Source organism: Niastella populi (assembly GCF_002078015.1).
Classification (GTDB): Bacteria; Bacteroidota; Bacteroidia; order Chitinophagales; family Chitinophagaceae; genus Niastella; species Niastella populi.
Genome location: NZ_LWBP01000186.1, coordinates 1 through 57,671 on the forward strand (window position 1 = coordinate 1; position 57,671 = coordinate 57,671).

General features: G+C 45.3%; 35 protein-coding genes and 2 pseudogenes (1 of these 37 running past the window's edge). 22 read left to right on the forward strand and 15 right to left on the reverse strand.

Going from position 1 to position 57,671, the window contains the following annotated elements:
- The 3 genes from A4R26_RS15960 to A4R26_RS15970 form a co-directional block, all read left to right on the forward strand.
- The coding region (locus A4R26_RS15960; protein ID WP_133054701.1) for a non-ribosomal peptide synthetase at positions 1-5,073 on the forward strand (5,073 nt) is incomplete at its 5' end.
- Positions 5,074-5,099: 26 nt separating this feature from the next.
- The gene (locus A4R26_RS15965) at positions 5,100-6,722 is read left to right on the forward strand and encodes a condensation domain-containing protein (RefSeq protein WP_081164748.1); all 1,623 of its coding nucleotides are present in this window, start codon (positions 5,100-5,102) and stop codon (positions 6,720-6,722) included.
- A gap of 62 nt (positions 6,723-6,784) precedes the next feature.
- The gene (locus A4R26_RS15970; RefSeq protein WP_165760297.1) at positions 6,785-8,446 is read left to right on the forward strand and encodes a carboxylesterase family protein; all 1,662 of its coding nucleotides are present in this window, start codon (positions 6,785-6,787) and stop codon (positions 8,444-8,446) included.
- A gap of 440 nt (positions 8,447-8,886) precedes the next feature.
- Here A4R26_RS15970 and A4R26_RS15975 read toward each other — a convergent pair whose 3' ends face one another.
- Positions 8,887-9,819, reverse strand: a complete 933-nt coding sequence (locus A4R26_RS15975; RefSeq protein ID WP_081164750.1) for a tryptophan 2,3-dioxygenase family protein — start codon at positions 9,817-9,819, stop codon at positions 8,887-8,889.
- 507 nt (positions 9,820-10,326) lie between these two features.
- On the opposite strand from A4R26_RS15975, the gene A4R26_RS35845 reads away from it, so the two are divergent.
- Positions 10,327-10,452, forward strand: a complete 126-nt coding sequence (locus tag A4R26_RS35845; protein ID WP_278248426.1) for a hypothetical protein — start codon at positions 10,327-10,329, stop codon at positions 10,450-10,452.
- 311 nt (positions 10,453-10,763) lie between these two features.
- Here A4R26_RS35845 and A4R26_RS35625 read toward each other — a convergent pair whose 3' ends face one another.
- The gene (locus A4R26_RS35625; protein ID WP_242674926.1) at positions 10,764-11,096 is read right to left on the reverse strand and encodes an HAD family hydrolase; all 333 of its coding nucleotides are present in this window, start codon (positions 11,094-11,096) and stop codon (positions 10,764-10,766) included.
- Positions 11,070-11,651: pseudogene (locus A4R26_RS35630) on the reverse strand (HAD-IC family P-type ATPase); the annotation flags it as partial. The pseudogene A4R26_RS35630 and the gene A4R26_RS35625, both read right to left, overlap by 27 nt.
- A gap of 270 nt (positions 11,652-11,921) precedes the next feature.
- On the opposite strand from A4R26_RS35630, the gene lacZ reads away from it, so the two are divergent.
- Together lacZ and A4R26_RS15990 are read left to right on the forward strand one after the other, a co-directional pair.
- The gene (lacZ, locus tag A4R26_RS15985) at positions 11,922-15,035 is read left to right on the forward strand and encodes a beta-galactosidase, LacZ type (RefSeq protein WP_081164751.1); all 3,114 of its coding nucleotides are present in this window, start codon (positions 11,922-11,924) and stop codon (positions 15,033-15,035) included.
- A 122-nt stretch (positions 15,036-15,157) separates the two neighbouring features.
- Positions 15,158-15,979 (forward strand): alpha/beta hydrolase, encoded by an 822-nt coding sequence (locus A4R26_RS15990; RefSeq protein WP_081164752.1) that lies wholly within the window; start codon positions 15,158-15,160, stop codon positions 15,977-15,979.
- Positions 15,980-16,019: 40 nt separating this feature from the next.
- On the opposite strand, the gene A4R26_RS15995 is transcribed toward A4R26_RS15990, so the two are convergent.
- The gene (locus tag A4R26_RS15995; protein ID WP_081164753.1) at positions 16,020-16,904 is read right to left on the reverse strand and encodes a helix-turn-helix domain-containing protein; all 885 of its coding nucleotides are present in this window, start codon (positions 16,902-16,904) and stop codon (positions 16,020-16,022) included.
- A 204-nt stretch (positions 16,905-17,108) separates the two neighbouring features.
- On the opposite strand from A4R26_RS15995, the pseudogene A4R26_RS35635 reads away from it, so the two are divergent.
- A pseudogene (locus tag A4R26_RS35635) lies at positions 17,109-17,537 on the forward strand (zinc-dependent metalloprotease).
- Positions 17,538-17,720: 183 nt separating this feature from the next.
- Positions 17,721-19,325, forward strand: a complete 1,605-nt coding sequence (locus tag A4R26_RS16005; RefSeq protein ID WP_081164755.1) for a glycoside hydrolase family 43 protein — start codon at positions 17,721-17,723, stop codon at positions 19,323-19,325.
- A 33-nt stretch (positions 19,326-19,358) separates the two neighbouring features.
- On the opposite strand, the gene A4R26_RS16010 is transcribed toward A4R26_RS16005, so the two are convergent.
- Positions 19,359-19,577 (reverse strand): DUF3072 domain-containing protein, encoded by a 219-nt coding sequence (locus tag A4R26_RS16010; RefSeq protein WP_081164756.1) that lies wholly within the window; start codon positions 19,575-19,577, stop codon positions 19,359-19,361.
- A 496-nt stretch (positions 19,578-20,073) separates the two neighbouring features.
- Here A4R26_RS16010 and A4R26_RS16015 point away from each other — a divergent pair, with 496 nt between their 5' ends.
- The 5 genes from A4R26_RS16015 to A4R26_RS16035 all read left to right on the forward strand — a co-directional run bounded on the left by A4R26_RS16015 (position 20,074) and on the right by A4R26_RS16035 (position 28,192).
- Entirely contained in the window at positions 20,074-21,363 is a 1,290-nt protein-coding gene (locus A4R26_RS16015; protein ID WP_081164757.1) for a hypothetical protein, read from the forward strand.
- Positions 21,312-22,328, forward strand: coding sequence for a T9SS type A sorting domain-containing protein (locus tag A4R26_RS16020; protein WP_081164758.1), 1,017 nt, complete (start codon positions 21,312-21,314; stop codon positions 22,326-22,328). Before A4R26_RS16015 ends, A4R26_RS16020 begins: the two co-directional genes overlap by 52 nt.
- 222 nt (positions 22,329-22,550) lie before the next feature.
- Positions 22,551-23,687 (forward strand): hypothetical protein, encoded by a 1,137-nt coding sequence (locus tag A4R26_RS16025; protein WP_081164759.1) that lies wholly within the window; start codon positions 22,551-22,553, stop codon positions 23,685-23,687.
- Between the two features lie 111 nt (positions 23,688-23,798).
- Entirely contained in the window at positions 23,799-25,205 is a 1,407-nt protein-coding gene (locus A4R26_RS16030) for a sulfatase family protein (RefSeq protein ID WP_081164760.1), read from the forward strand.
- A 437-nt stretch (positions 25,206-25,642) separates the two neighbouring features.
- Positions 25,643-28,192 carry a zinc-dependent metalloprotease gene (locus A4R26_RS16035; RefSeq protein ID WP_081164761.1) on the forward strand — a complete coding sequence of 850 codons (2,550 nt, stop codon included), beginning with the start codon at positions 25,643-25,645 and terminating at the stop codon, positions 28,190-28,192.
- 75 nt (positions 28,193-28,267) lie between these two features.
- Here A4R26_RS16035 and A4R26_RS16040 read toward each other — a convergent pair whose 3' ends face one another.
- A complete protein-coding gene (locus tag A4R26_RS16040) occupies positions 28,268-29,332 on the reverse strand; it encodes an acyltransferase family protein (protein WP_081164762.1) in 1,065 nt (354 codons plus the stop codon).
- A gap of 194 nt (positions 29,333-29,526) precedes the next feature.
- Between A4R26_RS16040 and A4R26_RS16045 the strand changes: the two genes are divergently transcribed.
- Positions 29,527-30,954 carry a rhamnogalacturonidase gene (locus A4R26_RS16045; protein ID WP_242674921.1) on the forward strand — a complete coding sequence of 476 codons (1,428 nt, stop codon included), beginning with the start codon at positions 29,527-29,529 and terminating at the stop codon, positions 30,952-30,954.
- Between the two features lie 46 nt (positions 30,955-31,000).
- Here A4R26_RS16045 and A4R26_RS16050 read toward each other — a convergent pair whose 3' ends face one another.
- The 4 genes from A4R26_RS16050 to A4R26_RS16065 form a co-directional block, all read right to left on the reverse strand.
- A complete protein-coding gene (locus A4R26_RS16050) occupies positions 31,001-32,710 on the reverse strand; it encodes a RagB/SusD family nutrient uptake outer membrane protein (protein ID WP_081164763.1) in 1,710 nt (569 codons plus the stop codon).
- 39 nt (positions 32,711-32,749) lie between these two features.
- On the reverse strand, positions 32,750-36,085 hold the full coding sequence (locus A4R26_RS16055; RefSeq protein ID WP_242674922.1) for a SusC/RagA family TonB-linked outer membrane protein: 3,336 nt from the start codon (positions 36,083-36,085) through the stop codon (positions 32,750-32,752).
- A gap of 187 nt (positions 36,086-36,272) precedes the next feature.
- A complete protein-coding gene (locus A4R26_RS16060; RefSeq protein ID WP_081164764.1) occupies positions 36,273-37,316 on the reverse strand; it encodes a FecR family protein in 1,044 nt (347 codons plus the stop codon).
- A 53-nt stretch (positions 37,317-37,369) separates the two neighbouring features.
- Positions 37,370-37,900, reverse strand: coding sequence for an RNA polymerase sigma-70 factor (locus A4R26_RS16065; protein WP_081164765.1), 531 nt, complete (start codon positions 37,898-37,900; stop codon positions 37,370-37,372).
- Between the two features lie 432 nt (positions 37,901-38,332).
- Here A4R26_RS16065 and A4R26_RS16070 point away from each other — a divergent pair, with 432 nt between their 5' ends.
- A complete protein-coding gene (locus A4R26_RS16070; protein WP_242674923.1) occupies positions 38,333-41,455 on the forward strand; it encodes a SusC/RagA family TonB-linked outer membrane protein in 3,123 nt (1,040 codons plus the stop codon).
- 29 nt (positions 41,456-41,484) lie between these two features.
- Positions 41,485-43,443 carry a RagB/SusD family nutrient uptake outer membrane protein gene (locus A4R26_RS16075; protein WP_081164766.1) on the forward strand — a complete coding sequence of 653 codons (1,959 nt, stop codon included), beginning with the start codon at positions 41,485-41,487 and terminating at the stop codon, positions 43,441-43,443.
- 286 nt (positions 43,444-43,729) lie between these two features.
- On the opposite strand, the gene A4R26_RS16085 is transcribed toward A4R26_RS16075, so the two are convergent.
- Positions 43,730-44,503 carry an SDR family oxidoreductase gene (locus tag A4R26_RS16085; RefSeq protein ID WP_081164767.1) on the reverse strand — a complete coding sequence of 258 codons (774 nt, stop codon included), beginning with the start codon at positions 44,501-44,503 and terminating at the stop codon, positions 43,730-43,732.
- Between the two features lie 112 nt (positions 44,504-44,615).
- On the opposite strand from A4R26_RS16085, the gene A4R26_RS16090 reads away from it, so the two are divergent.
- A complete protein-coding gene (locus A4R26_RS16090; RefSeq protein WP_081164768.1) occupies positions 44,616-44,942 on the forward strand; it encodes a winged helix-turn-helix transcriptional regulator in 327 nt (108 codons plus the stop codon).
- 226 nt (positions 44,943-45,168) lie between these two features.
- Here A4R26_RS16090 and A4R26_RS16095 read toward each other — a convergent pair whose 3' ends face one another.
- The 3 genes from A4R26_RS16095 to A4R26_RS16105 form a co-directional block, all read right to left on the reverse strand.
- Complete coding sequence (locus tag A4R26_RS16095) at positions 45,169-45,636, reverse strand: SRPBCC domain-containing protein (RefSeq protein ID WP_081164769.1); 468 nt, start codon at positions 45,634-45,636, stop codon at positions 45,169-45,171.
- Complete coding sequence (locus A4R26_RS16100; protein WP_081164770.1) at positions 45,620-45,973, reverse strand: ArsR/SmtB family transcription factor; 354 nt, start codon at positions 45,971-45,973, stop codon at positions 45,620-45,622. The genes A4R26_RS16095 and A4R26_RS16100 overlap by 17 nt, the downstream gene beginning before the upstream one ends.
- A gap of 153 nt (positions 45,974-46,126) precedes the next feature.
- The gene (locus A4R26_RS16105; protein ID WP_081164771.1) at positions 46,127-46,999 is read right to left on the reverse strand and encodes a pirin family protein; all 873 of its coding nucleotides are present in this window, start codon (positions 46,997-46,999) and stop codon (positions 46,127-46,129) included.
- 138 nt (positions 47,000-47,137) lie between these two features.
- Between A4R26_RS16105 and A4R26_RS16110 the strand changes: the two genes are divergently transcribed.
- The 5 genes from A4R26_RS16110 (at position 47,138) to A4R26_RS16130 (ending at position 56,206) form a co-directional block, all read left to right on the forward strand.
- The gene (locus A4R26_RS16110) at positions 47,138-47,413 is read left to right on the forward strand and encodes an ArsR/SmtB family transcription factor (protein ID WP_081164772.1); all 276 of its coding nucleotides are present in this window, start codon (positions 47,138-47,140) and stop codon (positions 47,411-47,413) included.
- Between the two features lie 136 nt (positions 47,414-47,549).
- The gene (locus tag A4R26_RS16115; RefSeq protein ID WP_081164773.1) at positions 47,550-48,617 is read left to right on the forward strand and encodes an efflux RND transporter periplasmic adaptor subunit; all 1,068 of its coding nucleotides are present in this window, start codon (positions 47,550-47,552) and stop codon (positions 48,615-48,617) included.
- A 175-nt stretch (positions 48,618-48,792) separates the two neighbouring features.
- On the forward strand, positions 48,793-51,921 hold the full coding sequence (locus A4R26_RS16120) for an efflux RND transporter permease subunit (RefSeq protein WP_081164774.1): 3,129 nt from the start codon (positions 48,793-48,795) through the stop codon (positions 51,919-51,921).
- A gap of 65 nt (positions 51,922-51,986) precedes the next feature.
- Entirely contained in the window at positions 51,987-53,330 is a 1,344-nt protein-coding gene (locus A4R26_RS16125; protein ID WP_081164775.1) for a TolC family protein, read from the forward strand.
- Between the two features lie 131 nt (positions 53,331-53,461).
- Positions 53,462-56,206 (forward strand): glycoside hydrolase family 2 protein, encoded by a 2,745-nt coding sequence (locus A4R26_RS16130; RefSeq protein WP_081164776.1) that lies wholly within the window; start codon positions 53,462-53,464, stop codon positions 56,204-56,206.
- Positions 56,207-56,209: 3 nt separating this feature from the next.
- On the opposite strand, the gene A4R26_RS16135 is transcribed toward A4R26_RS16130, so the two are convergent.
- Positions 56,210-57,671, reverse strand: the 3' portion of a protein-coding gene (locus A4R26_RS16135) for an ABC transporter permease (protein ID WP_081164777.1). 974 nt of this gene lie beyond the right edge of the window; only the last 1,462 of its 2,436 coding nucleotides appear in the window; the start codon falls outside the window, past its right edge — the gene reads right to left on this strand; it ends in the stop codon at positions 56,210-56,212.

Below are 57,671 nucleotides of genomic sequence, written 5' to 3' on the forward strand. Positions count from 1 at the left end.
GAGCATGCTTTATTAAACCATGAAGCGATAAGCCAGGCTGTAGTTATAGCCAAAGAGAATGAGTCAGAAAAGAAAGCGCTGGTGGCTTATATTACTTCCAGGTCAGAACAAAACACAAGCGATTTAAGGAACTATTTAAAACAGACGTTGCCTGAATATATGCTTCCGGCCTACTTTGTACAACTGGAAGCCATGCCGTTGACAGCGAATGGCAAGATAGATAAGAAATTATTACCAAGCCCTGAAGGACTGGGATTAACGAGTGGTGTGGAATATGTAGCACCACGAACAGAGCAGGAAAAGATCTTAGTTTCGGTATGGTCAGCTGTATTAAAAAGAGAAGGCATCGGGATCAGGGATAGCTTTTACAATCTTGGTGGAGATTCGATCAAGTCCATCCAGGTAGTAGCCAGGTTAAAACATCAGGGTTACAGGCTTAAAGTAGAGCACCTGCTGAGGACGCCGGTACTGGAAGAACTGGCCCGGTTAATGGAACTGACTACCCAGCTTACTGATCAGCGTGAGGTGAGCGGAGAAGTGGTGCTAACGCCAATCCAGGAATGGTTTTTCAAATCAGCTGAGATAAAAGTTCATGATCACTTTAACCAATCTGTTTTACTGTATAGTAAGGAAGAACTTGACAGTAATATACTGCACAAGAGCCTGGAGGAACTGACGAGGCACCACGATGCCCTGCGGATGGTTTATAAACAGAAGGAGGGAACATGGCAACAGTTTAACCAGGATACCAGCTCAAAACATTATACCATTGACTTTTATGATGTAAGGGAAGCGGACAATGTGCCCGGGGAAATGGCACGACTTGGAGAAGAACTGCAATCGGGCATACAGTTATCTGAAGGCCCTTTATTAAGAGTCGCCCATTTCAGATTGAAAGACGGTGACCGTTTGGGTTTGATCATTCACCATCTGGTGGTGGATGGCGTTTCGTGGCGAATACTTTTAGAAGACCTCTTGAACCTATATTCCGGTTATAAGAAAGGCGAAAAACCAGGGTTACCCTTAAAGACAGATTCTTTTCAAAGATGGGCTTTGCTGCAGAAGGAATACGCGGCAGGCAGGAAGCTGGAAAAAGAGCGGGCTTACTGGCAGCAGGTCTGTGATCAGCAGGTCGCCGGTTTAGCACAGGATAAAGTAGTGGAAGCAGGTCAGTCAGCTCTGATAGATTCAGCTGAATCCTTCAGCCTGGATAAGCAAACCACCGAGCTATTGCAAACCCGTGTTCATGGAGTTTATAACACAGAGATAAATGATGTGTTATTGACAGGTCTTGGTCTTGCACTGAAAGATGTTTTGTCTGCAGATAAAAGCGTCTTAAAGATGGAAGGTCACGGCAGAGAGGAGATCATCGATGGCGTAGACATCAGCAGAACGGTGGGCTGGTTTACTACAATGTATCCATTTGTACTGGATGTATCAGGTGCTGCCGATCACGCAGCAAGCCTGGTAAGTGTAAAAGAATCCCTGCGGCGCATACCCAATAAAGGTATTGGTTATGGTATTCTTACACACTTAAGCCAGGAAAGGCTTGAGGGTAAACTAACCCCGGAGATCATCTTTAATTACCTGGGCGACTTTGGCGCAAATGTATCCAATGATAAGAGGTCACTATTTGAATATGCATCGGAAGGTATCGGGTCGGCTGTGTCAAAAGAGAATAGAACAGACGCGGTTTTGGATATATCGGGAATGCTGGTAAAAGGAGAATTGGGTATGTCGGTCCGTTATTCAAGTTTGAGATATGACGCGGCAACGATTAAAAAGTTAGCCGGATCTTATAAGAAGCACTTACAGTCTTTAATAGAAGAGTTAGCTAAGAGCAAGCAGGCTTATCTGACCCCCTCGGATGTAAGTTTCAAAGGGCTGAGCCAAGAAGAACTGTCCAGGCTTAATTCAGACAATACCCTTGAAGATGTGTATGAGTTATCTCCTCTCCAGGAGGGGATATACTACCACTGGTTAGCGGAAGATTCCAGCTCACTTTATTTTGAGCAAACCTCCTACCGGGTGCGGGCTAAAGTATTGGATATAGAAAAGCTGAAAGGAGCGTATGACCAGTTAACAGCCCGGCATGCTGTCCTGCGCACCAGTTTCAGTACTGAATATGCAGACAGATCTTTACAGATAGTAAGGAAAGAAGTGCCCGTTAATTTTACCTATGAGAAGCTGGATAGCCAGGCAGGGCAACAAGCACTGGTAGAGATGATCAAGCAGCAGGACAGGGACCGGGGCTTTGATTTGAGCAGTGGTTCCCAGATGCGGCTGCATGTGATTGATCTGTCAGCAGGGGAGTATGAGTTTATCTGGAGTCATCATCATATTTTGATGGATGGCTGGTGCGGGAGTGTGCTCATCAATGACTTCAATGAGCTGTTGAGTGCAGCAACCAAAGGCATTACAGTTGACCTCCCGCCTGTAACGCCCTATTCCAATTATATCAATTGGTTAAAAACAATAGACAGGGAGCGTTCTCTGAGCTATTGGAAGGATTACCTTACAGGCTATTCATCGCCGGCAGAGATCCCCTTCAAGGCAAGAGCAGCAGGCAGTACCTATGTTGATTCCAGTGAACACCTGCAAATAGGCGGCGATCTGTTTAAGAAGGTCGACGCCCTGTGCACCCGGTTAAGCATTACACAAAATACATTTGTACAAGGGGTATGGGGTTACTTATTATCGCGCTATAACAACACGCATGATGTGGTGTTTGGCGCGGTGGTATCCGGTCGTCCGGCCGATTTACCCGGGGTTGAAGAAATGATCGGGCTGTTTATCAATACGATTCCTGTAAGAGTACAATATGATCCGGATGCTACGCCTGTCGGGCTGTTAAAATCATTGCAGGAGCAATCCATCCAGAGTACATCGCATCATTACTTAAATCTGTCAGAGGTTCAGTCGCGGAGTGAACCGGGCATGGAGCTGATTGATCATATCATGGTTTTTGAGAACTATGCGGTAAAGGAACTTGAAAACGAAGGTGTATTGAATAGCAAAGGGGAAGAAGGACTGTCTATTGAATCAATGGAAGTGTTTGAGCGAACCAATTATGATTTTAACATCTTAGTTAGTTCATCGGATGTTTCACTTAAAGTAGATATCAGATACAATGCCAATCGTTACGATATTACGTCGATAAAACAGCTGGTAACTCATTTTGATAAATTGATCAATGAGTTCACGCAAAACGCCGATCACGCTTTAAATACAATTGATTATTTATCATCGGAAGAAGAGCATGAACTGCTGTTCACATTCAACGATACGGCAGTAGCTTATCCAAAGGACAAGACGATCATAGACTTGTTTGAAGAGCAGGTGACAAAGACACCAGCGCATGTGGCGATAGTATTTGAGGATAGAGAGCTGACTTATCGCGAGCTCGATGAGCGGTCCAGCCAGCTGGCTCATTACCTGAGAGCTAATTATGACATTCAGCCAGATGATCTGGTAGGCATCAAACAGGAGCGCAGCGAGTGGATGATAGTGTCGATACTGGGGGTGTTAAAATCAGGAGGTGCCTATATTCCGATCGATCCGCAGTACCCTCAGGAAAGAATAGATTACATTGAAAAGGATACTAACTGTAAGGTTTGCCTGGATGAAGAAGAATTAAGTAAGTTCAAGGAAAGCCAGGAGCGTTATTCTAAAGAAGCGGTGAATTCCACTGCCCAACCAGGCAACCTGATCTATGTGATCTATACCTCAGGCTCCACTGGCAAGCCAAAAGGAGTAATGCTTGAACATAGCGGTCTTGTGAACAGGTTGCGCTGGATGAAGCGGGACCTGGAAATAACGGAGGCAGATGTATTCTTACAGAAAACGCCTGCAACGTTTGACGTTTCGGTGTGGGAGCTATTGCTTCCATTGGTTTGTGGCAGTAAGCTGGTTTTCGCAAAACCGGATGGTCATAAAGACCCGGTCTATTTAGATGAGGTGTTAGCGGCTCAAAAAATCAGTATCATCCACTTTGTTCCGTCCATGTTAAGTGCAGCGCTGGACACTATAAAGTGGGATAGGCTGGAAGGTTTGCGTCATGTAATATGCAGTGGCGAGGCTTTACCGAAAAGAACCGAAGCGTCCTTTAAAGAAAAGGCGCCATTTGCGCGCTTACACAACTACTACGGCCCAACCGAAGCATCGATCGATGTGACTGCTATAGATTTAAGTCGGCATCCAACTGTGGGTAATGAAGTTTCCATAGGCAAACCGGTAGACAATACAAGTATCTATATAGTAAATGAAAGGAATGGCCTTCAACCCGTAGGAGTCTTGGGAGAGATCTTAATTGGGGGAGATCAGGTTGCCAGAGGTTACTTGAACAAAGAGGAGTTAACCCGGGAGAAGTTTATAGAGAACCCATTTAAAGCAGGCGGGCGGCTGTATAAAACTGGCGATTTAGGCAGGTGGCTGCCTGATGGGAACATCGAATTTATCGGCAGGAAAGACGACCAGGTTAAGATCAGGGGGTATAGGATAGAGTTAGGAGAAATAGAGCATGTTTTGCAACAAAGCGGTATGGTGAGTCAGGTGGTAGCGATAGGACGAAATGATAAACACGGAAATATGCAACTAATAGCATATGTAGTGCCTAAGAATAGTTTTAACAGACCAGACATTATCTCCTACATGAAAGGATACTTACCAGAGTATATGGTGCCGGCTCTATGGGTAGAATTGCAGGAATTGCCTTTAATGTCCAATGGAAAGATTGACAGAAAGAGATTGCCAGATCCAGATGTATCATCAGAGCAGTTCACAGAGCAATATGTGGCTCCCCGCAATGAAATAGAAGAGAAATTAGCTGAAATATGGGTAGAGCTACTTGGTATAAAGCAGGCTGGTGTATACGATAATTTCTATTTACTGGGAGGAGAATCTTTGCTGGCAATAAGGATGGTATCGGCAATAAGAAAGAAGTTAAATATGGAAATATCTGTCAAAGAAATATTTCAATTGACGAATATCGCATTGATAGCAAACTTCCTGCAAAATGAGATCGATAGGTCGAGCCTGGAAGGATCAGACGAGTATGAAACAATAAAATTCTGAAGATTGAAATTAATAATGCAGGAGCAATGACACATTTTAAAGCAGTGAAAGTAATAAGCTTGTTGAGAGAAGCGAGGGAGAAGAATATTCTTATTTCAAGAGAGGATAATGATTTAAAGATAAGGTGTAAAAAAGAGTTGATGAGTCAGGGTTTTTTAGAAACCCTTAAGCGTTATAAGAACGATATTCTGAGTTATCTGATATTGTCTGAAAAGTGGAAAAACGCAAAATCGCCATTGCTGAAAATTATTGCTTCACCCGTACAACCAATAGAAAAGCAGTCCCATTACGACACAATGCACCAGCAAGAGAAAGAGTATCTGCGATTTCTGATAACAGGAAAAAATACATCTAATGCACAGTTTACAGTTTATTTTAAAAACCTGAAGAAGGGGGTACTGGAAGATGCGCTTAGTTCAATTTTTCAAAGACACGAAAGCCTGAGAACCACTTTTATAAATATTTATGGCGATGTGAGACAGGTGGTACACGAGTATAAAAGAAGTAAAGACGAAATTTCCTATATCGATTTGAGTGCCATGGAAGAAAAAGAAATTATTGAAATTGCGACTAAAGAGCTAAATGCATATTCCTTCGATTTAGAAAGAGGCCCATTGGTAAGTGTTAAGGTTATACAATTGCCACAAGATATAAGCGTGTTAGTGTTTACAATGAATCACGTAATTTCTGACGGGGAATCAATAGAAATTTTAAAGAGAGAAATCGATATGTTGTATAGTGCATATCTGGAGAAAGGAAAGAATCCATTGCCTCCGCTCAAACTTCAATACAAAGACTATTCGAATTGGATCAATATGATAACTAATAGTGAGGAAGGTAAAATATGTTGGGACCTCTATAAACAAATGATATCGGAAAGTTTGTCAAAAGAAAGAGAAGACGATAAGAGAAGTTATAGATCCGGGTTGGAACGAGAAATGAGGGCAATCTCAAAGGAAAATAGTTCAAATGTATGTATAGATGCTGCCTATGGGAAAGTAGTGACATTGACACCTGAAGCAGGAGCAATGTATACGATATTTGTTGATGAAAGGTGTTGTAATAAGTTAAAAGGGTTGTCGGTCGTTTGTAACGTCAGCCTTTTCACCATATTAATCTCTGCATTCGCAAGTGTATTTTATCGAAAAAACAGAAAAAGTGTGAGACTGAGTATTCCCTTTTCTACGAGGGTAGTTGAAGAATTTCAATGTATTATTGGGTGGTTGACGCAGGATTTGATTATTTGCATTGACATTGAGGAGGATATGAGCGTAATGGAATTTATAGAGGTTATAAATAATATTATTTGGGAATCATCAGATTTTCGTTTCTACCCTCATGAAAGAATTATGAAAGACCTTGATGTTCCATTGAATTTGTTGGCTCCGGGGTATATCAATTTTTTAAAGAAGCCGAATTATGTAATAGGCGATTTTCACTCCTTTCATAGCACTCACGGGAAAGGTATTTTTGATATTAAATGTATTGCCAGTGAATGTAAGAACGGAATTGTTATTGAAATGCAGTATAATATCAATAAATATTGTCGAAATGAAATAGAACAAATAGGGCACAAATTGTTATCTATTCTGGAAAAAATAACAATTGACCATGGATTATCTCTGAAAAGCATTCTTACCGAAAAATAATACATATGCCATTTACTTATCTTACTTCAGGTGATTTCAATTATCATCAAATACGTCTACGAATGAAACAAAATATTCCGATATTCCTATTCCTTGTATTGCTGTTAGTTGATAGTTCAATTGCATTCAGTCAGGCACCAACAGATAATCCATATCAATCAAAATACAATAGCGGGGAACACTGGACTGATCAATTTCATTGGAAGGACACTACAAATGCCTTGAATGTCCCGGATCTAGTTGACAAAAACATGCGAGTAGACTCCGTTGTTTTGCATAACACCATGAAAAACATTTCCAAAAGCGGTGGGGGTATATTATATTTTTCTTCCGGTGAATATTTTTTTAATTATTCTATTACTATACCGGAAAAGGTGGTTATCAGAGGGGCGGATCCGGTAGGTATCATCGATGCAAAGAATAATCAGTATAGACCACCTACTAAATTTCAATTTCCAAAGTATTTGCCGAGTTTTCAGGGAGGGGGTACTCCAAATCATACTGCATTCAAGATGATAGAAAGTGAACCGGATGCCAGTTTTGGGCTTGTCAACCTTGATATTAACCGGGCGTTATTGTGGGTGCCCGCATCAAATAGATCAAATATTGTAATTTTTGGAGTAAGATCCAATAATGCTGTCGATTATAGAAGTATATACCTGGCTAACAGTAATGACCATAAATGGCAAAGATATCCTACGTCGAAAGGCGCGAATTTTATGATCACTTTTTATAAAGGGGTGATCGCAAATTGCAGAATAAACGACTCAATTACTGATGATTTTGAAATGCCGGAGTTTATGACAAACGAAGGGTATGTTTTTAGAGATAAAAAAATTAAATTTCAATATGGATTGCAAGCGGGAATCCGGGCAATCAGTTATTCTGATACATGTGAATTAGAATTACTTGACAATTATGTCAAAGCCTATAAGGTGTCTGAAATCGAGAGTTTCTTTCAGGGAAAGAAAGTAATCCGGAATAATCAATTTGAATTCCTTCCCTGCCAGGACCTGATTACTAAGAATTTTTATTCAAGAGAAATAGAAAACTATACTGCCAGTGTATTTGAAAAAGAGCAGTATTTTATCAAAGAAGGAGATAGCTTGCGATATTTCATATTGATACCTGAGAATTATGATCCGGTAAAGAAATACCCGGTAGTTTTTTTTCTGCATGGAATTGGGGAACATGGAGACGAAAATCCATTAATTCATTTTGTGGGCCTGTTCGCAAATGATAGTATTCGAAAGAAGTACCCATGCTTTGTTGTTGTCCCTCATGCCAAATGGAATGAATCTTTTCAGGCATCGTTTGACAAACCTCCAACAAAAACTTTACAAATGAGTATGGACTTAATGAAAAGTATAACTAAAAAGTATTCAATTGATCAGCGTCGAACATTTATAGCAGGGATATCATCTGGTGCCGATGCTGCGTGTGAAGCAGCAGTACGTTATCCTAAATTATTCAAAAATGCGATTGTGATGAGTCAATTAAGATATTTTACAGAAAAGCAGTTTGAAAAAGTAAAGGATATTAATTTTATATTAAGTTTCGGAGCAGAAGATGATAAAACTCCAATTGGCTATGTGAGAGGAGGTGTTGGTATGTTCAAAAAGCTCGGGATAAAGATTGAGTATATTGAATATGAAGAAGTAGGACATTGGAGTTGGCTTAATTTAACTATGGATGAAAGATTTTTAGGGTTAATGTTTAAGTAACCGATAAATAGTGTAAGGTAAACTGTGTCAGGGTTTCTCTTTGATGAGGTGTATCAAAAGTAAACGAAGGCCCCGGGAATCGCTTAAGCGAATACCTGCCTCCATCAGGTACCCGGATAAAAAGAGGCTGCATCATATTTTGATACAGCCTCCTAAAATAGTATTTAGAAATTAGCCGGCAGCAGCCTTCCTTTGAAGATAATGCTCCGGCTTTAATTTGTACGCTGTTCCCCGATCGGTTAATATCAGCAGCAGTTATTCAAAGCCGTTATGCATCGACACGACTTGCAACCAGGAGCAACGCCTGCTTGATCTAAAAACCGGGAAGATGAGTTCCAATAAAATAAAGGCTCAAAAAAGAGAAGCAAAAGTCCTTGTCCAAATTTCGGCCGATTTACAAAAAGAGCTACCCGGTTTAAAGGGGGGGGCGCCCGGCAAACCTAATAAAGCCAGCTTTTCCCCCAATTTTCTTTTTCTTCCTGGGTCCATAACTCCGGGAAAAATATTACTTTTCTATATTTAGGTGGCAAATATTTTCTCCAGTTTGTTCCTCCCGTGGAAGAGATTGCTTCAGCGTTTTTTAAAAGATGTTTAGCAGCTGTTTTATAGTGACTAAGTGGCCACATTATATTAGCAAAAGAATCAAATCTTTTTAATTCTGCTACTAACTCATCGGTGTATATGGACTTTAAGTTTCTTTTACATAAATAGGCCAGATTTTTACTTTTATATTCAAAAGCTTTACTTATGATCAGATTCTTATACTTCTTTTCAAAATGCACAAGGGTTAATGTTTCTTTCCCAATAGAACTGTCATTTGCACCTTTTCTCCAGTAGAGCTTTTTATAAATTTCTTCTACTCCATCATTTATATCTCTGTTCGTCTCATCTACCAAATTATTGAACTCTGTAGCAAGAATTTCGATTAATCTAAATTGAATAGATTGAAATCCACTAGCCGGCGACAGCGATAATCGGAACTTTAAAAACTGATCTTCTTCTATTCCCTTCAGCATGATTTCAAAGGAATTTAGCAGCTGTTCAAAATAAGTATTGATCCGCTGAATTTTATTTAAAACAAAATCAGCCTTCACTAATCCCTCCTCGATCACTTGTTCTAATTCCAAAATTATCATCTTAAAATATAGTTCTGTAATCTGGTGATAGATAATAAATATCTGTTCGTCCGGCATGTCGGTTTTGGGATTCTGAATACTCAACAAGGTATCAAGATGAATATAATCCCAATACTTTAAATAATCAGAATAAAGAAATCCTTCTAATTGTGACGGAAGATTTTGTCCGCCTTCCTCGCATTTTTGATAGAGCTTTTTGAGAGTATTTAATACCTGTGGGTCAGTGGTATAATCCATAACTACTGAATTTGAATAATTTTTTTTGATAGCCAATGTTTTTCAGGGGTATCCTGTATACGATCAGTTTAAAAATCATAAGTGTACTCTGACACTGTTAATCCAGATCATGAAATTCGCAAGAAAGACCAAAACATCCTTAAAATACCGGGTTAGTAAGTAGCTAACAGTTAACATTAGCTGGCACATCTTTATCTCTTAGGCCCGAGGTCAAACTTACGGCTAATTTCCCATTTCCCATTCTATATAATTTACCGGCAAGATGTTCTGAATAAAACGACGATTAATGCTAAACGTTTCCTTTGCCCGGAATAGGCTGATGTAAATTTTAATAAATCTGGTGTTCGATTAACTGCCTTGTACATGTTAGGTAGTGATACTGATTGCGTAGATATTTTCCAATTGATGACTTATTATGTTTTATGCATATGCGTTGAGGCTGACGTTCATGGATTTTAATACATATAATTGTCATCTTTTATAATAGAAGTCTTTAATTAAGAAAACATGTTACGTTATTGGTGGCCAGATGCACTGGGTATTGTACAGGGAAGCACCGGGGATTGCCTGCGGACACTCTGGTGGCACCTGGAGCTCGATACAATCGTCAGCCTGTCTTCAGGCAATCTTTAGGCTGTTCCAGGGGTGTTCACATAAATATGAACACCCCTTTTAGTATTCTTTCATTGGTTTTTGGCTATAGTTCAAGCGGTGTGCAAGGCCATTTCATATGGCTTCTGAAGCCATTACACTACCATAAAGGTCTCGTGAAGGTCCCGTAAATGTCTCGTAAAGGTCTTGTGAAAGTCTCGTGAGGGTCAGGTGAAAGTCTCGTGAGGGTCCCGTGAAGGTAACCTGGGGTAAGATGCTAATCGTGGAATGGATAATATTTTTGTCAACGCATAACTTGGTGCAATATACTAAAAAAGGAAGAATGGCCAGATTCATGCTGTATTAAAGATGAGCGGCAAGACTGATGAAACGTTCATGGCAAAATTTTGTTTGAAATAGTTGGGGCCCGCAGCAACCACCTTCTTTCCATTTATATTACCGCTGACGCCCATTCCCTGCATATATTGAAAATCAGCTGATTTCCATAGTTCAAGACGTTTTTCCTTCAGCTTTCGCATTATACCATGTGCAATATGATGCTCTGAATTTTGTTGAATGGCGGCGGCATATTGCAATATTACATCGGCAGCGTATTCATTACTCAGCGGAAAAACCTGTTGTACTTCAGGGGAATCTTTGGTTAGTGTTCCCGTTTTGTCAAAAATGATCGTTGTTAAACGTCGCGCATTTTCGAAAGCGGTACGGTTACGGATCAATAATCCACGCGTGGCCGAAAGCGCTGTGGATATGGCTGCCACTAACGGAATAGCAACTCCCAATGCATGGGGATAGGAAGTTACCATTACCGTTACCATCCGCTCAAGGGCAAACGGCAACGGTTTATCGGCGGTAAGCCATATAATAAAAGTAATAATGCCTACGCTAATGGAAATGATCGTTAACCACATGGCCACCTTACCCGCCATATTTTGGGTTCCTGATTTGGCGCCCTGGGCTGATTGCACCATATTGATGACCTTATTCAAATAACTATTACTACCGGCTGCAGTGACCTGAACTTTTAAAGCTCCGTTTCCATTTACAGATCCACCAATTACTTTTGCATCTTTCCCTTTTGTTACCGGTGCACTTTCTCCGGTGAGCATGCTTTCATTTATAGAAAAACTTCCTTACCGAATTACGCCATCTGCCGGTATTTTTTCTCCCGGTTTTACAATTATTATATCATTGTTCTGTAATTGCTGTAAAGGAATAATCAATTACTTCCTGCGTACGCTGCACATGCACAACAGACGGCAACAACGCAACCAGTGATTCCAAAGCGCGGGAGGCTGCCATTTGTGATCGCATTTCGAGCCAGTGTCCCAGAAGCATAATATCGATCAACGTAGCCAGTTAAAAGATGGAGGTTGGCCTTTTGATAAGATAGCGATTGTTAAAAGCGCTGATAAGTAAACACTTCTAAAAATAATCAACAGAACTTTTGGGATAATAACCCGCAGTTTAATATTTTCACGCAAAAGAGTTATATGAACCGGAGATACTGGTGCAAAATAGTATTAATAATTTTACTTTCAGTTACTGTCTTTCAGGGATCTGCTCAAAAGAATGAATGGCTCGACCCCGCGGTAAACGAGATCAACAGGTTACCCATGCACACCGTTTTTTTTGCTTATGAAAGCGAGGGCCGGGCGTTGGAAGGCAAAAAAGAATCATCGTTAAATTTCATGTCATTGAATGGCTACTGGAAGTTTCACTGGGTAAAAGACGCCGGTATGCGCCCGCTGGATTTCTATAAAAAAGATTACAATGACCGAGGCTGGGCCCCGATGCCTGTGCCCGGTATTTGGGAATTGAATGGTTTTGGCGATCCTATGTATACCAATATCGCTTATCCATGGAGTAACCAGTTTCCCAACGATCCGCCCATCGTTCCCGAAGAAAATAACCATGTAGGTTCCTATCGCAAAGAGTTTGTTATTCCGGAAAACTGGAAAGGGAAAGAAATAATTGCCCATTTTGGCTCCGTTACATCCAATATGTACCTGTGGGTAAATGGGCAGTTGGTGGGCTATAGTGAAGACAGCAAACTGGAGGCAGAATTCGACCTCACCAGATACCTGAAGCCGGGCCAGAAGAATTTGTTCGCTTTTCAGGTTTTTCGCTGGTGCGACGGGTCGTACCTCGAAGACCAGGATTTCTGGCGCTTATGCGGGGTGGGAAGGGATTGCTTTTTGTATACGCGTAATAAAGATCATATTGCCGATATCCGCGTACATACTGAGTTAGATGCACAATATAAAGATGCAACGCTGCAGGTTGCCGTAGGTATTAAAGGCAATGGAGTTGCGGACATTACATTACTTGATGCAAAAGGCGCTGTTACCGGAAAGGCATCGGTACAGGGCAGCGGAAAGCAAACTGTTTCCATCAGCATTGCCAACCCCCTGAAATGGAGCGCTGAAACCCCCAATTTGTATACACTCGTTGCGGCTTTGAGAAACAAGGATAAAACGCTGGAAGTTGTTCCGGTAAAAGTGGGTTTTCGCAAAGTGGAAATAAAGAATGCACAACTGCTCGTAAACGGGAAACCGATACTGGTAAAAGGCGTTAACCGGCATGAGATGGACCCCGATCATGGCTATTATCTTACGCCCGAACGTATGCTGCAGGATATCAGGATCATGAAAGAAAATAACATCAATGCCGTACGCACCTGCCACTATCCCGATAATAGTTTGTGGTACGATCTCTGCGACAAATATGGCATTTATATGGTGGCGGAGGCCAATATTGAATCGCATGGAATGGGGTATGGCGAAAAAACACTGGCCAAAAACCAGTTGTTCGCCAAAGCACATCTGGAGCGCAATCAGCGAAATGTGCAGCGTGATTTCAATCATCCGGCGATCATCATCTGGTCAATGGGAAACGAAGCAGGTTTCGGTCCCAATTTTGAAAATTGCTACCGGTGGATCAAAAATGAAGATGTTTCCCGGCCCGTTCAATATGAACAGGCAGGCACGAACGAATTCACCGACATCTATTGCCCCATGTACCTGTCGTATGATGGTTGCATAAAGTATAGTGAAGGCGCCGGCGCCAATCCGCTTATTCAATGTGAATATGCGCATGCCATGGGTAATTCGCAAGGCGGGTTCAAAGAGTACTGGGACCTGGTGCGTAAGCACCCGAAATACCAGGGAGGTTTTATCTGGGATTTTGTTGACCAGTCGTTGAGGCGAAAAGATGAAAACGGTATTCAGTATTATGCCTATGGCGGCGATTATAATAAGTACGATGCTTCTGATAATAATTTTTTAGATAACGGCCTGGTGAGTCCCGACCGGCTGCCAAACCCCCACATGCATGAAGTGAGCTACTACTACCAGTCGATATGGGTAACCCCTGCCGATGTAAGTAAGGGGGAGGTGAACGTATACAACGAAAATTCATTTCGCGATCTGAGCAATTACTATGCAGAGTGGGACCTGTTGGCCAATGGCGAAATTATTCAGTCGGGTACTGTACAGCATTTAGATATTCAACCCGGGGAAACAAAACCAGTTAAACTCGAATATTCGCTTGATGACCTATCGAAGCAGGCGGAATTATTGTTGAATATCCGGTTCAGGTTGAAACGGCCAGAACCCCTGTTGCCTGTTCGGTCTGTTGTGGCGCAAAACCAGTTGACGATCTCGCCTTATCGTTTTGAAGCGCAGTTGTTGCCGCACACGGGCACAGGTGTTAATGAAACACCGCTCAACATGGTTGACAATGACGTGAATTACCTTATTATAAAAAATGACAGGATCAATATTGAATTCGATAAACACACTGGCTTTCTTTGCAGGTATGATGTGCACCAGGTTCCTATGATCAACGGCCATAGCCAGTTGATGCCCAATTTCTGGCGGGCCCCAACCGATAATGATTTTGGGGCACAGCTGCAACAGAAATATGCCGTTTGGAAGCAACCCGGTTTGAAGCTCGTGTCTTTTGAAAAGGAAATAACAAATGAGGTGGTGACAATAAACGCGGCTTATGAACTGGCGGCAGTCAAAGCTAAGTTATTGCTCTCTTACCAGATAACCGGTGAAGGTAAAATAAAAGTGACGCAGAAGATGCAGGCAGATAAAGCGGCAAAAATACCCGATCTGTTCCGGTTCGGCATGCAGTTACAAATGCCAAAGGAAGCCGGCTACATTAAATATTATGGGCGGGGACCATTTGAAAATTACAGCGACAGGAATAATTCATCGCCTATAGGCCTGTATAACCAGACGGTAGATGAACAATTCTATCCTTATATACGTCCGCAGGAAACGGGCACTAAAACCGATGTAAGGTGGTGGCAGCAGATGAACAGGGGTGGAACCGGCATCAGGTTTTACAGTGATACGGCATTGTCGATGTCGGCGCTGCATTACTCAATTGAATCGCTCGATGATGGCCTGAAAAAGCACCAGCGTCATTCGACCCTGGTACCAACCGTAAATTATACCAATGTCTGCATCGATAAAGTGCAGCAGGGACTGGGGAGCGTGAACAGCTGGGGTGCGTTGCCAATGGAAAAATACCGGGTGCATTATCGCGATCATGAGTTTTCATTTATCATGGAACCAATAATAAACAGGTTTTAACCGGGTATGGGGTTTGTTGCCATGCATTGGATATGGAATGCTACTGCATACGGCTGTGCCGTTCTGGTAGTTCTACAGAGGAACTAAAAATCCTTTTTTCAGATCTTAATCGTACTTTAATCATGAATAAAACGCGTTTATTGCTGCTGTTTGCAGCATTGATGACTGGTGCTGTTTCCACTTCCTTTTGTGCAACGGTAGATACCGTTCTCACCTTTAGCCCCTCCATGAAAAAGAATATAAAGGCTGTGGTAATTAAACCCGACAGCTATGCCGCGGGTAAAGAACTGCCGGTTGTATACCTCTTACACGGATACAGCGATAATTACAGCGGCTGGGTTACCAAAGCGCCGAACGTGGTGAAACTTGCCGATGTATATAACGTTATTATCGTTTGTCCCGATGGTAATTTTTCAAGCTGGTACTTCGATAGTCCGGTCGACACCACCTGGAAATACGAAACCTATATTGTGAAAGAGCTGGTGCCATGGGTTGACGACCATTTCAAAACCATCAAAAACCGCAAAGGGCGGGGAATTACCGGTTTAAGCATGGGCGGGCATGGCGCTTTATTTCTTTCTTTCCGGCACCAGGATGTTTTTGGCGTAGCGGGCAGTATGAGCGGTGGTGTTGATATACGGCCGTTTCCGCTGAACTGGGATCTTTCAAAACGCCTTGGTAAATATGCAGAACATCCCGAACGCTGGAATGCCAACACGGTAATCAATTGCGTGCATTTGTTAACTCCCGGTTCATTGTCGCTGATCATCGACTGTGGTTCGGAAGATTTCTTTTATAAGGTGAACTGCAGCCTCCATGAAAAATTACTTTTCAATAATATTCCACACGATTTCATCAGCCGGCCGGGTAAGCATAATTGGGAGTATTGGGCAAATGCCGTCAATTACCAGTTGCTGTTTATGAGCCGTTTTTTTAGTTTGTGATAGCCGGGTTTAGCTGGATGTTATCATTGTTGTTGCTTATTTATATTGTATTTACCGATTGATGCTGCTGGCGGTATTTGTTCGGTGTTATGCCTGTTACCCTTTTGAAGATCTTTGAGAAGTAGGGCAGCATGTCGAACCCGGTTTCAGACGCTATTTCGGTAAAAGGCATATTGGTGGTAGCTATCAGGTACTGGGCCCTTTCAATGCGTTTTTCATGAATAAAATTAAGCGGCCTTTCACCGGTATACCGCAAAAACTGGCGGGAAAAATAATCCTGGTTTTGATTTACCCGTTTTGCCAGGAAGGAAATCGTTAAAGACTGCTTAAGGTTAAGCTGAATATAACTGATGGTGTCGAGTACCTTTGATGGTATCGTATTCGGATTGTTTAACGGATATCGGTCGGCGTTTAAAAAACGCGACACCAGTTGCAAAATAATTCCCTGCGTTTCCATATAAACGGCATTGCTTTGCAGGTTATTCAACTCCTGGTATTCGCGGTAAAAATTATTCTTTTCATATACTTTGGGATTATCTGAACGCCTGATGCCTCTGCCGGGGTTGATTTCCAGTAACCGTTTAACGTTGGAAATATCGTGGTGGCTTGCCTGTACCTTTATCAGTGAACGGTTGTTTTGAAATAACGAGATGCCATCGGGCGATTCTTCAAAGAACTGGATAAAATACTGACTTAAGAAAGAGGGGCAGCTCAGGTTGCACATGGTGAAGCTCGGAATAAGATAAATATAACCCGGTTCCAGTTTTAAACGCTGCTGTTCGTTGTATACAAATCCCTCGCCCTCATCGATATAATAAAGACGGTAATAAGGACTCAATACATTTTTGTAATTCCATTTTACATTCAGGTCAACATGATCAACATGAAGTAACGAAAATGAGTGTTTTAATAGTCTTTTCTTCATTGAACCTGTTTCCTGTCTCAATTTACTAAAAAGTCGGATTTGTGTAAAATATCTGATCAATTCCTTTCTGAACGAAATTCGCCACAGGCGCAGATTTTTTTTAATTCGCTTTTACACTCATTTTCTATCTAAAATACCCTGACCGGCGCCGTAATGAAAGCGTTGTTTTAATGGCAGGTAGTTCTTCCATCGGCCGTTCGCACAATGTTATGTCAGGTAGGAGAAATTTGGTACATTTATTCACAGAACCAAACCAGGCAGTTCGGCAGGTATATTGACCATGTGGCAAAATATATCGGCGGCCGGTACGAAACATTTAAGTCGGTAGAACAACCGGGCGCTGTTTATGAACAGGTTCCCGAAGCATTGCAGATCGAAGCCATGCGGTTTTTGAACGTATTTGTAACACCCACCTGGTTACTGGATAAAAAGATCCTGTCGCTTACCGGTTCTTATCCCCTGTAGATCATCAATGCCCTTCAGGTTGCTACACTTAACCGGCTTACATCGAGCCAGACTTTCAGCCGGCTCATAAACAATGCTTCTCTTTACAATAGATCATATACGATTGTAAAATTGCTTGCTGACTTAGAAAAAGGCATCTGGGCAGAGCCATGCCCGATAATAAAATAAGGGGGCCGCCTTCGCGGTGCCCCTTATTTTATCTATGCCACAGTGGTGTGATAGGTGATGTGTAAAAGGATTGAACAAAATAGCTGGTTTTTTGAACAAAAGTTCCCTCTCCGGTATTCCCTGCCCGGTTATATTTGTTAAATATATCGATAGCTCAATACGATGTAAGAAAAGTAAAAAGATATGACACGATCATTGTTTGCCATAACCACCCTTTTGCTGTTTGCTTCTGCGGTCAATTCTCAAACACGGTTTAAACAGGCGCCCGGTAAAGTTCAGGCAGTTGTACCGGACGCACCCAAGGCGCACAATCCCGTTATTTTCGCCGATGTGCCCGATATGTCGATTGTGCGCGCAGGCAATATGTATTATATGAGCAGCACCACCATGCACATGAGTCCCGGTGTGCCCATCATGAAATCGCCCGACCTTATAAACTGGAAGCTGGTAAATTATGCCTACGATACCCTCGCCAGTGTTGATGAGCTGAACCTTCAAAATGGAAAAAGCGCGTATGGCAGAGGATCATGGGCCAGTTGTATCCGGTACCACAACGGATTGTTCTATGTTTCCACATTTGCGCAAACCACCGGTAAAACGTATATCTATTCTACTAAAGACATTGAAAAGGGGCCATGGAAGGTGTCGTCATTCAGGCCGTCATACCACGATCACACTTTATTCTTCGATGATGACGGGCGTGTATACATGATCTACGGCGGCGGCAAACTGAGATTGATTGAGCTGAACAGCGATCTGTCGGGGGTAAAACCAGGAACTACAGAACAGGTGGTTATCGAAAATGCCAGCGCGCCTTCGGGCGATAATATTGGTTTGCCTGCGGAAGGTTCGCAATTGTTTAAAATTAACGGAAAATATTACCTGTTCAATATCACATGGCCAAAGGGCGGTATGCGAACCGTTGTCATTCACCGCGCCGATAAAATTACCGGTCCGTATGAGGGCAGGCTGGCGTTGCAGGACCTGGGCGTGGCGCAGGGCGGTTTGATCGATACGCCCGAAGGTAACTGGTATGCGTATTTGTTTCGTGATTATGGTGCGGTAGGCCGTATTCCTTACCTGGTACCCGTAAAATGGGAAGATGGCTGGCCCGTATTGGGCGTTGCAGGCAAAGTGCCCGAAACGCTCGATCTGCCGGCGGGAAAAGGGTTGATTCCCGGTATTGTGGCTTCAGATGAATTCACCCGTAAAACGGGTGAACCTGCTTTGCCCCTGGTTTGGCAGTGGAATCACAATCCGGATAACAAATTATGGTCTGTTACCAAAAGAAAAGGATATCTGCGCCTTACAACCGGCAGAACGGATACCGGTTTTTTGATGGCCAGGAATACGTTGACGCAACGCACCATTGGTCCGGTTTGTACCGGTTCCATAGCCCTCGATGTATCGCATATGAAAGAGGGCGACTTTGCCGGTTTAAGTTTGTTGCAAAAGAATTATGGAATGGTTGGTGTTAAAATTAATAATGGCAGTAAAACCATCGTCATGATCGATGCAGGATCAGGCACTGCCATAGAAGCGCAGGCAGTACCGCTTAACCAGAATGTAGTGCACTTGAAAGCCAGTTGTGATTTTACCAATAGAAAAGACACCGCTGAATTTTTTTACAGCCTCGATGGCAAAACATGGAACCACATCGGCTCTCCGCTAAAAATGACGTATACGCTTCCTCATTTTATGGGCTACCGTTTCGGGCTGTTTAATTATGCTACAAAGAATGCGGGCGGTTATGCCGATTTCGATTATTTCCATATAGAAGATAAATAGCTGAGCCGCCAGTTGCAAAAACTTCACTGGGTATCAGGTATTTTCTTTTCCCCTTCCGGTGAGTTCCTGCAACTCTTCTATTTTTTTTGAGGCTTCCGCCTTTGTCATATTTTCATCGATCTGTACCTGTGCTTCACCAGCCAGGGTATGCAGGTACGATCGTTGCGCTTCCGTCATGGGTTCGTTACCTGTTGTCCAGTTATCAGGGTCCTTGATCGCATTCCCTTTATTTTTATCATCATTGGTTTGCATATGCTAATAATTTTAGTACAGTAATGCTAATTTTATGCCATCTGCATTAGTTTGGCCGCACAGAACATTGAATGGGTTTGATGAGTATTGCCCACAGATAGTAAGCTGGAACATGATGCATGTTGAGGAAAATTTTTCACTTCAACCGGGAACAGCCGTTATTTTTTTGCCGGCGTCGAATAAATATATATAATTTTGTTCCGCATATCTTATTCTTTAGAATTAATGTATCTCAATATTTCTTCTATTCAACATTCTTTTTAATTCTCCTGGTCATCCATTATCCATCATAGCACCACCTATGTCAAATCCATTATAAATGTGATTGAGATTGGCGAAGCTTTATATGCAGGAAGAAAGCTGTTATCCTTTAGGTTAATCCACACCTTCATTTTTCTATTCTTTATTTCCAGGGTTCCATTCGCTCAAATGGATCTTTAATTCTTCATTCGTCTCGCTTCATCCAAAAATATTGCTCATCAAAATTATCGAAGTCATGAAAAGGGCGCTCTTTTTCTGGTTCAGTTTATTGCTGGCCGGTAGTGAATTGCTTGCACAAACCCAATTGGTTTCCTATGGTTCCGGCTGGAGGTATCTCGATAACGGTACTGACCAGGGAACGGCCTGGCGGTCACTGTCTTTCAATGACGCCGCCTGGAAAACCGGTAATGGTTTATTTGGTTATGGTAAAAGCGACGTTGTGACAACTGTTGGCTTCGGGTCCAATTCGAAAAAAAAGTACATAACCACTTATTTCAGAAAAATTATTTCTCTTTCAGAGCTTTCGAACATTGTTTATTTTTCAGCAGGGGTATTGAGAGATGATGGCATTGTGGTATATGTAAATGGAGTAGAAGTATACCGGAACAAAATGCCTGTGGGAAGTATAACCTATTTGACCAAGGCTTCCAATGCCGATGATAACGGCGACGTTACCCAAACTTTTACGATCAATACAACTGCTTTTGTAAGCGGTGATAATGTGATCGCCGTGGAAATTCACCAAAACAATGCCAGTACGCCTGATATGGCTTTTGACCTGCAATTGGCAGCATTGGCAGATCAAACCCCACCAGCAGTGGTAAGCATGCTGCGGCAGTCGCCGGCAACTCAAAGTACCAACGCTTCAACTGTAACTTTCAGAGCTGCTTTTTCTGAAAAAATAAGAGGCATCGATCATTCCGATTTCACCCTTACCACGGTTTCCGGAACGGCAGGCGGCACCCTCTTAAGCGGAGCTGTTGCTGCGGTGGGTACCGATAGTGTTGTGTATGATGTAACGGTAAGTAATGTGCAGGGCGATGGAACGCTTCGGCTCGATGTGAACGGAAGCGGTACGGGTATTACAGATACAATTGGCAACGCCATCGCTGCCGGCTTTAACAATGGAGCAACCTATATTGTCGATCGTACCGCGCCGCTTGTTCAAAGTATTTTGCGTCAGTCGCCTGCTACCCAAATTACCAGCGATTCAACCATAAAATTCAGGATCACATTTTCAGAAAGCGTAACGGGGGTAGACAGGAATGATTTCATCCTGACCCTGGTTGACGGAACCGCCGCCGGTGTATTGCGCCACACAGCTGTAATGGCAGTAGACACTACGGGTGTTATATACGATATAACAGTAAATGCGGTACAGGGCAACGGCACCCTGCGGCTCGATCTCAATGGAAGCGGAACCGGCATTGCAGACGTCGTTGGCCCTGGTTGGCATCCAATAGCAATGGAAGTATGCTTGTACGTTGGAGCAACGCACCTTATTCAACCTGGAGCGCGCCGATAACTATTGCAACAGGCGCAGTAAGCGAAGATATTTGTGCTGTCACCGCGTTGCCGGGAAAGATCGGGGTGTTATGGTCGAACCAGAACACCAGGCGATTTGGTTTTAAAACGCATACTGATGGCGCCGATCCTGCTGTATGGTCAGACGATGAAGTGCCTGCCGGCCAATCGGCTTTGAATGAAGGTGCCGGTATGGCCGATGATCACCTGAATATGGTGCCGGCCAGCGATGGTACATTGTATTGTGCGGTTAAGACGGGTTATAATAAGGATGGCCTGGCTGCCATGGCTTTATTGGTGCGCCGGCCAAACAATACCTGGGATGATCTGTACCCGGTCACTTCATCCAAAGAAGGTAACCGGCCCATTGTCGTTGTGAACGAAGCTGCCGGTAAAGTAAAAGTGATGTATGTTACCCAAATTGTGAATTTCGATGGCACCCGCAGCGGGGATATTATATACAGGGAATCTTCCACTACGGCCATTTCGTTCGGCCCGCCGCTTACGCTCATGAGCGGAGCAGGAAATTATAACATAGGATACGCTACCAGTGCCCATCAAACGTATAGCCCTTCTGTAGTGGTTTGGGCAACGAATGAAAGCGTTAGCCCGTTAAAGGCTGTTGGCGTACTGGCCAGCGATGGCATGTTGCCTGAAGGGTTGGCAAGGATGGCAACAGCACCGGCTATAATTGAAAATAATGACAACAAACACCAGGTGCTTGTTTATCCCAGTCCGTTCACAACCAGTACCACGGTTAGTTTTACTTTTTCACACAGGGTGCAGTACAGTATTGTCTTGTATAACAGTATCGGGGAAAGGGTGAGGATGATAAAACAGGGCCGGGCAGAAGCGGGCGTTCGCAATACGGTCAATATAGACGGTTCGCATTTGTCTGCAGGACTTTATTTTATAAAAGTACAGGCCGGCGGAAAAACACAAACATTGAAACTGCTTAAAAAATAATACGCTCCCGTTGATGCATAAAAAAGGATCGCAACCGCGATCCTTTTTTAGTGTGCGGCTTTACAGCTTCCTTCAGAGATCAATTAACAATTTATAGCAGTTTCATAACTAATTCATTTGGTACAATGGTCTGAAATTTGCTGAAGCAGTTAAAAAAGTATGCGCACCTTACTTCCAGCCTTGTCAATACTTTTATCCTTATCCGCTGCCGCACAAAATGCTATGCCTCCCATAGATGGCTGGAATCAACAGGTACAGGGCGCCCGTTATACATTCACTCCCCACTCACAAAACGACTTTTTGTATGAGGTAATGCCTCCCGAGCAGCATGTTGGTGAACTGGCTGGCTGGCTCGACAAAACAGCAAAACAAACCGTTCAGGAAGCAGGTTATAACATTCCTGCAACTGCCAACACACAGCGAAGGAATTTCCAGGCTATCAATATCTGGGGTTCTTATGCAAAGAATAAATGGGGGCAGGCGAAGAATTTCTTTTTGCTGGCTTACCGCAGGGCCGACAATTCGGTTCGTTATGCGAAAATTATTTATCCCGGCAGTCCGAAAAATACCTACCTGAATAATGCCGTAGATCATTTTGCGGCGCTTGCAAGAAAGGAGGGGGTTGAATTAACACCTGACAAAGCCGGCGCTGGCGGCGGCAACAAACAAAAAGAAACTACCACGGTTACCAGTAAAAAACAAAAAACGCCCACTACAGCGCCGGGGCAGGGTGTAAAACCGGCTGAGATCAGGGGCATTGTCATCAATGCAGAAACCGGCATAGGGGTAGGCGGCATGGTGATCATCGAATACCGGCCGTACCTGTTGTTGCAAAACGGAAGCATTTACAGGTATCCCATTGTTGCACCTTATGACCTGGACGTGGCTGCATCAAAAATCGCCGAGCCGAATAAATGGGGCGCCTGGAAGCTGGAAGGCAAAACGCTGGTGGTTACCCTGCCCGAAAAAGGCGTTATGAAAACAAAACGCTGGACGGGTAAATGGTTCTGGGCAAAAGCGCCGGTTGCCAACGAAAAAATAAAAGGCGCCTACATGACCATTGGCGGCGGTGGTAACACCGCCCTGGGCGGTAATACAATGATCGTTTATTCCGGTAATATCAACTTTAACGACAAGGGCCAGTTCGTAATGAAAAAAACTGCCGGCGGCTCCAATAGCGATTTTGATGTAAGCACCACCACGTATTCCAATTCCAATGCAGCGGGAACGTATAAGCTGAATGGGTATTCGATCGAAATGAAGTATAATAACGGACAGGTGGTGAGGAAGCTGTTCTATTTTTATCCCGATTCAAGAACTACGTTTGGGATTGGCGACGATGCCTATGTTCCCGATTAATGGCGGTGATCTTTTCTTTCTACAAGATTGGTACAAATAGCTACAAAATTGATACAGGTGTTAACCCGTATCAGCCGATATTGTGTTCCTAACAGATTGAAGCCGGTTGTTATGAACAAAAAATGTCATTTAATATTGATCACGCTGCTCGTACAATTAAGTTTGAACGTTCAAACCGCCGTTGGCAGCGATTCCACGGAAATAAATAATGCCCGCAGGCCGAACGTTGTCATTATCATGGCCGATGACCTCGATTCGCGCCAGTTGAGTTGTTATGGCGGCAGGAATATTAAAACAACCAACATCGACAAACTGGCGGCTGAAGGAATGAAGTTCAACCAGATGATTGCATCAGAAGCCATGTGTGTGCCTACGCGGGCTTCATTGTTTACGGGGCTATATCCTATGCGACATGGCTCTTTCCAAAATCATAAAGGGGTATATGACAGTTTAAAAAGTGTTTGCCATTACCTGGGCGACCTGGGGTACAAAGTGGCGTTAACCGGCAAAGATCACAGCACCAGGCCGGCCGCTGTATTTCCTTTTACCTTCATCAAAGGGTTTGAACCCAACTGCGTGGCGGCAACCGATGACTATACGTTGCAGGACATTCGCCAATTCATTACTACCCAATCGGGCGATCCCTTTTGCCTGTTCATAATGAGCATCAACCCCCATATGCCCTGGACAATGGGCGATCCTTCCGAATTCAGGGCCGACCAACTGCAACTGCCAGCCCATTGGGTAGATACAAAAGAAACACGAACCCAGTATTGTAAATTCCTGGCTGAAGTAAGACGCCTCGATAACCAGGTAGGTGATGTTATGCAGTTATTGAAAGAAACAGGCCACGAGAAAAATACCATTTTTATTTTCCTGGGTGAACAGGGACCCCAGTTCCCCGGCGGCAAATGGAACTTATGGGACTACGGTCAAAAAAGTTCAATGATCATCCGCTGGCCCGGTGTAGTAAAGCCGGGAACGGCATCGGAGGCCATTATACAATATGAAGATATTACCCCTACCTTGTGTGCGTTGGCCGGTGGAAAGGCGCCCGATGATCTTGATGGAAAAAATTTTTTACCGGTGATGCTTGGCCGGGGTAAAGAGAACAGGCAGTATGCGTTCGGTATTCATAACAATATACCGGAGGGAACGCCGTATCCAATAAGGTCGATCAGGGATAAAAGATATAAGCTGATCATGAACCTTTCGCCTGAAATCAAATATTATAACAAGTTCATGATGAACCCCAACCATAAAAACAGCCTTTGGAGTTCGTGGCTGAAAAAGGACAGTACTTCGCCCGGAAACGGCCGGTTAATAACCCGGATCACTACCCGCCCGGCCCTTGAATTGTACGATCTGCAAAAAGACCCTTATGAGTTGAATAACCTGGCCGGTGATGCAGCTTATGCCACACTGGTAAAAACCTATAGCGCCCGGTTGAAGGAATGGATGAAACAACAAAACGACGATGGCGCTTCCGTCGACAGGGTATATCAACTTTCGAAATAGTTGCTAAAAAAAATGAGCTGCTCCTGCGGGCAGCTCATTTTTTAATACATTACCTGTTCTTCGGGAATCAGTTAATTATCGAGAGAAGTGCTAATACTGACTTTCCCCATCTGAAAAAAAGCCGGTTTTTGTTTATGAAACCGCTCGAAGAGTGAATAAAATTTAGAGAAATGGCTTTTTCGCCGGAATATATATGGTAAAACAGTATTTCTATTGGAATTATGATTGAGCTTACTGATATTTATACGGAAATAACAACCAAAGCTGTTTTTAAAAGTATTCCCTTGTCCATCTCCATCACTATCACGTAACCATTTAATTATTCTTAATGATTGGATCATAGTATGGCAGGCTTTGCCTTCCCGGCTATGCTGTGCCTGGTGGTTAAAACAGGAAATACCGGTTAAAAAACAGCTCATTTAATAATTGAACTCTACATGCGAAAGAAACTACTACTATTAAGTACCGGATTTGTAATAGCCTCGATGGCTTTTGCCCAAAGAAGATCCCCGGCCCCCCAGCCAGCTGATACAACAAAAAAAGCAGCTGCTGCCGCCACACCAAATACACCCGGCATGAGCCGCGGTGGCGGTCCAAAAGCCGGTCCCAAGCCGTATGCAGAAGTTATAACATCGAAAGCCATCTCCCGTAATGGAATGTTCAGCGTTCATAAAGTAGATGACCGCCATTTTTTTGAAATTCCCGATTCATTGATCGGCCGCGATATTTTGGCTGTATGCCGGATCTCCCGTTCGGCTGCAGGATCCCGCGCCCAAATGCTGGGATATGCCGGCGACCAGATAGGCGACAATGTGATCAGGTTTGAGAAAGGTCCCGATGACCGCATCTTTTTAAAATCGATCTCTTACAAGGAAATGAGCGCCGATACCACCGAAAATGGTATGTATACATCTGTTCGTAACTCCAACCTGCAGCCGATAGTAGGCGCGTTCGATGTAAAGGCTTACAATAAAGAAAAAGGCGCTTTTGTTTTAGACGTAACAGACTACCTGTCTGGCGACAATGACATCCTTTTCTTTGAGTCGGGGGTTAAGCGCGTGCTTGGATTAACGGCTCTTTTGCCTGCAAGTTCCTACATCGCAGAATTGAAAGCATTCCCCGGTAACGTTGAGATAAAAACGGTGAAAACCTATAATAGAACGATTGGCCCGAACATTCCGGGTATGATGGGCGCACCAGGCGCAGCTCCTGCAACGTATGAACTGAACAGTTCGCTGGTATTGCTGCCAAAAGTGCCCATGAAGGCAAGGTATTTCGATTCACGCGTAGGTTACTTTGCTACCGGCTTTACCGACTTCGATGCCAATCCCCAGGGCGTGAAGCGCATCAGCATGATCACCCGCTGGCGCCTGGAGCCCAAACCGGAAGATGTGGAGAAATACAACAGGGGAGAACTGGTTGAGCCCAAAGAGCCCATTATTTATTATATAGACCCGGCCACTCCGAAAAAATGGGTGCCTTATTTGATCGCAGGTGTAAACGACTGGCAGGTTGCATTTGAGAAAGCCGGTTTTAAAAATGCCATTTATGCGAAAGAGGCGCCTAAGAATGATTCTTCATGGAGCGTGGAGGATGCGCGGCACAATGTGATCGTATACAAACCTTCAGATATTCCAAACGCCAGTGGCCCGCATGTGCACGACCCCCGCAGTGGCGAGATCATGGAAACGCATGTGAACTGGTACCATAATGTAATGAGCCTTGTGCACCACTGGTATATGATCCAGGCGGCAGCCATAGATCCTAAAGCCCGCAAGATGCAGTTTGATGATGAATTGATGGGCCAGCTTATCCGTTTTGTTTCTTCACATGAAGTTGGCCATACCCTTGGCTTGCGTCATAACTTCGGGTCTTCTTCAACTGTACCGGTTGAGATGCTGCGTAACAAAGCGTTTGTAGAAGCGAATGGCCACACCCCATCGATAATGGATTATGCCCGCTTCAACTATGTGGCGCAACCCGAAGACAGTATCTCCGAAAAAGGTATTTTTCCACGCATCGGCGATTACGATATCTGGGCTATTGAATGGGGTTACAAATGGAAACCTGAATTTAAAACTGCTGCCGATGAGGCCAGCTGGTTGAATAAATGGATAATAGAACGCATCGGCGCCAATAAACGCCTTTGGTTTGGTACCGAAACAGATCGCGACGATCCCCGCTGCCAGAATGAAGACCTCGGCGACAATGCCATGAAAGCCGGCGCTTATGGTATCAAAAACCTTAAAAGAGTGTTGGCCAGCCTGCCCGAGTGGACCAAAGAACCCAATGAAGGTTATGGCAACCTTTCAGACATTTATAAAGAACTGGTAGGGCAGTATAACCGCTATATGGGGCATGTAGCCAAATATATCGGCGGTATTACCACCACCCCAAAAACCATTGAAGAAGCCGGCGATGTAATTGAATTTACATCCAAAGCGCGGCAGAAGGAAGCCATGGCCTTCCTGCAGCAGCAGTTGTTTACAACACCCACGTGGCTGCTCGATTACAAGATCACCGGGGTAACCGGTATTAACCCGGCCGGCATGCTGGCTGGTGTTCAGGTAAGCACGGTTAGCCGTTTGCTGAACCCCGGCACGCTCAGTAAGCTCGACCTGTTTGAGCAAACGAAAGGTAAAGTTGCCTATACTTCCATTGAAATGATCAATGATCTGAAGAAGGGCATCTGGAGTGAACTGCCTTTGCACAAACCGATCGATGCACAACGGCGGATGTTGCAGAAAGGATATGTTGAAGCATTGATCAGCATTGTAGCTCCGACCCGTGCCGCTGCACCGGGAAGTATGCCGCAGGGCGGCGGCGGTATGGCGAAAATAACAGACGCTTCATCCCTCCTGAAAGGACATGCACGCAGCCTGATGGCTGAAATAAAAGCCGCTGCATCGTTGGCGCCTAACCAGGCTACCCGTCTTCACCTGCAGGATATTGCCAGCAGGTTGAGCGATGCGCTGGACAACAAATAGTTGATTAGTTTCCTTTTGGTATACAAAAAAAGGATCGCGTAAGCGGTCCTTTTTTATTGCCGGTTGCTCATTGCCTTATCGCTTGCTTAGCCACCTACGAACTGGTTCATCAACATACTTCATCTCCAGCCAGGCAAATGACAACAGTAATAAAGTGCCAATTGCGGTTATCCATGACATTGTATAAAGAGAAGGTTTGTACTTTTCAACATAACTCAGGAACACCCAGATAAAAGGATAATGAACCATGTACAGGGGGTAGGAGATCTTTCCCGAAAACCGGCAAATGGGTTGGGTGCTTTTTCGCGTTAATGCACCTGCGCCCAGCATGATCAGAAAAGGAAAATAAAAGATACACACGAGCGGGTCGGCCAACCAGGTAAATTTTTCATTCCACGGAAACAACAGGGCCGGCATCAGTAATAAACTTAATGAAACAAAACCCAGTTTCGACCGAATGATAAACCGGGAACGATAAACCAGCATCCCTGCCAGGAAGGAATAACCCACTCTGATGCCGCCGCCCCTGATATTATCGCCGCCCCATCCCACACTTAAATGGTGCGATCGCCAGCCTTCATATACCAGCGCTGCCGCAGCCAGCACAGTAAGTACCCAAAGCGCTTTCTTTGGCAGTTTCACAAGAATAATGGCGTACAAAATATTAGCGACGTATTCCCAGAATAACGACCAGGTGGGCGCATTGAGATGAAAAAGATTGGAATATCTTTCCTTCACCAGCGGCAAGGGGATCATCAGGCAGGAACATAGGAACAGCAGCCATGTTTTATCGGCATACTTTTGATACAGGTTGGAGAACGGGTCGAAGATAAAGAGCAGCAAACCTGTCACCGAGCCGATGATCACCAGCGGGTGCAGGCGGATCAGCCTTCGTTTCAGGAATTCACGAATTCCAATGGCAGCCATCTTATCATCATATGCATAGGCAATCACAAAGCCCGACAAACAAAAGAAAAAATCAACCGCCAGGTAGGCGTGGGCTATAAAATTGTTTTTGTAATCAGGGATGGCAATTTCCATAAAGTGGAATACGACCACCGCAATGGCGGCAACGCCCCTTAAACCGTCAAGGATCTCGAAATGTGGTTTGCCGATAACAGTAGTTTGCTGGTTTTTCATTTCAGGGGCAATATTCAGGAACCAATGCCAGCAAAACTATAATGCAGGAAAAAATTAATGTGTATTTAATTTCAATAAGCGCTGCGCTTTACCCTATACAGCAGGACGGTTACAAGGCCTGCCCCTTATATATTTGATTGTCATGTACAACTGTACATGGCCAATTGCCATTTGATTCGTAATTTATTTGCCATATGAAACGTCCCCCCGGGCTTGCCGGGGGTAAATTCATCTGGCTAAAACACAATTATTATTTTCAGATGAAAATGAAAATTTCGCTGTCAGTCCCATTCTTACTGGTTTCCATTATCCTCCAACTGCATGCTTTTGCCCAGGAAAATTTTCCCGATGGAACACCGATACCCGATTGGTTCAGGCAAAACAATACTGCTGACATGAATAAGTCAGGTAAGCGTTATCGGATCACCGACTATAATGTGAAAAACGACAGCACGGTCATTCAAACAGAAAAATTACAGGCAGTCATAAACAAAGCGCATGATAATGGCGGCGGCGTAATTGTGATCCCGAAAGGAACATTCCTGAGCGGTTCGCTTTTTTTCAAACAGGGCACTCACCTGTTCCTTGAAGAAGGGGCCAGGCTGAAAGGCAGCGACGATATCAGCAACTTTCCGCTGGTAATGACGCGTATGGAAGGGCAAACACTTAAATATTTCGCGGCGCTGGTAAATGCCGACTGCCTCGACGGGTTTACGATCAGCGGCAAAGGAACGCTCGATGGTAACGGGCTTCGTTACTGGAAATCTTTTTGGTTAAGGCGGCAGTTCAATCCCAATTGTACCAATATGGATGAAATGCGGCCGCGGCTGGTATACGTTTCAAAAAGTAAGAATGTCCGGATCTCCGGCATTACCTGTATGAACTCGCCTTTCTGGACCACCCACTTTTATAAATGCGAAAATGTAAAACTGCTTAACCTTCGCATCTTATCTTCCAAAACGCCCGTTAAGGCGCCCAGTACCGATGCTGTTGATATAGACGGCTGCAAAAATTTCCTTATCAAAAACTGCTATATGTCTGTAAACGATGATGCGGTAGCGTTGAAAGGTGGTAAGGGCCCGCTCGCCGATAAAGACGAGCGGAACGGGGGCAATGAAAACATTATTATCGAAGATTGTACCTATGGTTTTTGTCATGGTGTACTCACCCTCGGCAGCGAATCGATCCATAACCGGAATGTGATCCTGCGCCGGATAAAAATACAAAATGCAGTGCGCCTGCTCTGGTTAAAAATGCGCCCCGATACACCACAGGAATATGAATACGTTTTGGTAGAAGATGTAGAGGGCACTGATGTTGGCAATTTTTTGTTCATACGCCCCTGGACGCAGTTCTTCGATCTCAAAGGCGAGAAGGCGTTGCGGAATAGCATTTGCCGTAACATTACCATGCGCAATATCAAACTTGACTGTGATAACTTTTTTAATGTGGGCGCTTCGGATAATCGCGGCAACGTTGATGCTTTCACCTATAAGTTATCGAACTTCACATTTGAAAATCTGAATATTACCGCAAAGCGGAGTTTGCATATCGACACCTCGATAGTAGAAAACTTTACATTGAAGAACGTAACCGTGAATGGAAAGCCAATTGGCAATTGACAATTTATAAGTGTGGCTCACCTTCAAGGTGTGCCACACTTATTGCCTATTGATACCCTTCATTCTGTTTTATCTCCGCACCTGTATTCTGTGTTATTTCAGTAGTTGGTATGGGCCAGAGGTTGTGGTATTTTTCAATCGTCAATCCTGATTTGGGATTATACTTTTTATTTCGATCGTACAAAAGCCCCAAACGCGTAAGTGTAACGGCCCTGAACTCTTCGAGGTACAATTCGCGCAGGCGCTCATCGAGGATATAATCTATATTCATTTCACCGGCCGTTGCAGGTGTGGCGTTGGCCCTTGTTCTCAATACGTTTATATCATCAGCCGCTTTCTGGAACTGTGATTTTCCAAGATAAGCCTCCGCTCTTAACAGGTAGGTTTCTGCTAACCGGGCCATATATTTCTGCATAAACAGCCTGTTAGCCCCATTGAGCAGGAAACCGCCAAATGGATTGGTCATGTTGGTTTGCACCGAAGGGCCGGCTACCGCAACGAAGTCGCCTGCCGACGGGGATGCCTTTCTGATCACCGGGTAAAAATTACGGATGGTGTCGCGGAAGTCGGCGGGTGATACATTGTTCTTATATCCATCTTTTACATACCACCTGCCATAATCGGGCGATGTGGCGGGAACACCGGAAATACGAATGTCCCTGACGATATTGTAAGCTGAATTGCGTATATCGCCCGGTGTCCAGATCTCATAATAGAAATGCGAGGTAGGCCTGATCCAGCCGATACCGTTCGACGAAATACTGTCAACAAACTTTCCATTGAACAATACATTTTTCCGGGTGTTGGTCCCTGTTTCTGTAAACCGCAAGCCGCCCAAACTGGGAACTATGGCCCATGCGGTTTGATCGCCTACCGCAGCCGGGTTGTTCAATGCCGTCTGGATCACCAGCAGCCCTTCGCGGTTACCGGTACTGTAATTGTGATTATTGTATTCAAACAGGTCGCGGTACACATCACCCGGCGAGCTGGCCCTTCTTCCGAAACGGTTTGTCATCAGTGATACGCCTGAATAACCGATCACGCCGGAAGCGCTGGCAATAGCGCCATCATAATCCTTTAGGGAGATCAACACTTCGGTAAGCACATGTTGCGCTATTTGTTTGTTAACCTTGCCATCGCTTACTTCATCGATGTTCTTTAACAAACCTGTCGCCTGCTGCAGGTCTTTTTTACATTGCTGGTACACTTCATCGCGCGAAGCCCGAACATAATCAAATCGCGGCCCGGTGAGTTCGTTCAACTCGAGCGGTACCCCGCCATAGAGGTTAGCCAGAATATTGTAACAGTATGCTCTGAAGAACAGCGCCTGCCCAAGAAAACTGTTTTTGTCGGCATCGGCAAGCTGTGTGGCGGCGGGCACCCGGGCAATCACCAGGTTGGCGTTGGTAATGATCTTATAAAAGGCGGTCCAGATATTTTGAGGAATTAAATAGCTGGGCACCATGGTGGCTTTATAGGCATTCAGTTTTGCAGCCGGGTCGTAATCGGTAGCATTGAATGCAAAATCGGTAGCATAGTACAATCCAAAATAGGTATCGAGGTTCATATTGCCCATGTAAATGTTGCGCACGCCATTGTAAACCGTATTGATGGCCTGTTGAAATTGTGCTGAAGTTTGCAGCGAGTTACCGGGCGTATACACCGACAGCGGTTCTTCGTCCAAAAAACTTTTGCTGCAGGAGAACAGGGCTGTTCCCAATAAAAAGATATATATGGCAAATAACGTTTTTTTCATGTTTCGAAGTTTTGGTGGTTAACCGGGCCACGGGTTACCTTAAAATGTTATGTTCACACCCAGCGAATAATTCTTCATTACCGGGTAACCATTGGGGTCTAAACCCAGGCCGCCGGGAATCCGTTGCCCCAGGGACGACCTTTGCGCGGCGGGTGGATTGGCTTCCGGGTCCCAGCCATCCCAACCGGTAATGGTCAACAGGTTTTGCGCATTCACATAAACACTTAATGCTCTTACTCCTTTTAACCGTTGCAGAAAATCGTCGGGTATATTATACGTTAGCGTTACATCCTGCAGTCGTACAAAACTTCTTGAAATGTACGGCCCGAAATTTTCGCCGAGTGTGGCCACATATGCGGCTATGCTTCTGTACCGCGCCGAAGGATTGTTGGGCGTCCAGTAGTCGAAGGCAAAGACATTGTTGTTCCTGATATTATCAGGATTTTGCAACGTGATACCCGGTTTGCCGAGGTACCCGTTCTTTCCACCCTGAATGGCATTGATAAAGAACTTCAATTGAAAACTCCGGTAAGTAATGCTGTTGGAGATACCAAAACTGTAAGCGGGATCGAGTTTGCCTATTATTTGTTTATCGTCGGGTGTTATGATGCCATCTTTTTTAACGTCTTCGATCTTGTACTGCCCGGCTTTAAAGCCCTGAGCCGCCAGTGTTGAAGGCACATCCTCGCCCAGTTGATACATGCCGGTGATCTTATAATCATATACTACCCCATAAGGCTCACCGATAAAGAAACTGAGAATAGGATCGGCGCCATTGATCAGGTGTTTACCCGTACCGTCGATATCCGTTATCTTATTCCTGTTCCTGAAAAAATTAACCGTTACATCCCAGCGAAAGTTCTTTGTAGATACCGGAACGCCGGTGATGTTTAGCTCCTGGCCCCGGTTTTGTATTTTGCCAATGTTGATAAGGTATGAAGAAAAGCCGGTTATGGTAGGAGTGGCCCTGGCGTTCAGCAGGTTCCTCGATTGGGAGAAATATACATCGAGCGAACCGGAAAGCCGGTTGTTGAACAGGGAGAAATCGATACCGGTATTGGTGGAATTGGTGGTTTCCCATTGTAAATTTGGATTGGGTTGCTGCGAAAGGAAGGAACCCAGCTGGGCATTGCCGCCCGTTCCGTATAAATATCCGTTACCCAGCCCAACACTTATCTGCGAAAGGGTTTGATACCTGCCTACCGTTCTGTTACCGGTTGAACCGTATGATAACCGCAGTTTGAGATCGTTTACCCATGAATAAGCGTTCATAAAAGGCTCATTGCTTACGCGCCAGGCAAATGCAAGGGATGGGAATACCGCGCTTTTGTTCCTGCTTGAAAAACCCGAGAAGCCATCCCTTCTTATTGTACCGGTGAGAATGTATTTTCCGTCATATGAATAGGAAGCCCGCGCCATTTGATACAACGCCTGTTCTTTCCAGGGTAAGATAGCTGCGTCATTTGATACCGTAAGCCGTGCGGCATCGCCTACATCGAGCCGGTTATACGATAATGCACCGTTCAATATGCCCGATGCCGAAGTGCTGGAGCCATCGTGTTTATTTATTTCAGCGCCATAAAGCAACGTGACGTCCACGCCGTGCAAACCAAATACTCTTTTGTAGGTAAGAATGTTATCTAAAGTGAGAAAATAATCGGTCATGTAGGTTTTATAGGCCGTTGCTTCCTCATTCGGCGCATGGTAATTGTTCTTATTGTAAAAGATATAGTTGTTCCCGAAGTTCACGCGGTAGTTCAGTCCTTTTATATAAGGGATGTCTGCACTGGCAAAAACATTACCAATGAAGTTCAGGTTTCTGTCTTTGTCTCTCGACCTTTTGAGTACTTCCAGTATGGTTGGTGTGGTGGTATTGGCGTAAAACTCAAGCATCTTACCCGTTGCAGGGTCAAAGGGCAGGGTGAAAGGTTTCAGGTACATGATATCGGAGAATGTTGGCGAAATACCGCTATAGTCGTTTATCGATAATCCCGTTTGCGCGCCGACAGTGAGCCAGTCGAACACTTTTGTATCGAGGTTCAGGCGTATACTGTGCCGGCTATAATTATCATTCATGATCAGGTTCCTTTGATCAAAGAAACCGTAACCCAAATAAAACCTGGTCTTTTTCGATCTGCTGCCTATACCAATGGAATGATTTTGTATGCGCGGGTTTGGGTTGGTAAGCAGGTTCCACCAGTTGGCTGTATAACCATTGCTGTAATTGGCGGCTTCCACCGGCGCCAGTTTGGTGCCGGGGTCCCAGTTAGGGTTCATTTTGGTAGGGTCGCCGGGGTCCCTGCTTTCAGCCAGATACCAGTCGCCCAGCTTTTGTATATACTGTTCACCATTCATGGGGCGCATTTCCTTTTTCGTCATTTCCTGAATGGAATAAGAACCGGTATAATCAACCGTTATTTTGTCAATGCCGCTGGCCCCGCTTTTGGTAGTGATGAGCACAACACCGTTCGATGCCTGCGAGCCATATACGGCGGCGGCGCTTGCATCTTTCAGCAGGTCGATGCTCAGAATGTCGGAAGGGTTGATGGATGTGATGGAACCCCGGTATATAAGACCGTCCAGTACAATAAGGGGAGAGGTAGTGCCCGAAATTGAATTGCGGCCGCGAACCATTATCGTAGGATCGCTGCCCGCTGTTGTTACCTGGCCAACGGTAAGTCCCGGTACGGTTCCTCTTAAGGAAGACATCACGTTCGGATTGGGCGATTGCCTTTGGGCCTGCAGGTTGGCCTTCACAACCGCGCCCGTAACATCCTGACGTTTTCTTGTGCCGTAACCTACCACCACCACATCGCTCATAACGGCGTCGCTCAGTTTTAAGGTTACCGTAAGCTGGGTTTGATTGCCGATAGTGATCTCTACGGGTTCATAATTGATGGCGGAAATTTCGAGTATTTCGCCTTCCGTAACCTCTATAATGAAGTTGCCTTCGTTATCGGTGCTGGTGCCCCTGGTTGTGTTTTTAACTTTTATAGAAGCGGCGGGTATAGGGTTGCCGCTTTCGGCACGAACCACGCCGGTAATTCTTGTATACTTTGAAGCTGCAATATATGTCTGGTTTGAAAGGGTGATGATAACCCGGTGATTGGGAATCAGTTTCCAGTTGTAACGGGTTCCGTTGAAGAGCGTTGATAGCGTTTGGTTGATCCCCGCATTTTCAATGTCGATTGAAAACCGCTGATGCACCGGCAGGTCATCGCTGCTATAAAAGAACCTGTACCTGGTTTGACCTTCAATTTTCTTAATGATCTCCTGAATACTCAGGTTGGAAGCTTTCAGGTTGATAGCCTCCTGTGCATGGTTCTTTGCCGAAACCTGTAGTGCAATAAAAACAAAAACCGTGGATAATCTCATAAGCAGTTTAATTTTCCGCAGGCACAAAAAAGCCCATACAGAAAAAAAGCAATCGCTAATTTTCATAATTTTGGTTGGTTTTTAAGACTAAGTTTTCTTTAAAATCTAAAGTGGGGGATATGGCGATATTCCCTACTTTCTTTTGCAATATGCAGAACCCGTTAATTCATTGGCGAATGGGTTTGAATTAATAGATGGTGATCTGATCGTTAGTTATGGTGTATTGAAATCCTTTGATCATTTGTAGTATTTTCAGAATATCTTCAGCGTTGCCCTCGTCATAAACTCCTGTGAACTTATAGCCGCTTACCGCCTCATTTTTAAACCCGATCTTTACATCGAATTTTCGCTCGAGGTCCAATGCTATTTCAGCGAACGGTTTATCATAAAAAGCCATTTTATCGTTTAGCCAGGAAGTTTCGACAATTACACTATCCTGCATCCTGATGCTTGTACGTTCCACTTTGCCGGGTAGGGAAGATGCCATTGCCGCGGTATCGCCAGCTGCATTTTTCTTTATAATTATTTTATCCGTCGGTTTTAAAAGAATGCTGTGTTGCGAGCCGGTACGCAGCGTAAGTTCGATGCTTCCTGTCAACAGCGCGGCTTCCATCCTTTGCTCATTTGCATAATTACGCACATTGAACCTGGTGCCCAATACTTTGATATCGGCCTCACCGGTATGAACAATAAAAGGAATGTTCTCATTATGTGCCACTTCAAAGTAAGCCTCTCCTTCGAGATACACTTCGCGTTTATTGGCAAACCCTTCAGCATAACTTACCTTACTTTTTGCATTGAGCCGCACAACGGAACCATCGGGTAATGTCATTACAGATCCCGGATCTTTACTGGCGCCTGTGGTAACAACGATCTGTTTACTGGCCGGTACCGGTTTATTCTTTTTTACAAATATCCATGTTAACCCCAGCGCCAAAACAGCCGAAGCGGCAACCAGTGTTGTAACCATGGTACGGTTGACAAACCTCCTGCGCATTTTTACCTCCTCCTGCGCCGGGTATATAAAATTGTTACGATGGGTTAGGTAGGCGTTTTCGGGATCAACGTCCGGCGCTTCCGGTGAATACGTTAAGATCTGATTATAAAAAGGTTGTAGTTCAGGGTGGCTTTGAAGTATAGATTCCAGTTCCGCCTGTTCTGCCGCCGTTCCCTCCCCGGCCATTTTGCGGCCGAGTAAATCATAGAACCTATTTTCTATAGATGATTGCATAATGTGTATTTGAATAGACGCATAAATGGAAGTTTGCCGTGAACGACCGGGAATTATTTTTTTTCGGCCAGGTAAGCATTCAATGCGCTGCGGATCTTTTTTAACGCAAGGCGCATATGCGTTTCTGCTGTATTCAGTGAGATGCCAAGTACATCGGTTACCTGTTTGTAAGCCAGGCCCTGTTCCCTCACCAGCCGGTATACGAGCTGTGCCTGTGTTGGCAGCGCACGGATCGTTTTTTCGATATACTGCGACAATTCAACCCCGCTGTACAGGCTCTCAGGGGAGTTTTTATCCACTATATATTCCTCTATGTTGTCAGAGATGGTAATGGTAGTAACTTCCCGGCTTTTCTTTCTGAGCGCATCGTATGCTTTGTTGCGGGCGGCTTTGAGCAGGTAAACGGTCAGGTTTTCCACCTGGTTAAGATTTTCTCCCAGGGTCCACACCTTGAGCATTACTTCCGAAACTACTTCTTCTGCATCTTCATTATTGTTGAGAATGGTAGTGCAAAAATTCAGTAAAATGGGGTAATAGTGATAGAATAATTTCCTGTACGCATCCTCGTCCTTAAAATAAGACATTCTTTTTTGCAAGATCGATATCTCCTGGGCGGCAAGTTTCACTTTCTATCTATAAGTTAAGTTCTGTGCAAGATAGAATTAAAAAACACATCTTATTAGCAAATTATAGCAAGTGCTAAAGGCTTAACGTTGAACGCTTAACGCAGAATGCTGAACGCTTAACGCCTGCCGCCGTCATTCGGGCGGGCTGCATAATTTCAGGCAGTTCGGAATTCGGGGATAATACTTAAGGCAGGCTTAACGCTGAACGCTTAACGCCTGCCCCCGTCATGCGGACGGGCTGCATAATTTCAGGCAGTTCGGAATTCGGGATTTAGCCTTCCGCCTTCTGCCTTCTGCTTTTAGCCTTCCGCCATCCTCAGGATAGTTCAGGATGATTTCGGGTGCTGGATAAGATAAATTACGGTAACACTAATTAAATATTCGGCTGCCATGATGAAAAATTCTATCGCACTCAGGCGAAATGTCCTGCTCATTTCGCTATTGAACCTATTCGCTATTTTCTCCTTTGCACAAAACAACTTTCCTGTAACCGGTAAAATAACCGATAATACGGGTGCGCCTGTTCAGGGCGTTTCCGTACAGGTGAAAGGAACGCAGATCGGTACCTCCACAAATAAGGATGGAACATTCACTATCAATGCCCCTTCGGGGAACTCGGTGCTTGTATTCAGTTCGGTTGGCTTCGCTACCAAAGAGCAACCGATAGCAAACAATTCTTCGATGAATGTTACCCTGGCTGCGGCCGACAACTCAATGGACCAGGTGGTGGTTATTGGTTATGGCGCCGTGAAAAAACGCGATGTAACGGGCGCCGTTGCGGGTATCAATGAAAAAGATATCAAGTCGCGGCCTGTAAATGACGCCCTGCAGGCAATGCAGGGGAAGGTGGCAGGGGTTGATATCAGCTCTACCGAACGCCCCGGTACGGTGGCCACTGTGAATGTACGCGGAGTACGTTCACTCACCGCCTCCAATTCTCCGCTATACGTGGTTGACGGTATTCCCCTGATGACCGGCGGCATCGAATACTTAAATCCGAATGATATTGAGTCTATCGATGTGCTGAAAGACGCTTCCGCCACGGCAATTTACGGTTCCCGCGGCGCCAACGGGGTGGTGATCGTAACCACCAAACAGGGCAAGGCCGGTAAAACTACATTGAGCCTCAACCTGGCAACCACTGCTGAAAAACTGGTGAACAGGATGGAAATGTTCAATGCGGCAGATTATATCACCTTTCGCCGCTGGGCATACTATTACAAGAACCCGGCTGCCAATCCCCGCGGCGATCAGCCCAATATCGCTTTTGACCGGCAGATCTTTTTAGCCACCAGCGACCCCTCGGCCTGGGCAAATATTGCCCGGGGCTGGGCGTCGGGAACCTGGGATGGGTCGAAGGTGCAAACCACCGACTGGTTTGGAATGGTAACGCAAACCGGTATTACAAAGAACCTCACGTTAAGCGTCAGCGGCGGAAGCGAAAAGGCAAAAGTGTATGGTTCATTCGGTTATTTAAATAACACCGGTACCCAAAAGGGACAAAGTTTTAAAAGATACAATGCCAACGTAAATGTAGACGTAAACGCCACCAAATGGTTTTCGTTCGGCAGCAACATGACAGTTGCCTACAGCGTACAGGAATACGGGCAGTCAAGGACCGGCGCCACCACCGTGCAGTCGTCAACCAGTATCTTCGAATCTGCAAGGGCGTTATTCCCTTATGCGGTACCGTACGACTCGGCCGGAAACCGCATTATAAATCCCGGCGGCGATATTGCCTTCAAGAATGTGGCCGACGAGTGGACGATGAACCAGGACCAGCGCACCATTCTTCGTGCTTTCGGCAGCTTTTATGGCCAGATCGATCTTGGAAGTATCTACTCTCCCCTGAAAGGGTTGAAATACCGGTTGAACTTCGGGCCCGACTTCTCTACCTACCGCGATGGTACGTATATTGACGCTAATTCCGTTATCAGCAGCGGTTCAAATTCCGCTTCACTTTCAAAAGCCCAAACGTTCTCATATACCCTCGATCATTTGATCTATTACAATAAAACCATCGGCAAACATGATATAGGGCTTACCCTGCTGGGCAGCCAGACGAAGTTCAAATCGGACAGTAGTTATATCGCTGCCAATGGTATCGCTTTTGGAAGCCAGCGGTGGAATGCGTTGTCGAAAAGTTTTATTCCGGCGGCTAACCTGACAGGATATACGTCGGGCCTTACCGAGAGCCAGTTGCAGTCGCTTATGGCCCGTATTAATTATACCTTCAACGGCAAATATGTATTGACAGCGTCTGCACGGCGCGATGGCGCCTCCCAGCTCGCCGAAGGGCATAAGTATTCGTGGTTCCCTTCCATGGCCGTTGCCTGGAAAATGAACGAGGAGAATTTCATGCAAAATACCACCTGGGTGAACGACCTGAAGCTGCGGTTTGGGGTGGGCGTTACCGGAAACTCCGCCATCAGCCCGTACGCTACCCAGGGCCCGCTTACATCGCTCTTTTATCCATACATATCCACGGTAACGCCCGGGGCTATTCCTTCACTCACGTTTGCCAACCAGTCGCTGGGCTGGGAAAAAACAACCCAGTATAATGCCGGCGTTGATTTTGCCATACTGAACCGAAGGATCTTCGGTAGTGTGGATGTATACACCTCAAGCACGAAAGACCTGTTGATGCAAATGTCTATACCCACAGTTACCGGGTATACGACAACATATGCCAATGTAGGCCAAACGGCCAATAAGGGCATAGATCTGAGTTTGACAACGGCCAATATCCGAACAAAGGATTTCAGCTGGGTAACAAATGCCAGCATTTCATGGCAAAAAGATAAGATCGTTTCATTGTCGAACGGAAAACAGGATGATATCAATAACAACTGGTTCATCGGTCAGCCGATAGAAGTGATCTATAATTTCAAGGGCGCCGGTATCTGGCATCCTGAAGATTCAGCCGCTTACAGGCAGTTCAATGCCAACGGAACGACTTTTACGGCCGGAAGCGCCAGGCCGGTCGACATCAACGATGACAAAAAGATAGATCCCAACCGCGACCGCACTATCATTGGCAATACCAGGCCAAGATGGATCGTGGGTATGACCAATACTTTTTCTTACAAAAATGTAGAGGTTTCCATCTTCCTGTACGGCCGTTTAAAATATTTGTACAATACGGGTGGGGAAGCGCAAACCGCGCGTGGTACGCAGCGGGCCATCAACTATTATAATGAGAACAACATGAATGCCGAGTATCAGAAACCGATACATACAGAGGCAACCGGCGATCCGTACTCTGTGGTGTTGGGTTTCAGGGATGCCTCATTTCTCAAGATCCGGAATATTTCGCTGGGATATACGCTCACGGGTAATGCGTTGAAAAAAACAGGACTTTCGAACCTCAAAGCTTATGTTCAGATCGCTAACCCGGGTATGGTGTTTTCGAACATCGACTGGCTCGATATGGATGTAGTTACCGTTACGCCTGCCTTTAACGGCGCCACGTTCAACAGGGGTATCACATTTGGATTGAACGCATCATTTTAAACCAACGCTTACCATTAAAAAATTAGAAAATGAAAGTATTAAAACTGATCCTCAATATCTCCCTTTTGTCGGGCATCATCGGAATAACAGGCTGTAAAAAAGATTTTCTGAATGAAGAGCTGCTTACGGCAAGGGACCTCGATTTTTTGAAAACCGATGCCGGTATTACCCAATTGGCCACAGGTACTTATTACCAGGTGTTCGATCTGCCGTTCGCTTCGGAGTGGCCATTTTGTACGCAGAACTACGGTGTGGATGAGTTTATGGTAGGCGGCGACGGGTCAAACGGCGTATGGAACAATTATGATGTGGGCTTCAAGTCGATCGTTACCATCAATAATGGCAATACGCAGCTGGCCAACGTGCAGTGGGATAACCTGTACATTGGTATTGGTGATGCCAATTTGCTTATAGAAAATGCAACGGCCAGTACCTCCGGTTCTGATGCCATAAAAAAAGTGGCGCTGGGCGAAGGGTATTTTTTCAGGGCATACTGTTACCTGCGGCTGGTATCACAATACGGGGCGGTGCCGTTGAAGACGAAAAGCAGTCCGGCCGTTGAATTCGAATTTACAAGAGCGACGCCTGAAGAAATATACAAACAGATCATAGATGACTTTAAACAGGCGTATACCCTTTTGCCGAATACAAATGCACCGGCAAGGATCACGAAAGATGCGGCGGCCCATTACCTGGCAAAGGCCTACCTGTTCCGCGCCAGCGAAATAAACGATTCATGGAATGCAGCCACCAAAGCGGCCGACCTCGCTGCCATTGGGCCTTTGTGCGATGAGGTCATTGCGGGCCATCCGCTTACGGCCAACTACGCCAGTCTCTGGAATTATACCGGGCCCGATGGTGCAAACGAAAGATTACCTGAACTGATACTTTCCGCGCAGTTCACGGCCGATGTGTCAACCAACGGCGCCAATCAGCAGCACCTTTACTGGACTTCGCGGTATGACGACCTGCCGCAGATGCAACGCGATGTAACAGGCGACAGGCCGTTTAGCCGTTTGCGCACCAATTACTATCTGTACAGGATCTACGATCTGGTAAACGACTCCCGGTTCTGGAAAAGCTTCAGAACGAAAAGCAGGCTGAACAAATCAGCGGGCAGTTATTATGTAAACGGCGATCTGGGCATAATTTATATCATCAATCAACCCGGTGATAACCGTTTCTCCGCCTTCAAGCTGAGTGACGTGGTTGTTTATTCCAAAACGAATAAAACAATTCCGAACGCCTATATTGCCTTCCCTGCGGGAAGAACTACCGATGGAGCGATGGAAGCCGATGTGCGGTTCCCTTCCTGCAGCAAACATATGGATGGTTCAAGAATAGGTTTTAATGAAACCAGGGGCCTGCGCGATCTGAACCTGGCACGGTCGGCAGAAACATACCTGATTGCAGCAGAAGCGAAGATCAGGCTGGCAAAAGCAGGCGTTGGCGATTACGCCGATGCATTGGCCTACATCAATCCGCTTCGAAACAGGGCCCGGTATGTGAACGGGGAAGACCGCGCCTCATATTATGATGGGGGCGGCGCACTGGGCGCTTCTGCTTCCGGGCAAAACCCCAATATTAATTCGTTCATAGGAGAGAACTCCTATTATGAGTCGAATAATATCCCCGTAACAACCGCAGCTTCAGCCAGCCTTGAAATTACCGACATCAATGCGCTGCCCGCCGGGGATGAATATGTGATTTCCACGTTGGGCTTAAGCGGTACGTACGACAGAATGCTGGCGCTGATCTTGAACGAACGTTCCCGCGAACTTTGTGGCGAGTATAAACGTTGGGAAGACCTTTCAAGAACTAAAACCCTGGTACAAAGGGTGAAAGCATTCAACTCCCAGGCCGCGCCGAATATTAAAGACTTCCATTTGTTACGGCCGGTTCCGCAAACCTACCTCGATGGGATCCGGTCGAATGGTAAAGCATTGACGGCCGATGAAAAGCAGGCGCAGCAAAATATTGGTTATTAAGTTTTAAGTTATAAGTTTTAAGTTTTAAGGCGGGTTGCCTTTTAAAGGCAGCTCGCCTCTACCTAAGTAGTCCTTTTTTTAAAACAGCTTCCCTGCCGACTCGACCTTTTCCAGTTGAGCGAGAACAATTCTTTGAGCTTGTTTGCCAGTTCTGTTAAGCCAAATGGTTTATAAATAAAATAGGAAGCGCCCAGCGCCTCGGCTTCCTTTCGATAGGCGAGGTTGATGCTGCCGGTAAAAATAACAACCGGTATTGTGTTATATTGGGGACGTTTTCCAATCAGATTTAAACTACCGGTAATGCACCACCGTCGACTGAGTAATTAATTCCTGTAATATATTTCGCTTCAGGCGAAACAAGAAATGCAACAAGATTAGCAATTTCTTCGGGGTCAGCCATCCTGCCTAATGGCGCGCCAACTTTATCCATTACAGCTTTAAATGCGTCGTCCACCTTAATATTCGATGACTTTGCTAAATTTTCGATAAACTCAAGCATTAACGGTGTTTTAACTACTCCTGGTGAAACCACATTTACACGTACTCCTTTTGCCCCTAATTCATTTGCTAACGCTTTGCTGTAAATATTCAATGCTGCTTTTGCAGAAGAATAAGACATGGTCATTTCCCAAATCGGTTGTTTTGCAGCACCTGTTGAAATGTTAATGATCACACCACTTTTTTGTTCAATCATTACGGGTAATAACGCTTTATTAATGCGCACAACAGACAGGAAGTTCAATTGCCAGTCAGTGATCCAATGCTCATCCGAAAGTGTACTGAAACCACCACCGGGACTTAAATTAGCACCAGCGTTATTGACTATAATGTCAATTCTACCGAATGTTGTCAAAATCTCTTTGGCGATCGACTCTGCACTTTCGGGTTGAGTAAGATCTGATGCTATGAAATAATGTCCGTTTGGGTTTTCTTTCGGCTCGGTCCTCGCTGTAACCACCACCTTGCAACCTTCACTACTTAATCTATCAGCAATAGCTTTGCCTATGCCTTTTGTTCCGCCTGTTACCAGCGCAACACGTCCTTTTAATGAATTGTCCATATTGTTTATTAAAATGAATTGCGAAGTACGGCACAATACTTTACTTTTGAAAGTGGTTACATAAGTGTACAGTAATAACACAGAGTAAAGCACTACAGTAAACCAAATATTTATGGGTGTTAAAAAAAATGAAAAATCTGGTGAAAGATGTGCATTACAGGAAATTTTGGGGATAATAGGCGGAAAATGGTCCATGTCGATCATCTATGCTTTGTTCTCTGGTAAAAAGCGATTCAGTGAATTGGAACGCATGGTGCCGAACATAAATACCCGGATGTTGGTCAAGGAATTGAAAAATATGGAAGCAAATGGAATAGTTAAAAGAGAAGTTTTTGCAACTGTGCCTCCTACAGTAGAATATACTTTAACTACAAAAGGGGAAAAACTAGAGCCGATAATTAATGAATTGTATAAATGGGGATTAGAATACGTTAATTGATTACTTTTCTGACGGTATTTGAATATTGAAATGGCGGTTTCAATATTGAAAAGGAGTATTTGAGTATTGAAATGACAGGTTCAAAAGGAAGCAGGGGATTGTGTATTGAAGCCGATTTCTGTTCCGTAACTTATTATAATAGTGGTTATAAAAATAATACGAGCCTTCATATATATGAATGCTCGCATAGTATGTTTATAAGATTGTGTTTTACAATGCTGCCAGTCTACCGGCCAGCTTCTGACACCAGGTACTTTTCCATTCTGTCGAAGGCCGTTCCCCATCCGTTATAAAATCCCATCTTTTCCTGTTGCTTACAGTATTCTTCTGTGGCATGTACTACGCTGAATGTAAAATTGGTTTTATCTCCCTCTTCCTCAAACAACACATGAAGAACTACTCCTTCGGTCATAGGTTTAAAATCGGCTGTAGTTATTATTTTCTCATATGGGATTATCTCTGAATAAATACCCTCAGAAATGAACTCACTGCCATCGGGCATGGGCATAATATATTTCCACTGGCCACCTGGTTTGAATTCATGTTTTATCACTGTAATGTTCATGCCGGCAGGAGCCCACCAGCGAACTATATGGTCAGCCTCGGTCCATGCTTCCCATACCAGTTTTCTGGGTGCGTTCAATGTTCTTTTCAATGTGAGTATCCGCTTACTGATCTCATTTAGATTTTCCATGCTTTTTATTTTTTTTGGCTTGTAATTGATTAACGTACTCTTCAAACGTATCAATTTTCGTTTCCCACAATCCTCTGTACCGTTCAACCCAGTCTGCTATTTTTTTGAACTCATTTGGCCGTATGGAACAGAAAGTTTCCCTGCCTTCCCTTTTAATTTCCAGGAGGCCGCATTCATGTAATATTTTTACCTGTTGCGATATGGCAGGACGGCTGATGTCGAAATGATCGGCAATGGTTTTCAGGTTCATTGGCTTACTTGAAATAAGATCAATGATCTGTCTTCGTGTTGGATCGGCTATTGCCTGAAAAATATCTCTTTTAAGTTCGGGAGCCATTAGGTAAGCATTTGCTTACTCAAATATACGCGTAAGCATTTACTTACCGAATTTATTTCCGGGATTTACATAAAAAACCTCCGTTGCCGGAGGTCTGATTGCTGTAAAGCGGTTCAATGACCGAATAAGTTAATATCTGCGTTCAATTGCTTCCTACCACACAAATTGCTGCTCCGCAGGTACACTTGAAATATGTTGCATTTTACCCTGGTTGTACTCATGGTACAACCGCCTGATATCATCCGTTGTACTGCCGATGAACGGCCCATGCGAAACAATGGGATCGCCCTGCGGCTGCCCGGCATACAATATAAAACGGGCGCCGGTTTCGGATGCTGTTAATACCAGGTCGCTTTCGCCGGTGCCGGTATAACGGTTCAACCAGCCTACCTGGTCCTGTTGCAACAACTGTTTATCTTCTCCCACCTGCACACTGCCGCTAATAACATACAGGAAACCGTTATACGAGGCCGGAATTTGCTGTACCGTGGTGATGCCGGGTTGCATGGTTACATCGGCTATTATTACCGGCACATGGTTTTTGACAGGGGAGGTGAGGCCGGCAAAGGAACCGCTATATACTTTTACCTGTAAACCGTTTGCTGATCTTTGCGGCACATGTTCCAATGAAAGATCCTGTAAGCGGGGCGATGTCCACCGGTGTTTTTCGGGAAGGTTCAACCATAACTGCAGTAACCGCATTTTTGTTTTCTTTTCTATGGTTTCCGTATGAATAACACCGCTGCCCGCCGTCATCATTTGAAAATCCCCGCCTTTCATTTTGTGGTTGTCATCGCCCATTTCACCTTCCAGTAATAATGAAACCGTTTCAAAACCTGCATGCGGGTGCGGTCCGCCCACCGGGGTTTCATCTTTTTTATCGAGCATATCATCCATTAGCAATATAAAGGGATCGCTCTCTGTATAATCAACCTGTATAACCGGGCGGGCAATATGGCCGCGGCCAAGAAACCCGGGTTGCCCTGCCGGTGTTTGTATGTTGATGAGTTTTCTTTTGAGTGTCATAACCTTCTGTTTTTGATAAAGCAAAGGTACCTGATAAAGGCTATACAAAGTATAGTACTATACCCATGTATAGCGCCTGCCTTGTATTCTATATAAAAATTGTACTTTTAACTGTTTTAATACCGTAAACAATTCGTTATGGAACTAAAGAAGGTGGAAAAGATCTCGAAGGCATTGGCAGACCCTAACCGATTGCAGATCCTTAAATTACTCCATAAGAACAAGTCGTGCATGTATTGTTCCGACATTAATGACGTCATTGACCTGGCACAGCCATCGGTATCGCACCACCTTAAGCAACTCTCTGATGCTGAACTGATCATCGCTGAAAAAGAAGGCCGCGAAGTAAAGTACGTCCTCAATAATAAGATCATCGATCAGTATACCAGCTTCCTGACATCCTTAAAGGTTTAAGAAAATTTTTTTGAGAAAAATTATCGACGTATCGAAATGTTTCGATACGTTTGTGGTCCCAATCCAATCCAGCAATGGATTTTTATTAGACCAAATACATCGAAATATTTAAATGTATCAATTAAAATTCTAAGTTATGAACCGTTTATTACCTCCCCCTCTGTCGCTCTTACTATCGTTTTCTATTATAGCATTTTTCGATGCCTGTACCAGCCGTGCTAACCAGAGCGAGCCGGCAGCTTCAGCCGCTATCGCGGCCGCGCCGGGCATCCCTGCAGATGTGCATGTAGTATCGCCGGGCGCAGTACAGCAGTTGATAGAGATTGCGGGTACGTTGGCCGCCAACCAGGAAGTATCCATCTCAAGCGAGCTTACCAAAAAGGTCGTTAGCGTTCCGGTGAAGGAAGGCCATAGGGTAGCTAAAGGCGCCCTGCTTTTTCAACTCGATGATGCCGACCTGCGGGCCCAGATGGAACGTCTGCGTCAACAGGAAAAACTGGCAGCGCTCAATGAAGCCCGCTTGAAAGACCTGATCGCGCATGATGCTGCTTCGCAACAGGACTATGACCAGGCGGCCACCAACCTGGCCGTGCTGAAAGCAGAGATAAGGCAACTGGAAACCACTATCGACAAAACCCGCATCAGGGCCCCTTTCTCAGGAAGGATCGGTATCATTCGCACCTATCCCGGCGCCCTGGTATCGCCCAATGCACCGCTTACGACCATCGTGGACGATGCACAGATAAAAGTGGAATTTGCCGTTCCGGAAAAATACGCCAACCTGGTAAACCCCGGCAACCGGCAGCTGTTCACTGTCGAGGGCGACAGTACCCGGTACAATGCTACGGTGATCTCGAAGGAATCGTTTGTTGATCCTGGTACCAGGACCCTGCTGGTAAGGGCAATTGCGGCTAACCCCAACAGTAAACTGGTGGCCGGGCAAAGCGCCCACCTCGCTATTTCTCTTCATACTACCAACGACGCCCTGCAAATACCAAGTCAAAGCCTTATGCCTTCGGCAGATGGGTATTCCGTATTCCTGGTGAAAGCTGGCAGGGCGCAGCTAACGCCGGTAGTGGTAGGGCAGCGCGATGCCGGGCGGGTGCAGGTGACGAAAGGAATTCAGGCAGGCGATACCGTTATTGTGAGTAACCAGTTGCGTTTGTCGCCCGGCGCCGATGTGCGGGTAGTGAACCTTAAGTAAAAGCCGGTAATCGGGAAACGTAAAATGTGAGACGTGAGTCGTGAAACGTGAAAAGATTGCTTTGATATTAGCGAGTCCACTCACCTCTCACCACTCACCATATTTTAATGAACAGCATTGTAGCACAGTGAATTTTCACTGCCCTGCATTCTATTGACCAATTTCAAATAATTATATGAGCGCCATTTCACAAATGAGCATCTCCAGGCCGGTACTGGCGGGGGTGATGTCGGTTCTATTGATCTTATTTGGCATAGTGGGCTATACGTTCCTGGGCACCCGTGAGTACCCGGTAACAGATTCGCCCATAGTGACCGTAACAACCGTTTATCCCGGCGCAAGCGCCGATATCATTGCTTCGCAGGTAACCAAACCGCTGGAAGAAGCCATTGCAGAAGCAAACGGCATTCGTGCGCTTTCGTCGGTGAGCCGCGAACAGGTAAGCATCATCACTGTTGAATTCAATATGAATGCCGACCTGGAAGCCGCTGCCAATGATGTGCGTGACAAGGTTTCCAAATCACGGCAACAATTACCCGTAGATATTGAACCCACTATCGTGGAAAAATCGGGCCCGCCCGAGTTCCTCGTATTCCTTACCGTGCAAAGCGATACCAGGAGCCTGGAAGACATAACCGATTTCGTGAACATCAATATCAAGGAGCGCCTGCAATCGATCCCCGGCGTTCGGTTGGTGGAATCGTATGCAGGCCGCAAACGCGCCATGCGGTTGCGCATGGACCCGGTAAAACTTTCTTCTTACGGGCTTTCGCCTGCCGACATTCAGGCTGCGTTGCAGCGCGAGAATGTTGATCTGCCCAGCGGCCGTATTGAAGGGCAGCAAACGGAAATGACGTTACGCACCCTGGGCCGGCTGGTAACGGAAGATGATTTCAATAACATGATCATCAGCGAAAAGAATGGCGCTATCGTTCGTTTCAGAGATGTGGGCCAGGCCATCATGAGCTCGCAGAACGAACGTACGGCCATGATCGTGGCCGAAGGAAAAACGGCCCGTTATGGCGTAGGTACCGGTGTGCAGCCGCAGCGCGGCGCCAATTCACTCGCTATTGTCGACGAGTTCAACAAACGGTTCGAAGAGATCATCAAAACCGCACCAAAGGAATACAATATCAGGTTGGGTAAAGACTTCACCGTTCCGGTAAAGAACTCCCTTTCTGAAGTGGAAGAAACGCTCATACTCGCATTCGGACTGGTAACTATTATCATTTTCATTTTCCTGCGCGACTGGCGCAGTACCCTGATCCCGCTGGTGGCCATTCCGGTGTCGATCGTTTCGGCCTTCTTTATCATGTACATTATGAACTACTCCATCAACGTGCTAACGCTGCTGGGGCTGGTACTGGCCATAGGGCTGGTGGTCGACGATGCCATTGTGGTACTGGAGAACATCTATTCCAAAGTAGAAGAAGGCATGTCGCCGCTGGAAGCGGCCCGTAAGGGGTCGAACGAAATATACTTTGCCGTTATATCTACAACCATTACACTGGCGGCAGTATTCCTGCCCATCATGTTCCTGGGTGGCATTACCGGCAAACTGTTTAAAGAGTTTGTGGTAGTGGTGGCCGGTTCTGTACTGATCTCCGCATTTGTGGCCCTCACCCTTTCGCCCATGATGAGCGCTTACCTGCTGAAGGCCGGCGCCCACCATAACTGGCTGTACCGCAAAACGGAACCTTTCTTTGTAAAGTTGAATAACGGCTATGAGAACCTGCTGAAAGGCTTTATGCGTTTTCGCTGGCTGGGCTTTGCATTGCTCCTTCTTTCGTTTGGTATCGCTTACTTGCTGGCGCCTAAACTGCCTTCAGAGCTGGCGCCGCTGGAAGACCGTTCGCTGGTAGGCCTGGCTGTTATTGCGCCCGAAGGCACCTCTTTTGAAAGTATGGAAGCATCCATGAAAGAGATCAGCAACTACGTGGCTGATTCCATTCCCGATCTCAATAATAATGTAACCTATGCTGCGGTGGCGGCGGGTGTAGGCTCGCTGGTGCAACCGGCGAACAGCGGATTTCAATGGGTTTTTCTCGAAGACCCGCAGAAACGGAAAAGCGGGATGACGCAGCAACAGGTGTACGAAAAACTGGTGGCCGCCAGCACGCGGTTCCGTAATGTGATCGTGATCCCGATCCAGATCCCTACCATTGGTGGTTTTGCAAGCAGCCAGCCCATAGAATATGTAGTGCAGGCGCCCGATCTGAAGCAGCTCATTGAAGTAATGCCCAAACTTACCGGCGCCGTTTATGGCAGCAAAAAATTGAATTTCGTAAACCCTGATTTCAAAGTGAACAGGCCCGAGATCAGTATTTCCATCGATCGCCAGCGTGCCGCGCAGTTGGGCATCTCTACGCAGGAGATCGGCCGGTCGCTGCAACTGGCGCTGAGCGGGCGCCGTTATGGATACTTTATCTACAACGACCGGCAGTATGAGGTGATAGGGCAACTGGAAAGGTCTGAACGTTCTACACCGGAAAATCTTCGGTCTATATTCCTGAAATCGAACAACAACCAGATGGTACCTTTAGATAACCTGGTGTCGTTGCATGAAGGCATCAGTCCGCCCGCTATTTACCGGTACAACCAGAATTATAGCGTAACCATTCAGGCTACGCCCGCGCCCGGAGTAAGTATGGGTGAAGCGCTGGATGAAATGGACCACATTGCAAAGGAAACATTGCCTGCAGGGTTCACCACTACACTGGCCGGACAAAGCCGTGATTATAAAGAAAGCAGTTCGAGCCTGGTATTTGCCTTCATCTTTGCCATTGTCCTCATTTACCTGGTGCTGGCGGCGCAGTTTGAAAGCCTGATAGATCCGTTCATTATCCTGCTAACCGTACCAATGGCCGTAACAGGCGCCCTCCTCAGTTTGTGGGTAAGCGATAGTTCTATCAATATATTCAGCCAGATCGGGATGATCATGCTCATTGGTTTGATCACAAAGAACGGTATTCTCATTGTGGAGTTTGCGAACCACCGGAAGAAAGAAGGGCTGAGTGTACGTGACGCCGTTATTTCGGCTGCTGCCTCCCGCTTCAGGCCCATTCTGATGACCACACTGGCAATGATCTTCGGGGCGCTGCCCATTGCGCTCAGTTTAGGCAACTCCTCCGGCAGCCGCGCTTCGCTTGGCATTGTAGTAGTAGGTGGACTGGTATTCGCGGGTGTACTTACCCTCTTTGTAATCCCTGCGGTGTACAGCTTCTTTAGTAGAAAAGCTAAACCAATTGGCAATAAGCAATTGACAACAGGCAATACGTCAGAGGCAAATTTCGCAATTAATTAGTAGACTCGAATACCGGCAATCCTTGCCAATTGCCCATTGAATTACTCAATACACATAATATTATCATGAGAGCACGATCTTTAATTTATTATATCCTGCTGTTGGCGGTTCCCTTTGCAGGCAGCGGGCAGCAGGAAAAAAGTATTGGACTGCAGGATGCGGTGCAGCTGGCAAAACAATATAACCGCACCTTGAAAGCTGATGCGTTGAATATTTCCATTGCCCGCGAGCAGGTGCGCATAGCGAAAAGTATGTCGCTGCCTGCCGCGCAACTGGGCGCACAGTACCTGCATTATTTTGCCTTACCTGCCTTCTTCGGTTTTGGGGCAAATGGCAACGGCACTAAAATTCCCTATGACCGCTTTGGCGGAAGGGATCAGTTTGCAGGTGTTATAAGCGCCAGCTATCCATTGTACAACCCGGCAGCCGCGCCTGCCCGCAAAACGGCCTCGTTACAGGAACAGGTATCCCGCGAAATGTACCGGCAGTCGGCCATCGATGTAGCGGCCGATGTGCAACAAACCTACCTTGGCATACTGGTGCTGGCAGAGCGGTTGAAGCTGCAGCAGGAAAGCCTTTTGCGTAATGAAAAAGCATTGGCAGATGCCAGGTCGCTGCTGGCCCAGGGCAGGGGATTGCGGGTTGATACATTGCGGGCATACACGGCGGTAGAGAATCTGAAGCCCGACATGCTCAAAATTAATTACGCTATTGAAGTAGGCAGGCAGCAACTGATCACCCTGATGGGAATGGATTCGCTTACACAGATCATCCTCACCGATTCATTGAATGTCAGTTCACCCATCGCCATTCCTTCGGAAAATGAATTATATGAGCAGGCATTGCATCAACGCCCCGATCTGCAGGCGTTGGTATTACAACAACAGGTAAGCGAACAACAAACGAAGCTGGCCAAAGCTGCGCGGTTGCCGGTGGTGTCGGCCGTAGCACAATACCAACTACAAACCCAGGCGCGCAAATTTGATTTCGGAAATGCCAACTGGCCATCCACCTCTTTTGCAGGCGCACAGGTGGTATTGCCCTTGTTTACGGGTTTTAGTAACCAGGCAAAGGTTCGTCAGGCCCAACTGGCGCACGATCGATCGGGCATTCGCATTACGGAAGCGCAAATGGAGCTGAAGACAATGGTAAAACAGGTGATTGCCAACTTAAAGGAAACATATAGCCGTATGCAAACCCAGTTGAATGTGAAAGAAACGGCGTTGAAGGGGTACGACATAGTACAATACCGCTATGCAAAAGGTGTAACCTCGAGGCTCGATTTAACCGATGCAGAACTGGCATTGACGGCCGCTCAACTAAATTACCTGGAAGCTGTGTTTGAATATAGAAGCGCAGCAATAGAATTAGCGCGAACAAGCGGTAACGAAGGTTTCATCATCAAGTAGACGTACAGGCATGAGTGAGTGTGCCCCCGGCTCATCAACCGGGGGCTTTTTAGTACATGGGCTATTATGTTTATTATAGGGTATTGCCAGTTTCCCGGGGATCGTTATATTTGATCTCATCAGTTTAACACATGAAAAAAACGATTGCCTTTTCTTTTTTCTTTCTTGTTTCTTTTTGCTCCTTTGCGCAGCAAACAATTATTCGATATTTATCTGGTACCGATAAAGACAATACAGTTGCCTGGGACTTTTTATGCACAAAGGGGCGTAACAGCGGTAAATGGCAAAAAATACCGGTGCCTTCCAACTGGGAGATGCATGGCTTTGGTACATTCAATTACTACCAGGATAAAATAAATCCCGATGAAAAGGGATTATACAAACATAAGTTTACCGTCGATGCTGCATGGAAGGGGAAGAATGTGTTTATGGTATTTGACGGGGTTATGACAGATGCGGCGGTTACCATCAACGGGCAACCGGCAGGGCCGGTTCACCAGGGAGCATTTTATCAGTTTAAATATAACATCACGCCCTTGTTGAAGTATGGCAAACAAAACCTGCTTGAGGTAAAAGTGAGTAAACGCTCAGCTAATGAATCGGTAAACCGGGCAGAACGTAAAGCTGATTTTTGGATCTTTGGCGGCATTTTCAGGCCGGTTTATCTGGAAATTGTTCCGCCTGTTTTTATCGAGCGGGTGGCCATCGATGCAAAGGCCGACGGGCAATTTGCAATGCAGGTATTTTCAAAAGGCGCTACCAGTTCCCAAACCATTGAAGCCCGCGTTGAAGACCTGAATGGAAAAGCGATCGGTGAATCTTTTTCAGCAACACCTTCCGACGGCGTTGTGTTAAGGCATTCATTCAGCAATATCCACACCTGGAACCCTGAACAGCCAAACCTATACAATGTTATTGTATCGGTTAAAGATAAGGGCGGCATCGTTCACACTATTAAACAACGGTTTGGTTTCAGAACGGCTGAAATGAAACCGGGCGATGGATTTTATGTAAATGGGGTAAAGGTGATCTTCAAGGGTGTAAATCGCCATAGCCAATGGCCTGAAAGCGGACGCACGCTCAGCCGCGCCATTCATTTAATGGATATTGGTTTAATAAAGGAAATGAACATGAATGCAGTGCGTATGAGCCATTATCCGCCCGATGCAGCATTTCTCGATCTCTGCGATTCGCTGGGTCTTTTTGTGCTGGACGAACTTACCGGCTGGCAGGCTGCCTATGATACCATTACAGCAAGACGTTTGGTAAAAGAATTGGTTGTTCGTGATGTGAACCATCCCAGTATCGTGCTCTGGGATAATGGAAATGAAGGCGGCTGGAACCGGGCGGTTGATAATGATTATGCATTGTACGATCCGCAGAAGAGATGGGTGATCCATCCCTGGGAGCGTTTTAATGGCACCGATACAAAACATTATCCGGAATTCAATCTGGTAACGAACTATGTTCTGTATGGCGCCGATGTATTTTTTCCAACCGAATTTATGCATGGGCTGTTTGATGGCGGCCATGGCGCCGGGTTAGATGATTACTGGCAGGAGATGATGAAACATCCGATGACAGCAGGCGGTTTTTTGTGGAGTTTGCATGACGAAGGCGTGGTTCGAGCCGACCATCACGACAGTATCGATGTGGCAGGCAACCAGGCGCCGGATGGCATTGTTGGTCCGCACCGCGAAAAAGAAGGCAGCTTTTATACCATCAGGGAGATCTGGAGTCCCATACAGATCGCCCTGCAAAAATTGCCTGTTGATTTCAATGGCAAATTACCCGTAGAGAACAGGTACTTATATACGAACCTGCAGCAATGCCGTTTTAACTGGAAACTGGTTCGGTTTGCCAATGCTGCCGATACTTCACAGGCTGAAACGATCGTTGCCACTGGCTCCGCTGCGCCAATTGATCTGCTGCCCGGCGAAAAAGGCTGGCTCGAACTGAATATGGATGCCGGTTATAAAAATGCCGATGCTTTGTATGTCACCGCTTATGATGCCGGCAACAGGGAAATATTTACGTGGAGCTGGGGCATAACCTCGCCCGCTCAGCTGGCGGCAAAAAATAATACGGTTACCGCACCCGTTGTTGATTTTATCGTTAAAGAGGCCGGCAACCAGTTTACGCTTACCTGTGATGGTATTGCTTATAGTTTCAATACGCAAAACGGTTTTCTGCAAAATGTATTCAACGGAAAAACCAATATTTCGCTTGGGGATGGACCGTTATACACTGGCGCAACACAAAAATTAACGGCTTTTAATAAATACAGGAAGGATAAGGCATTTGTTGTAGAGCCTGTTTATAAAGGTGATGAATTGTTTACCGTTAAATGGACATTTGAACCTGGTAAACTGCCAAAACTTGAGTACGGATATTATGTAAAAAGGGAAACTGAATACACAGGTATTACCTTTACTTTTCCCGAAAATAAAATAACCGGCATGCGGTGGTTGGGCCGGGGTCCGTACCGGGTATGGAAGAACCGTTTAAAAGGACAACTGCTCGGTATCTGGCAAAAGGATTATAATAATACGATTACCGGTGAAAGCTGGAATTATCCGGAATTCAAAGGGTGGCATGCGTCATTGTATTGGGTAACCATCCAAAACAAAGAAGCTGATTTTACCATCTATGCTGCGAATGAAAATGTGTTTCTGCAAATGTTGCAGCCCGCAAGGCCGGTAGCGGCTGGTAACGATAATACCAGTCCGCCGTTTCCCGGCAACACGATTGGCTTTTTTAATAACATAAGCCCCATTGGCACCAAGTTTAAACCGGCTTCCTCCTTGGGGCCGCAAAGCCAGAAGAACCGGCCGTTAGATGGAATGGTACACAGGAGTATTTTGTTTCAGTTTTAATTTTTATTCGGTTCTTATACTTTTCACCGGGTTCGTAAGGGCTGCTTTTATTGAATGAAAACACACGGTGAACAGCGCAATTATTATGGCGACAAACCCTGCAATAGCCATCATCCACCAGGTTATTGAAATGCGGAAAGCGAAATCCTGTAACCATTTTGTCATTCCCCAATAAGCGACAGGAGTAGCGATAATTATTGAGAGAACCACGAGTTTTACGAAATTCATGGAAAGCATCGTTGTGATACCGCTTACAGTGGCGCCAAGCACTTTACGAATGCCGATCTCTTTGGTGCGTTGTTCGATGATGAAGGCGGAGAGCGCAAACAACCCCAAACAGGCAATGATAACCGAAAGCAGCGCAAAAACGGCAAAGATGCTTCCGGTGCGTTGCACATCGGCATACATATTGGCAAAACTTTCATCGAGGAAAGTATACCGGAAAGACTGATTGGGTGAAAATTTTTTCCATACTGAAGAAATATGGCCAATAACAGCCTTAACATCGGCGCCGCTCATTTTTACGGAAATGATGGAAGAATTATTATTTCCCAACACCAGGCAAAGCGGGGTTACGCCTTGTTTCATTGATTCGAAATTGAAATCTTCCACTACGCCTATCACCGTAAATTTTTGCCAGCCGTTCTCAATGCGTTTCCCAATAGGGTCTTTTAAGCCAAGTTTCGCAGCCATTGTTTGGTTAATGACCGTTGCTTCACCGTCTGAAGCAATTTCTTTTGAAAAATACCTTCCCTGTAACAAATGCATACCCATCGTATTCAGGTAGGAATAATCTGTTGCCCACTTTTGCGCAAACACACCTACGTCTTCTTTCTTTTTTCCTTCGTTATAAAATGTATTGCCATCGCGTTTAGTGCCGGCGATGGGCAGGTAATCACTCACAGAAACATTTTTTACCCCTGAAGAACTCAATAGTTCGTTTTTAAATGCCTCTTTTTTGCCGGCCAGGGTATTGGTTCCCTGTATAAGTAGAACCTGGTCTTTATCGAACCCCACCTTTTTGTTGAGGATATACTTTGTTTGATTATACACTACAATGGTGCCGATGATCAAACAAATGGAAGTGGTGAATTGAAAAACCACTAGGCCGTTCCTTAAAAGAGAATTCTTTTTGCCGGGGATCAATTGTCCCTTCAATACATTAATGGGCTTAAAAGAAGATAAATAGAACGAAGGGTACAAACCGGCAAACACACCGATAATAACGGCGGCCACGATCATCAGGGGAAGCAGCCACCACGCGGTCCACGGAATGCTCATATGTTTTGCGGCCAGTGTATTGAAGTAGGGTAACGCCAGTACAGCAATTCCCAAACCAGCAATAAACGACAAAACGCTGTATAAAATAGATTCTGTAAGGAATTGTTTTATCAGGCTGCTGCGGAGTGAACCAACCACTTTTCTCAACCCGACTTCTTTGGCGCGGTTGGCAGATTTTGCGGTG

Coding starts and splice junctions, on each gene's coding strand:
- A4R26_RS15965 (WP_081164748.1), top strand. CDS start 5,100: ATGACACATTTTAAAGCAGTGAAAGTAATAAGCTTGTTGAGAGAAGCG.
- A4R26_RS15970 (WP_165760297.1), top strand. CDS start 6,785: ATGAAACAAAATATTCCGATATTCCTATTCCTTGTATTGCTGTTAGTT.
- A4R26_RS15975 (WP_081164750.1), bottom strand. CDS start 9,819: ATGGATTATACCACTGACCCACAGGTATTAAATACTCTCAAAAAGCTC.
- A4R26_RS35845 (WP_278248426.1), top strand. CDS start 10,327: ATGTTACGTTATTGGTGGCCAGATGCACTGGGTATTGTACAGGGAAGC.
- lacZ (WP_081164751.1), top strand. CDS start 11,922: ATGAACCGGAGATACTGGTGCAAAATAGTATTAATAATTTTACTTTCA.
- A4R26_RS15990 (WP_081164752.1), top strand. CDS start 15,158: ATGAATAAAACGCGTTTATTGCTGCTGTTTGCAGCATTGATGACTGGT.
- A4R26_RS15995 (WP_081164753.1), bottom strand. CDS start 16,904: ATGAAGAAAAGACTATTAAAACACTCATTTTCGTTACTTCATGTTGAT.
- A4R26_RS16005 (WP_081164755.1), top strand. CDS start 17,721: ATGACACGATCATTGTTTGCCATAACCACCCTTTTGCTGTTTGCTTCT.
- A4R26_RS16010 (WP_081164756.1), bottom strand. CDS start 19,577: ATGCAAACCAATGATGATAAAAATAAAGGGAATGCGATCAAGGACCCT.
- A4R26_RS16015 (WP_081164757.1), top strand. CDS start 20,074: ATGAAAAGGGCGCTCTTTTTCTGGTTCAGTTTATTGCTGGCCGGTAGT.
- A4R26_RS16020 (WP_081164758.1), top strand. CDS start 21,312: ATGCTTGTACGTTGGAGCAACGCACCTTATTCAACCTGGAGCGCGCCG.
- A4R26_RS16025 (WP_081164759.1), top strand. CDS start 22,551: ATGCCTCCCATAGATGGCTGGAATCAACAGGTACAGGGCGCCCGTTAT.
- A4R26_RS16030 (WP_081164760.1), top strand. CDS start 23,799: ATGAACAAAAAATGTCATTTAATATTGATCACGCTGCTCGTACAATTA.
- A4R26_RS16035 (WP_081164761.1), top strand. CDS start 25,643: ATGCGAAAGAAACTACTACTATTAAGTACCGGATTTGTAATAGCCTCG.
- A4R26_RS16040 (WP_081164762.1), bottom strand. CDS start 29,332: ATGAAAAACCAGCAAACTACTGTTATCGGCAAACCACATTTCGAGATC.
- A4R26_RS16045 (WP_242674921.1), top strand. CDS start 29,527: ATGAAACGTCCCCCCGGGCTTGCCGGGGGTAAATTCATCTGGCTAAAA.
- A4R26_RS16050 (WP_081164763.1), bottom strand. CDS start 32,710: ATGAAAAAAACGTTATTTGCCATATATATCTTTTTATTGGGAACAGCC.
- A4R26_RS16055 (WP_242674922.1), bottom strand. CDS start 36,085: ATGAGATTATCCACGGTTTTTGTTTTTATTGCACTACAGGTTTCGGCA.
- A4R26_RS16060 (WP_081164764.1), bottom strand. CDS start 37,316: ATGCAATCATCTATAGAAAATAGGTTCTATGATTTACTCGGCCGCAAA.
- A4R26_RS16065 (WP_081164765.1), bottom strand. CDS start 37,900: ATGTCTTATTTTAAGGACGAGGATGCGTACAGGAAATTATTCTATCAC.
- A4R26_RS16070 (WP_242674923.1), top strand. CDS start 38,333: ATGATGAAAAATTCTATCGCACTCAGGCGAAATGTCCTGCTCATTTCG.
- A4R26_RS16075 (WP_081164766.1), top strand. CDS start 41,485: ATGAAAGTATTAAAACTGATCCTCAATATCTCCCTTTTGTCGGGCATC.
- A4R26_RS16085 (WP_081164767.1), bottom strand. CDS start 44,503: ATGGACAATTCATTAAAAGGACGTGTTGCGCTGGTAACAGGCGGAACA.
- A4R26_RS16090 (WP_081164768.1), top strand. CDS start 44,616: ATGGGTGTTAAAAAAAATGAAAAATCTGGTGAAAGATGTGCATTACAG.
- A4R26_RS16095 (WP_081164769.1), bottom strand. CDS start 45,636: ATGGAAAATCTAAATGAGATCAGTAAGCGGATACTCACATTGAAAAGA.
- A4R26_RS16100 (WP_081164770.1), bottom strand. CDS start 45,973: ATGGCTCCCGAACTTAAAAGAGATATTTTTCAGGCAATAGCCGATCCA.
- A4R26_RS16105 (WP_081164771.1), bottom strand. CDS start 46,999: ATGACACTCAAAAGAAAACTCATCAACATACAAACACCGGCAGGGCAA.
- A4R26_RS16110 (WP_081164772.1), top strand. CDS start 47,138: ATGGAACTAAAGAAGGTGGAAAAGATCTCGAAGGCATTGGCAGACCCT.
- A4R26_RS16115 (WP_081164773.1), top strand. CDS start 47,550: ATGAACCGTTTATTACCTCCCCCTCTGTCGCTCTTACTATCGTTTTCT.
- A4R26_RS16120 (WP_081164774.1), top strand. CDS start 48,793: ATGAGCGCCATTTCACAAATGAGCATCTCCAGGCCGGTACTGGCGGGG.
- A4R26_RS16125 (WP_081164775.1), top strand. CDS start 51,987: ATGAGAGCACGATCTTTAATTTATTATATCCTGCTGTTGGCGGTTCCC.
- A4R26_RS16130 (WP_081164776.1), top strand. CDS start 53,462: ATGAAAAAAACGATTGCCTTTTCTTTTTTCTTTCTTGTTTCTTTTTGC.